The sequence below is a fragment of the Lactobacillus sp. HMSC08B12 genome (assembly GCF_001808415.1).
In the GTDB taxonomy this organism is placed as follows: Bacteria; Bacillota; Bacilli; order Lactobacillales; family Lactobacillaceae; genus Lactobacillus; species Lactobacillus delbrueckii.
This window is the reverse complement of the sequence record NZ_KV793132.1, coordinates 86,729-139,884: the sequence shown is the minus strand read 5'-3', so window position 1 is coordinate 139,884 and position 53,156 is coordinate 86,729. Positions and strand designations below refer to the sequence as shown.

Here is a 53,156-nt window from a genome sequence, read left to right as displayed (position 1 = left end):
TATCAAGATTTAGTAAGTTTTATGATTCGGCAAAAAGCTTTATAAAGAAATAAAAGCAGAAATAATAGAAAGGACAAAATCCATGAATGAAGATAATGGTTCCCGCTATATCCAGCCACATGACAGCCTGGAGGCCATGGAACTGATCCAAAAACTCTTTAACCAGTACCGGCGGGCTCCCTTGACTCCCGAACTTCTTGCCTACCACCAGAACCTAATCGAACGCCTGGAAGGCGACATCCACCAGGCGGCTGAAGCAGAAGGCCAGGCCAAAAGAGTCCAGGAACTGGACCGGATGATCAAGCTGATGAAGTACTGGACCGCCATCCGCCTCTCTGGCCGGCCCTTTAACGCCAAAATGCGCCACTTCCGCTTCCTGCCAGAGGGCGGCCAGGTCAAATTCAAGCGGCATCCCCACAAAATCAAGGCCAGCTCCAGCCACCGGGCCAGCCGGCATTAAAAAAACGAGACCAAGCGGTCTCGTTTTTATTTGCATATCTTAATTTGCTAACTACTAGCTACTTAATGTAGGCGTACTTGTAGCTCCACTGGGTACCAGCATTGTTGTGGATGATCCCCTTGACCTTGCTGTTTTGCAGGTAGGCGGTCGTCTGCTGGTAGATCGGGCTGACTGCCTGGTCGGCGTTGGCCACTTGGGCTGCCTTGACCAGGTCCTGCCAGCGCTTGTTAACGTCGTTGGCATCAGTCGTCAAAGCCTTCTTGATCAAGCGGTTGTATTCCGCATTGTTCCACTTGCCGTAGTTGTAGGAAGTCCCCTTCTGCAAGATCTGCATGAAGGTCATCGGGTCGCTGAAGTCCCCGCCCCAGCCGGAAACGTAGATGTCAAAGTCCCCGCTTGAAGCCTTGGTGTAGGCGTTCTTGCTTGGAATGGAGTTAACCTTCACGTTGATGCCGGACAAAACCTTAGTCCATTGGGACTGCAGGTACTGGGTCAGAGCGTCGGCGTTGGTGCTCTCGTTTGAAGCCAGCAAGGTCAGGTTCAGGTTCTTTAAGCCCAGTTCCTTCAACCCGGTCTTCCAGTACTTTTCAGCCAGCTTTTCATTGTAGTCAACGGTATTAGCCACCTTTTGCTCCTTGGCAAAGTCTTCCTTGTTAGCCGGGTCATAGGCCAGACCAGAAGCCACGAAGCCAGTTGGCACGCTTGACCCGTCACCGAAGACCTTGCTGGTCAGAATCTTCCGGTCAAGTGACAGAGACAGGGCCAGGCGGATGTTCTTGTTGTTCAAAGCCTTCTTAACCGTCGCGTCCTTGGCCTGGAAGTTGTAGGCCAAGAAGGCAACGTAGGAGTATGGGTAGGTCTTGAAGTCCTTGTTCTTCTTCAGCTGCTTAACCTGTTCACTGGACAGTGGGGTGAGGTCCAGCTTGCCCTGCTGGTAGAGCTGGTAGCCGGTGTTGGTAGTCTTAACGACCTGGTAGCTGATCTTGCTCAACTTGACTGCCTGCTTGTCCCAGTACTGGTTGTTTTTGACAAAAGACCAAGTATCATTGGTCCCCTTCCAGCCGGTGATCTTAAATGGGCCGGAGTAAAGCATGTACTTGGAGCTGGTCGCGTACTTCTTGCCCGTCTTCTTGATAAAGGCTTCGTTTTGCGGCCCAAAGAGCGGGTAAGCCATCAAAACCTTGAAGTAGGCAATCGGCCGGTTGAGCTTAACTTGCACGGTTTCCTGGTTCAAAGCCTTGATGCCCAGGCTGGACGGAGACTTCTTGCCGGCAATAATTTTATCGGCGTTCTTGATGCCGGAGAAAAGGTAGGCGTAAGGCGAAGCAGTCTTGGGGTTGATCGTCCGCCGCCAGGAGTAGACAAAATCCTGGGCGGTAATCTTTTCCCCGTTGGACCACTTGGCGTTAGACCGCAGCTTGAAGGTCCAGGTCTTGCCGTCCTTGGATACAGTGCCGGACTTGGCTAAGCCGGCGGCGGGCTGCCCGTTCTTGCCCAAACGGTAGAAGCTTTCAAAAACGTTCCCAGTCTGCCCGTAGCCGGTTGCCTTACTGATGTCGATCGTATCCAGCGGAGCAGTCGCGCTGAGCTTTAAAACCTGCTTGTCCTTACTTGCTGAGCTTGAGCTCTGCTGACTGCCGCAAGCGGCCAGCAGGAAGGCGGCACTGACGCTGACGGCGGCAAGGGTGAATTTCTTGATCTTTTGCATTTTTTCCTCCTAAGACAAAAAAGCAGCTGCTCCCTAAAGGAAACAGCTGCTTCATTTGCCACTAAGCTAACAATTACTTGGCAAATCACTTGGTCTGAGCTAAATCCAGTTTAGGCAACACAAAACAGTCGTATGACATAAGTGACATACAACAAACGCACATAGTTTGGTTTTCTTGCATTGCAAACATGATTTAGCTCCTTTCTCAATTTGATTTAATTTAATCTTACAGACTCACTTACTATAAGTCAACGATTTTATATAACTTTTTCCTAATCCTTAATTGTCAAGAAGTCAGGCAGATCCCGGCGGGGAGCCTGGTAGCCGTTGACGTACTCATCTTTGCCATAGCCCAGGCCGATTCCCATGGCCAGGGTCTGGTCTTCTGGAATCCCCATAATTTCCCGGACACTGGCCGGGTATTTGACCAATTCATAGGCCGGCATGCTGTCAATCCCCTTGGCCTTGGCGGCAAGCGCCAGAGTCTGGGCAAAGGCTCCCAGGTCATAGACTGACCAAAGATTGGACTGCTTGGGAATAGTTAAATAGGCAATCGCCGGGGCATAGTAGAGATTTTTCTGCAAAATATTAGTCCTAAGGTCCAGCAATTCCGGCGTGTTCAGATATTCCTGGCTGGCCTGGTTGTGCCGGGCCATGTTTTCTCTTGGATAAGGATCCCAGTCCTCCCGGTGCCAGGTCTCCCAGTCTGGGGATGCCGCCGTCCCTGCTTCAGCCAAAGCCAGGTGGCGGGCATGGATCTTTTTGGCTGTTTCCCCCATAGCCAGATAAACCCGCCAGGGCTGGGAATCTACCCAAGACGGAGCCAGGCCGGCCAAGCGGATTACTTCTTCCAGGTCTGCCCGGCTGGGCTCCTTGCCTTGGTCAAAATAGCGCGTGCTGTGGCAGCTCTTAATTGTATCAATCGCGTCAGTCATTTTACACCTCTCTTGAAGCTGCTTTCTTTTGCTAGTTTTTGCTAAGTATAGTTCAAAATTGACTGAATAGCAAAAATATCGTTATAATTGACTCAAAAGCAGAACTTTTATTTCAATGGAAAGCAGGATATGGATAAATGGGTTTAACCTTTAAAAGACAAGACGACTTAGACAAGCTCTTCGACAAATTCGCCAGCGTTCCCGACCCGAAGAAAGCCGCTTCTGGCAAGGGCAAGGAAAAGGAAGACGACAAAGCTGCCGGCAAAGAGGCAAAGTAAGCCGCTTGTTGGCGGCTTTTTATATTTTATAAAAGTCGCTAAATTTTCTGGTAAATCTGCCCATCCCTGCCCTATTTAGGCTAAAATGAACTTGTAAGCATTTGCAATTATTTTCTTTAAGGATGTGAGCATCTTGGACAACAGCAATTTGCTGACCTACCTGGAATGGCGCGGCGACATTCCCTTGGAAAAGTCTCCTTTCAACGAAATCGACGCTTTAGTCTTAGCAATTTTTTCTTATCTTAACCTGGAAAAGTACATCCCTTCCGGCAACAAAGAAGTGACAGTTGGCGAAATCGCCGAGAAATACTTCGCCTCTTCCTTCACCGGCCTGGACGCCAGCCAGTACCAGGAGCTCTTCCACTTGATGAGCGAAGCCGACCGCTTTAAGGATGCCCGCTTGTCCCACTTCAACACCGTTTTGACTGACCAGTGCCAGTTCAGCGCCTTGAAAATCGTCCTTGAAGACGGCACCCACTATGTGGCCTTTAGAGGGACCGACGACACCCTGGTTGGCTGGCGAGAAGACTTTGAGATTTCTTTTAAAGAAACCAAGGCCCAGATCTTAGGTGCCCGCTACCTCAAGGACCTCCTGGCCGGCGACTCAGCTGACTACATCCTGGGCGGCCACTCAAAGGGGGGCAACCTGGCTGAATACGCCGCCTTGAATCTCCCAGAAGACTACCGGGCCCGGATCAAGGCCGTCTACACCTTTGACAGCCCCGGCCTGGCCAGCGAAGCCGGAGTCGACTACAACGAGGACTTTTTGCGAAGGGTCCTCCGCCGCTACGTACCCGAGTTTTCGATTATCGGTCGCCTCTTTGAACCAAGAGAGGTCGACCCGGTCATCGTCTACTCAACCAATGTCAATATCGCCCAGCACGATACCTATTCCTGGCAGATCAAAGGCAGCCATTTCGTGACCCGCAAGCGGCCCAATCCTGAGTCCCGGGTCTACAACCAGCTGATCAACCAATGGATCGGGTCAGCCAGCCTGGAAGAGCGGGAAGCCCTGACCCAGGACCTCTTTGATGCCCTGGCGGCTAGCGGCTCGAGCAAGATCAACCAGCTGGCCAAGAACGGCTTCGGGGGCTTCGGGGCCATCCTTTTGTCGGTGACTAACTCCTCAAGGCGGACCAAATTCATTTTGGGCAATCTCTTTTCCTCGATCTGGCAGTTGATCAAGAACCAGCAGATCGGAGCGGCCTTGTTCAGCCGGGACACCATGGCCGGCTGGCTCCTGGTTCTGCTCGGCATCATCAGTCTGACAGCACCTAACTATGCCTTCAAGGCCTTCGGGGTGCTAGCTGCTGTCGGGGGGATCATTTTCAGCGTCAACCATATCCTCACGGTCTCAGTTTCGGCCTTTAAACCGCAGCAGAAACGCTTCTTCCTAATTACCTACCTGGTCTTGTTCGCGGTCTCTATAGCCCTTTTATCGAGCAACCAGCTCCTGGTCTTTTTGGCTCACTACTTCCTGGGGGCCTTCCTGCTCTTTTACGCCTATGGCCGCAGCCGCAAGATTATCTTAAGGCGGCAGACCGGGGTCTTCCGCATGATCATCACCGGGGCGGAAGCCGTTATTTCTTTTGCCCTAGGGATCATCGTGATCATCACCCCAGAATACTTCAACCACCAGTCGATCATCGAAATCGGGATCCTCTTGATCATCTACGGAGCCTTCAAGCTGGTGGCTGAGCTCTTCAACCACCGGCCGCAAATGCCGAAAAAGCACCGCTAAACGCAAAATGCCCAAAGGAAAATCCTTTGAGCATTTTTGTTTTGTCTGCTATTCTTCGTCCAATCTGGCTTGGATCCAGTCCTTGACCTGGTCAACGTTCAGCTTAGTCACTGATGAAAATGGTAGGAAAGTCACATTATCCTTATTCAAGTTCAAGTGCTTTCTGAAGGCTGCTTCAGTCTTGTTAAAAGCATTCTTCTTGATCTTGTCCATCTTCGTGGCCACTAGTAAAATCGGCAGGTTGAGATACTGGGCATAGTCATACATGGCAATGTCGTCGGCGGTTGGTTCGTGGCGGCCGTCGATCAGCAGGATCAAGCCCTTGAGGTAGGCCCGGGTTTCCAAGTAATCCTGGATCATTTCCCCGAACTCTTCCCTCTGCTTCTTGGAGACCTTGGCATAGCCGTAGCCCGGCACATCGACCAGGTAAAAGTCAGCTTGGTCGCTGTCCACCCGGTAGAAGTTCAAGGTCTGGGTCTTGCCCGGCGACGAGGAGGTCCGGGCCAGGTTCTTTCTTTGCAAAAGGGTGTTGATGAAGCTGGACTTGCCCACGTTTGACCGGCCAGCCAGGGCGATTTCATCCAGGCCGCCTTCAGGGTACTGGCTGGCTTTAACCGCGCTGACGGAAAATTCTGATTGGTTAATGATCATCGGCAACCTCTTCCAGTTCGCGGTGGACCACCTTCGGCTCGCCCATCCCGGTAATTGTTTCCGGCGTGATGATGACCTTGCTGATGTCGCTTTCGCTCGGCGTCCTGTACATGATGTCCATCATGGCATTTTCAATGATGGTTCTAAGGCCTCTGGCCCCCATCTTCCGTTCAATAGCCAGATCAGCAATCTGCTTGACGGCGGCAGGTTCAAATTCCAGGTCAACCCCGTCAAGGGAAAGCAGCTTCTGGTATTGCTTGATCAAGGCATTCTTTGGTTCAGTCAGGATCCGGACCAAATCAGCACTGTCCAGCCGGTCCAAGGTAGTGATAATCGGAATCCGGCCAATGAATTCAGGGATCAAGCCAAACTTGACCAAGTCCCCGGTCGTCAAGAAACGGTTCCAGTTGTCATCGTCAACCTTGCCAGATTCTTGTTCTGCCCCAAAACCGATAGTCTTCTTGCCCAGCCGGTTCTTAACGATTTCTTCGATACCGTCAAAAGCCCCGCCGACAATGAAGAGGATGTTGGTGGTGTCCATCCGGATCATTTCCTGCTGCGGGTGCTTGCGGCCGCCCTGCGGCGGAATAGAAGCAATGGTCCCTTCCAGGATCTTCAAAAGAGCCTGCTGGACCCCTTCACCGGACACGTCCCGGGTAATCGACACATTTTCTGACTTCTTGGAGATCTTGTCAATTTCGTCGATATAAATGATCCCCCGCTGGGCTCTCTCCAAGTCGTAATCAGCATTCTGGAGCAGCTTAAGCAGGATATTCTCGACGTCTTCACCGACATAACCGGCTTCAGTCAAAGTAGTTGCGTCCGCGACCGCGAACGGCACGTTCAAAATCCTGGCCAAAGTCTGAGCCAGGTAGGTCTTGCCGGACCCAGTTGGCCCGATCAAGGCAATATTTGACTTCTGCAATTCGGTTGAAGAATCAACATCCATTTGACTGATCCGCTTGTAGTGATTGTAAACCGCTACGGACAGAACCCGCTTGGCCCGGTCCTGGCCAATCACGTACTGATCCAGTTCTTCTTTAATTTGCATTGGCTTGGGAAGCTCGCGCGCTTCCTTCAGTGAATCCAGACGCAGCTCATCATCAATGATCCGCTTGGCGAGTTCAATGTCCTCGTTGCAGATGTATACGCCGTTACCCGCAATCATTTTCTTTACTTGGCTGGCAGACTTGCCGCAGAATGAGCATTTCACTTCTTCTGGATCTGTAAACTTAGTAGCCATGTATTCCCTCCTCTATTTGCTAAAGACTAGATTAGCATAAATACGGGCAACTTGCGCGAAATTAGCCTTGTATTTTTCATCAGTCTTGGCAAAAGAAAACCCCAAAAGGGGCAGTTGCCACTTCTGGGGGATTCAGTCTATAGACAGGCGATTACTTGTCTTCTTCGTCTTCGCTGCCTTCTTCAAGCTTAGCCTTAGCTACTTGCTTAGCGCTGTCAGTGATTAAGTCCATTGCCTTGCGGACGCTGATGTCGTGAGCCAGCATTTCGTCGCTCAAAGCGTTGCGAACTGCCTTTTCGCTCATGTTGTAGTTGTCAGCCAGGTCCTTGATTTCAGCGTCGATTTCTTCCTTGCTTGCTTCGAAGCCTTCCTTGGCAGCGATTGCTTCCAAAACAAGGTTAGTCTTAACGCGTTCAGCAGCGTTTGCTGACAATTGGCTGCGCAGTTGGTCTTCAGTCGTGTTAGTCAACTTGAAGTAAGTTTGCGGGTCAATCCCTTGACGTTGCATGTCGCCCAAGTATTGGTTGAGTTGGTTGTCAACGTCTTCTTGGATCATCACGTCAGGAATTTCTTCAACAGTAGCGTTCTTGACTGCAGTAGTGATCGCTGCTTCTTGGATAGCTGCCTTGGCTGCTTCTTCCTTTTCGGACTTCAGTTCAGCCTTGATCTTTTCCTTCAATTCGTCAAGGGTTTCAACTGAGTCGTCAACATCCTTGGCAAATTCGTCGTCAAGTTCTGGCAATTGCTTTGCCTTAACTTCGTGGATCTTGGTTGCGAAGTGAGCTTCCTTGCCAGCCAGGTCCTTTGCGCCGTAGTCTTCTGGGAAGGTTACGACAACGTCAACTTCTTCGCCGGCGCCGTGACCAACCAGTTGGTCTTCAAAGCCAGGGATGAAGGTGTTTGAGCCCAGTTCCAGGGAGTAGTTTTGTGCTGAGCCGCCGTCAAATTCAACGCCGTCAACAGTACCAACGTAGTCGATGGTTACAGTGTCGCCGTTTTCAGCCTTGTCGTTCTTCAAAACCATTTCAGCGTTTTGTTCTTGACGCTTAGTCAATTCAGCGTCGATGTCCTTTTGGTAAACGCGAGTGTTTTGCTTTGGCACTTCAATTTCAGTGTATTGGCCAAGTTCAACTTCTGGTTCAACCGTTACGATTGCCTTCATTTCCCAGGCCTTGTTCTTGCCCATTGATACAGGAACGATTTGAGGTTGGCCAACTGCCTTGATGCCAGTTTCCTTGACAGCAGCGCTGTAAGCTTCTGGCAAAGCAAAGTTCAAAGCGTCTTCGTAAAGAGCTTCTTCACCGTAGTATTGGTTGAAGATTACACGGGAAACGTGCCCCTTACGGAAGCCAGGTACACGCAAGCTCTTCTTTACGCGGTCAAAAGCCTTGTCCAGGCTCTTCTTGATTTCATCTTGAGAAATTTCAAAAGAAAGTTCACCAGTAGTCTTACCGGTAGTTTTCCAGTTAGCAGACATTAATTAAATACCTCCAATGTCTATTTTGGGTTTGCTACTTTGCATACTTAAATATCTTACCTTAAAGACGGTCAAAAAACAATCAAAGTACTACAAAATAGGGCTTTTTTGGATAAAAAAAGGCGTTCTTCTGAGAAGAACACCTTTTTACACTGTTAGAACTAAAATTTAAAAAATAAAAATTAGTCGTCAATTTCAGTAACTTGGCCGGCACCAACAGTTCTACCACCTTCACGGATAGTGAACTTAGTACCAACTTCGATAGCGGCTGGCTTAATCAAAGTAACTGAGAATTCAGTGTTGTCACCAGGCATAACCATTTCAGTACCTTCTGGCAATTCAATTTCACCAGTGATGTCAGTGGTGTGGAAGTAGAATTGTGGACGGTAGTCTGAGAAGAATGGAGTGTGACGGCCACCTTCGTCCTTGCTCAAGATGTAGACTTGACCCTTGAAAGTTTTGTGGGTCTTGATTGAGCCTGGAGCTGCCAAAACTTGACCACGAACGATTTGGTCACGGTCGACACCACGGAGCAATACACCGACGTTGTCGCCGGCTTCACCCAAGTCAAGAGTCTTGTGGAACATTTCCAAACCAGTTACAACTGAAGTCAAGACCTTTTCTACCAAACCAACGATTTCAACGCTGTCGCCAACCTTAACAGTACCACGGTCGATACGGCCTGAAGCAACAGTACCACGACCAGTGATAGTGAAGACGTCTTCAACTGGCATCAAGAATGGCTTGTCAGTTTCACGTTCTGGAGTTGGGATGTATTCGTCAACAACGTCCATCAGTTCTTCGATCTTCTTTTGAGCTTCTTCGTCGCCTTCAAGAGCCTTCAAAGCTGAACCACGAACTACAGGAACATCGTCACCTGGGTAACCGTATTCTGAAAGTAAGTCTCTTACTTCCATTTCAACCAAGTCGATCAATTCTGGGTCGTCAACCAAGTCGCACTTGTTCAAGAAGACTACGATGTAGTTAACACCAACCTGACGAGCCAACAAGATGTGTTCACGAGTTTGTGGCATAGGACCGTCAGTTGCGGCAACAACCAAGATAGCACCGTCCATTTGAGCAGCACCAGTGATCATGTTCTTGATGTAGTCGGCGTGGCCTGGGGCGTCCATGTGGGCGTAGTGGCGCTTTTCAGTTTCGTATTCAACGTGGGCAGTGTTGATAGTGATACCACGTTCCTTTTCTTCTGGAGCTGCGTCGATTTGTGAGTAATCTTCAGCTTTTGCCAAACCCTTCTTAGCCAACACAGTAGTGATAGCTGCGGTCAAAGTAGTCTTACCGTGGTCAACGTGGCCAATAGTACCAATGTTAACGTGTGGCTTAGTTCTAACGTAATGTTCTTTTTCTGCCATTAAAATGATCCTCCTGAAATTTTGCAAGAAGTCCGTTGAGACAAAACTAACGGATGATTCTCTGTTGAATATTGTACTACTTTCCTAAGAAGTACGCTAGTAGCAATAGCGCAACTTCTTGAAAATATCCAAAAATGATTATACTAAATGCCGGCAAAAAGTAAAGTGATTTGCAAAAAGATTAATCACTATTTTTCTGATAGATTTTTTCCAGCAAATTCTGGCTCTCCCCGCCCCGCTTTTGCCGTAAAAAGCCGGTCAAGTCCCGGGCAAAAGCATCGGGATTAGTCACGTAATCTCCCTGGCAGGGATAAAGCTGGCCAAAAGCGAAATTTCCTTCAGCCAAGATCAAGGGCAGTTCGCTTGGGCGGTTTTGGTAGCGGCTGGCCAGAGAAGTGATAAATTCCCGGTAAACCGGATCCTGCTTGAGCAAATCCGTTTCAGCGGGCACAAAACTCTTCAAGTCCCCCAGGATCATAACCTGCATCTCTTCTTTAACCCCCAGCTTGACCAGGTCCTCGCACACCGCCAGGCGCAAGGCGTAGTTAGCCAGGGGATCCAGCAAAAGGCTTCTGGCAAAGGCCAGGTAGGTCGGCAAATCCAGCTTCAAGAGCTGCTCGTACTGGCTTTGGCTGACTGCCTGCTTTTTTCTAAAAGCAAGCAGGATTTTCTCTTGTTCCTTTTTGTCTGCTGGCAAAACCGGGAAGTCGACCTCTCCCTCAGTCAAATGCTTGACCTGGAGAGCCTCAATCAAAAAATTATTGGCCGTCAGGACTTGTCCATACTCCTCCAGCACTTTATCCCGGGAAAAAAGATCAGGCAGTGCCTTGATAAGGGCATAAGCCTGATCTTCTTCCTTGTTTAAGCGCAAAAAACGGGACAAGTCCAGGGCCAGGTCCTCGTCAAAGCCCAGCCTCAGGGCCTCCTCCAAGTGCCCGCAGGCAGCCTGGTAGTCCCCTCCTGCTTCAGCCTCTATGGCCAATTTCCGCAGGTTCTCTTGGCTAACGCTTGTCATCTGCCTTGCTGTCCTTCTTATTCTTGTTTACCGGCTTCTTGCCCTTAGCGGACTTGTTTGCCGGCCTGGTCTGCTTCTTGCGGTTGTTCTTCTTAACCGGCTTTTTAACCGGCTTTTCCTTGTTGCCTTCAGCCGCGTCTTCGGCCTTCTTCTGCATTGCCCGGTGCCGGTTCTGGTTGACTTCCATGACAACTGGCAAAACGACCGGCCGGCGGTTGGTCTGCTTGTAAAGGAACTTCCCCAGGCTGGAGCGCATGTCTTGCTTGAGTTCAGTCCAGTCAAACTTCTTGTGTTCAAAGTTGGCCTGGATAGCGTCCTTGATGACCTGGATAGAGTCATTCATCAGCTTTTGGTTGGCCTTGATGTAGACAAAGCCCCGGCTGGTGACTTGCGGTTCAGACACGATCTTCTTCTTCTTGCGGTCAATCGTCACTACCGCGATGAAGATCCCGTCATCTGACAAAACTTCCCGGTCGCGCAAAACAATGTTGCCCACGTCGCCGACCCCGGAGCCATCGATCATCGTGTCTTCACCCGGCACGGCATCCCCGCGGAAGAACTGGCCGCGCTTAGTGTCGTATTCCAGGCAGTCCCCGTTTTGGGTAATGTAGACATCGTCCGGGTCCATCCCAGTTTCAACGGCTAAGTCCTTGACTGCTTCTAAAAGCCGGTAGTCCCCGATGACCGGTACCAGAATCCGCGGCTTCAAGAGGTCAATCAAGGTCTGCAGGTCCCGGCCAGTCGCGTGGCCGGAAGTGTGCATGTTGCGGCCAAGTTCGATAACCGTGCCGCCTGCCCGGTAAACCATGTCACTGGTGATAGCCACCGTGGTTTCAACGGCGTGAGACGGAGTCGTGGCAATAAAGACCAGGTCCCCTTCGTGGATGGTAATCGTCCGGTGGCGGTTATTGGCCATCTTCTGCAGGGACTGGAGCGGTTCACCCATCCGGCCGGTTTCCAGGATGACCGTCTTTTCATCCGGCACGTCCTTGAGTTCCTTGGCCTTCATCAAAAGCCCGTCTGGCACTTCCAGATAGCCCATCTTCATGGCCGTGTGGACGATCTTAGCCACGTCCCGGCCGGTCAAAAGGACCCGGCGGCTGGTAGCAGCAGCGGCGTTAAAGACCTGCTGGACCCGGTTTAGGTTGGAAGCCTTGCCGGCCACGATGATCCGGCCCTTGGCGTTTCTGAAGACATTGGTGATGTAATTGCCGACTTCATTTTCGCTGGCATTCGGTAAAACAGCCTCAGCATTGGATGAGTCCGGCAAAAGGGCCAAAACGCCGTTTTTCGCGATTTCAGCCAGCCGGGTCATGTCAGTGCGGTAAGCTGGCCGGGCTGACGGGTCAAACTTAAAGTCACCGGTGTAGACGATCTGCCCTTGGGGAGCATGGATGACGATCCCCAAAGAGTCTGGCACTGAGTGAGTGGTGTGGAAGAAGGACACGCTGGCATTCTTGAAGTCGATTTCCGTATCGGCGTCGATGACGTTGAACAGCTGGTTGTTCCGCCGCTTGTTTTCTCTTTGCACGTCGATCTTGGCCAGTTCCACGTCGATCTTAGCCAGTTCAATGGTGAGTTTTGAACCAAAAACCGGAATATCCCAGTCCCGCAAAATGTATGGCAGGGCCCCGATGGAGTCAGCGTGGCCGTGAGTCAAAAAGATCCCCGCCACTTGATCGCCGTATTGCTTGAAGAATTCCATGTCCGGAATTACCACATCGATCCCGAACAATGAACTGTCCGGGTACTTGAGGCCGGCGTCCAAAACAAAGATTTCATCATTCACCTGAACGGCAAACATGTTCTTGCCCTGCTCGCGGACCCCGCTTAGAACCATTATTTTTAACTTGTCTGACATAAAGCTCTCCTTTTCGTAATCATGTTAAATCAATTCTTTGTCTGATAGATGCTTTATATGGATCTGTCGATCAAAACGCTTATAATCTCTTTAATTTTAACATAAAGGGCATGAGCATGATAGTCACTAAGCCCGCAAAGGAAAAGAAAGAAAAATGAAGCTGAAAACAGAAAAAGAAAAGAGGCCGGGAAATCCCAGCCTCTTGGTAGGTCTTTGATTAACGACGCAAACCCAAACGAGCGATCAAAGCGCGGTAACGTTCCAAGTCATTTTCTTGCAAGTAGCGGAGCAAGTTACGACGGTGACCGATCTTCTTCAACAGACCAACGTATGAGTGGTGGTCGTGTGAGTGTTCACGCATGTGTTGAGTCAAGTTGTTGATGTCTTCAGTCAAAACAGCAACTTGTACTTCTACGGAACCAGTGTCGCCTTCGTGGGTTGCGTATTCCTTGATGATTTCGTTCTTTCTTTCTTTTGAAACTGCCATGTTTCTGCACCTTTCTTTTAAATAATTGCCCCGGACAACGTCAGCCGTTAGGTGAAACGTAAAGACAACGTCCGGGGTTCACATAACAAATATAATCATACCCGATTTTTTGGAAAAAGCAAGTAAAATTTCTTCTTGCATCTGGCGCTGGCTTTCAGTATAATAATTTAGTGAATTTCAATCAGTTATTGGAGGTGAACCTAATGCCACAAATCAAATCTGCTATCAAGCGTGTTAAGACTCAAGCTGTTGCTAACGAACGCAATGCTGCTCAACTCAGCACTATGAGAACTGCCGTTAAGAAGTTTAAGGCTGCTCAAGCTGCTGGTGCGGACAACGCCTCCGAATTACACGTTGCTGCTATCCGTGAATTGGACAAGGCTGCTTCAAAGGGCTTGATCCACAAGAACAAGGCTAACCGTGACAAGAATCGTTTGGCTAAGCTTGCTAAGTAATTAAACTAGCAATCAACAAAAGAGCGAGAAACAATCCGTTTCCCGCTCTTTTTCTTTTGTCTTTTTCTATTCCCTGTTTTTTCTCTTTTTGCCTAGCAGGTCAGGATAAAAGCCTTTAAAAAGCGGCTGCCCTGGTAGACCCCGCTCTTGTAGCAGTAGTCCAGCTGGATCAGCTGGCCCAGCATTTTCTTCAGCTGGCCGACCTTCGCCCTGGACTTCAAGGCTGTCTTGACCCGGTAAGGGTGGGCGGACAATTCCTTGGCAATCTCGCTTTCACTCCGCCTTCTCTGTCCCATCACCTTCACGCAGAGCAAAAATTCAACCTGGCTGAAAAAGACCGCGACCAGCTGCAAGGGATAAGTCCCCTCCCGCAGCTGCCCGTCCAGGCGGTCGATTGCCTCTTGGTAGTCCCCTCTTAAGGCAGCCTCTAGAATAGCAAAAACGTTCTGGTCTAAGCTGAGATCGATATTCCGGTCCACCAGGTCCCGGCTGATTTCCTGGCCGTCGCTGATCGCCTTCAGCTTGTTGTAATTGCCCAGGGCCGCGTCCAGGACCTGGTCGCTTCTCTCCATGAGCAAGTCCAGGGCCCCGCCGGCAAAGCGGTAGCCTTCAGCCTTGACCAAGGCCTGCATAACCCGGCCGCTTTCATAGCTTTTGACCGCGGTTGAGACCGTATTGAAGCTCTTTTCCACCTGCTTGGTCAGTTTCTTGCGCCGGTCCAGCTTCTCATAGCTGGCGACTAAAACGATCACGTCGTCGATCTGGTCCAGGTGACTGAAGATTTCCAGCAGCCGGTCACCTTGCTGCTTGTACTTGGCCGGGAACTTTCCCGTCAAAAAGATGGGGTTCTTGACTAAGACTAATTTTTGCTGGCTGAAAAGACTGGCTTCCGCCAAGGCCGCGATCAAGTCGTCCAGCGGGTCGCTCTCACAGTCAACCGTCACCTTCTCCAGGCCTTGAAAGGCTGCCTGCTGGACATAGTTATGGGCCAGATAGTCATTTAAAAAAGCGTCCGGTCCCTGCAGCAGGACATTCGGGTTTCCCGCCTGGCTGTTAGGAAACAGGGATATCAAATTTGGCAAGCCGCTTTCCTCCCTCTAAAAGTAAACTCTTTAATAATGATAACACACCCGCCGCCCTTCCAGAAAACTGCTGAAGTATTCCCTGATGCCGTAATGCCAGCTGATCATCCCTTCCGTTTGGGTATTGAGATAGGGAATCCCCAGCTGGTGCAATTTGGCTAAGGTTTCCGGCTTGGGGTGGTGGTAGCGGTTGTTCCGGCCAGCGGAGATAAAGACTAATTTTGGCTGGATTGCCCGCAAAAAGACAGTTGAAGAAGAAGTATCGCTGCCGTGGTGGCCAAGTTTGAAGTAGTCAATTTTCAAATCGGGAAACTTCTTAATGATTGCCTCCTCACCTGCCTGGTCCAGGTCCCCGGTAAAAGCCCAGCTTTTCCCAGCCAGGCGGCAGGTAAGCGACAAGGAGTCCTTGTTTTCCCCTTTTCCCGCTACTTCCGGGTGAAGAACCTGGAAGTTGATCGCTTCTTTCACCTCCATCCCTGCCTTCAGCTCAACCAGCTTAGTCTTCTCTACCCGGCCGGCTATCCTGGCCCTAAAGCTCGGATTTTGAATAAGACCTGCTCCCATATAGAGGCGCTTAACCGGCATTTCCTCGAGCAGGGGGCCCAGGTCACCAACATGGTCAGCATCCTGGTGGCTGACGAAGACCCCGTCGATCTGGCTGATTCCCTGGGCTTTAAGCAAAGGAATGGTAATCCGGTCGATCTGGGGCTGGCTCTGTTTCTTTTTACCAAAAGTCAGCTTGCCCCCGGTATCGATCAAGTAGACCTGGCGGCGGATGGGCGTCGTTAAAAGAATGCTGTCGCCCTGACCCACATCGATAAAAGAGACCTGCCCTTCCAAGGGAAAGTGGATGCTGACAAAAATTAAGAGATAGACCGCCGCCAGAATATGGCGGTATTTCTTTTTCCGCGTGATGAGATACAGGAAGGTTAAGGCAAAAAGCAGGGCCAGCTGCCAGGCCTTGACCTGGCCATAGATCAGCCGGCCAAAGCCGGTTTTCGCCACATTAGCCAGCATCCCTTCCGCCGCCTCCAGGATTTTTTCAAAAAAAGCCGCTAGACCCGGCGGAGCCAGCAAGGCCAGGCCGGTCATGGGCATGACAATATAGTTGAAATAGGGCACGACTAAAATATTGTAAAAAATCGTGCAGACATTGACCTGGTAGAAAAAGTAGAGCAAAAAAGGCGTCAGCATGCCGTTCAGCCAAAAAGCCTGCTTGCAGTCTGGCAATTTCGCCGTCAAGACCAGGCCCAGGGCTAATACATAAGTCAAGATCCCGCCGGTTTCCAGCAAAAGGCGGGGAGTAAAAAGCTGCTGGCAGCAATAAGTCAAGCCCAACAGGTCAGCCCGGCCGATCCTCCGGCTCTTAAAGGCTAATCCGGCTGAAAAAACATAGCTAAGAGTCGCCCGGATAAAACCTGGCTGGCCCGCGCTCAAGAAGACCTCAAAGGTCAATAGAGCGCAGGAAGCGGCAAAAACTTCCTCCTTGGTCATGTGAAGGTAGCTGCCGAAAACCGCCAGAGCAAAGACGTAAATGCCCACATGCATCCCCGAAATGCTCAAGATATGGATAACCCCCAGGTCCCGGTAGGTATTCAAGTTGGCTTGGTCGTCCCCAGCCGGATTTTCCGCTAGCAGCAGTTCACTGGCAAAAAAGGCCAATAGGCGGGGCAGGCGCCTCAGATAAGCTTGAATTTTCCAGCGGAGGTCATGCAGGCGGGTAAGAAGACTAGCCGGAGCCAGCTTGACCTGATAATGAGCCAGCTTGACCTGCCGGTAGACATGCTGGCTGGCCAAATAGCGGCGGTAGTCGAACTGGCCGGGATTGGTCGCTGGCTCTATTTCACTGACCGCGCCGCTAACTTCAGTTAAGTCGATGCTTTGCCCGTTTTCCAGCAAGGCTAGTGCCTCCCGGCTTACCGGCCCGTAAACTTGCACTTTCTGCGTGGCCGTCTGCCCCCGCCCGCTCAGCCAGCCGTCGGTAATTTTCACCTGGTCGGGGTACAGGCGGATGTCGCCTGCCGGCTCACCCAGCTTAACCTGGTCCTTAGCCAGGACCAAAGTCAATAAGAGCAAGAAGGCCAGGGCGAGTTTAAACAAACCGCCATATTTATCCTTGAGCAAAAAGAGCAGGTAGAGCAAGGCGGCCAGGGCAAAAAGCTTCCCCCATTTTTGCGACTGGAAGATCCCGCACAAGCTGACGCTGGCCAAGGCCAAAAGAAAGTAAAAGCCGGCTTGCAGGCTAGATTGTAAGCTGGTCCTTAATTGCCGCGAAGGTCTTGTCGCCAATTCCCGACACCTCTTTCAACTCGTCAATACTCTTAAAAGACCCTTTTTCCTGCCGGTAGGCAATGATCTGCTCGGCCTTCTTCTCCCCGATCCCGTTCAGCTTCTGCAGATCGCTGGCTGTAGCCGTGTTCAAATTGATCAAGTCACCAGAAGCTGCCCCGGAAGTTGAAGAAGAGACTGATGAGGCTGATGCAGAAGGAGAAGAAGCCGGAGCGGATGCTGCAGCAGAGTTAGCGGTCTGGGCCGCTTCCGTCTTGTCCCCCTTGCCGGGGATGTAGATCTTGTCTTGGTCTTTTAAAAGCTGGCTGCGGTTGATGGCCTGCAATTGGGCATCCTTGGTCAAGCCCCCGGCCTTTTCAATCAATTCTTCCAGCCGGGCTCCGTTTTTCAGCCGGTAGACCCCCTGGTGCTTGACTGCTCCTGAAATATCGCAGACTACTTCAGCGTTTGCCGCAGAAGCCGCTGAGCTGGCGCTGGCAGCCACTGAACTGACACTGGAGCTTTGCAGGCTTTGCCCGCTGTTTTCACTCATGCTCTGGCTGCTGGACAAAAGAGCAGAATTGTCAGCAGCCGGCTGCCGGTTGGCATAATAAAAGCCCCCGGCCGCCAGCAAGACGACTACGATGTACATTTTCTTATCCATAAGCCAGGCAAGCAGGTCCTGCAGCTTTTGCTTGCCTTCCGTTCTTTCGTTTGACTGATTCATTTTTATCACCTCAATAACTAATACGCCAAAAATGGTCTTTTTTCCTAAATAAAAGAAAAAGACAAAATTTACTGAGGCAAAAAAGAACCGGAGGCTGACTCCGGTTCTCTTCTTAACTATTCAGTTTTCTACTTGTAATGCTTTTGCAGGTATTTCAAGGCATCATCAAAAGTTGCCACCGGCACGATCTTCATCTTCGTGCCCAGCTTCTTGGCCGTTCTTTTGGCCACCGCGTAGTTGGTCTGGGACTTCTTGACCCCGGTCTGGTCAGTTGGGGCGAAAAATACTTCTGCCCCTTCTTTATCCGCGGCCACGACCTTCTTGTCCACGCCGCCGATAATGCCGACCTTGCCGTTTGCATCGATCGTCCCCGTCCCGGCTACCTTGTGGCCCTTGGTCAAGTCCTTGCCAGTATAGTTTTGGTAGCAGGCCAGGGAGAACATCAGACCAGCTGACGGGCCACCAATGTCGCCCGTGCTAATCGTCGTCTTCGGGCTGACTTCCACCTTGACCCTTTCCACCATGCTGATCCCGATCCCCGGCTTGCCGGTGCCTTTCACCTTGACGATTTTCCCGGTAAAAGTCTGCTTCTTCCCGGACCGCAAAACCGTAATCGACACCTTCTGCCCGATCTTCTGCTTCTGCAGGTAGCTCATAAAGCCCTGGACAGACTTGAACTTGTGCCCATTAGCCGCTACGATCGTGTCCCCGATCAAGAGCTTCTTTTTAAAACTGGAGCTGGACTGCAGGTCCATCACATATACGCCCTGGTATTTCAGCTTGGGTTTAAGCCCGGCCTTCTTGGCCGCGTAATAGATGGCCGTCTGCTGGCTGGTCTGCATGTACCATTCCTGCAGCTGTTCATATTGCTCCGTGCTTGATCCCCCGGTCACTTCATCCATGGTCAGGCGGTCTTCATAAGGCTGGGTAAAGGACCATAAATAATCGCCCAAAACCGCCCTCCGCTCACTCACGGTCACGAAGTAGAGGTTATTTTTAGCCTTAACCCCTGTCGTCTTTAAATAATTGCCGACCGGCAGGGCATCCCCGGGCGCCTCAATCACGTATTTGGTTGGCAAGAGCAGGACCAGGGCCAGCAGGATAACCGCAAACAAGCCGACCAGGGCCCGGCGCCACTTCTTGCTTTGTCCGTCTTTCTTAACTTTCACTTTGCAACTTCTCCTTCAAGGCTCTGGCAGCCTTTTTGGGCAAAAAGCGGTCCAGCTCGCCGCCAAACATGGCGATTTCCTTCAGCATGCTCGATGCCAAAGCACTGTTGGCCGCCTCAGCCATAAACAAAACAGTCGGCAGGTCCGGGGCCAGGTCCCGGTTCAACTGGGCGATCTGCTGCTCATAGAGAAAATCGCTGCTGTTGCGGACCCCGCGGACTAAAACCCCGGCCCCTAATTCTTTGGCCAGGTCCACCGTCAGCTGGCCCGGCCGGGCCAGGACCTCGACATTGGCCAGGCCATGCTCTTTTACCGCGTCCTTAATCAAGTCCACCCGCTCATCCGGCGTAAAAAGCGCCTTTTTTGAGCTGTTGGTCATCACTACGACCAAGAGGCGGTCAAAGACCTTCGCCGCCTGCTCAATTGTATCCATATGCCCGTTGGTAATGGGGTCAAAACTCCCCGGAAACAACGCTGTAGTCATCTATTCTGCCCTTTGGTAAATTCTTACGATCGTCTTGCCCATATGGTGGTCTTTCAAAAGGTCAAAGCCGGCAACCGGCGGCAAGTCTGTCTGCTCATCAGTTTCCACGACAATTTTTGCCCCCGGCTTAAGCAGGTCCAGGGAAGCCAGAGCCGTCATGTCCTTGACCATCTGCTGCTTGGCATATGGCGGGTCCAAAAAGACCAGGGCAAACTTCCTTTTCTGGTCAGCGAAGACCTTCAAGGCCACTTTCGCCGGCATGGTGAAGACCTCAAAGCGGTCCGGCTCCTTGGTCAAGTCCACGTTTTTCCTGATGATCTGGCAGGCCGGCCGGCTGACGTCGTTCAGCACCGCATGCTCGCAGCCTCTGGAAACTGCCTCAATCCCCAAAGCCCCGCTGCCCGCGTACAGGTCCAGGACCTCTCCTCCAGCAAAAAACTGGCCCAGGGAATTGAACAAGGATTCCTTGACCTTGTCGCTGGTCGGCCGGGTCTTCTGGCTCTTGAGGGTAAACAAGTTCCGTTTGGCGTATTTTCCAGAAATAATTCTCACTTAATCCAGTCCTCTTTATCTGTCTGATTTAACTTCTCTTCGGCCTCCTTGGCCATGTCACTGATCTGCTGCTCAATCTTCTGGTTGTCCAGGTCCAGGGCATCATTTTGGGAAAATTCAACCTCCTTAACAAAGCTGAAGGTCCGCAGCTTGCTTGCCGTTTCTTCCGCCTCTGCCTGGTTGACGTAGAGAATCAAATAGTGCAGCTTTTTGGAAAAATAAACAATATCCCCGAACCTGCGCAGCTTGAACTGATCGTTGTTGACATTACGCAAATAAACGATCAAGCTGGTCCGGCTGGCAATCTCTTGGTCAGCTAATTCTTGGTTAATACTCATCCTCTGCTTGCACCTCCTGTCTGATTTTTTCTTCCGCGGTAACATTTAATACCAGGCCGATCGCTGCCGACAAGACCCAGAGTGAGGAACCCCCGTAAGAGATAAAAGGCAGGGTCACCCCGGTGATCGGCATGAGGCCTAAGACCGCGCCAACGTTAAATAAAGTCTGGAAAAAGATAATCGCGGTCACCCCGAAGCAGATCAAGGTGGAGTACTGGGACTGGGCCTTGACCCCCCGCTCCATGATCAAAATCATCAGGTAGAAAAGCAGGCCCAAGACTACTAATGCGCCAAGAGAGCCAACTTCTTCGGCAATGATCGACAAAATAAAGTCGGTGTAAGGTTCCGGCAGATAGCCCCGCTTCTGGATACTGTTGCCCAGGCCTAAGCCAAAAAGGCCCCCGTTATGGATAGCATAATATGAATTGACCAGCTGGGCCCCTTCATTGGCAGCCGTCTTAAATGGGTGCAGGAAGGCAATAAAACGCTTGTAGACGTAAACATCCTGCAAGAAGCTCGGGTTCCAGGCCACGATCAAGCTGAAGCCCCCGACCACCAGAACGGTGATGCCGATGATACTCAAGAGGATGTAGCCGGTCGGGATCCCGGAAACTGAATACATGATCAGGACCAGGCAAAAAAGGATGGCTGTCCCCCCGAAGTCAGGTTCGACCAAAACCAGGATCATTAGTAAACCCGCGATGATTGCCGTAGGCAAAAGCTGGGAGATGATATGTCCGCGCACTAACCGCCCGTCGGCCTTAGCCAGCATCCGGGCCAGATACAAAGTCAGGACCAGCTTGGCTAATTCCAAGGGCTGGATGTTGATTGGGCCCAGGTTGATCCAGCCCTTGGCCCCGTTGACCGCCTGGCCAAAGAGGCGGACATAGACCAATAAGCCGGCCACAATTACCAGCAGCCACAAGAGCAGCTTGCCCCGCCTTAAGTAGTCCAGGTTGATGCTGTAGCAGGCCAGGCAGATCAATACCCCGAAAAAGGCGTAGAGCAGCTGCTTTTGCCCGTAAACCGTAGCCTTGAAGCCGTGGATCAGCAGGATTTCTGAACTGGCCGAATAGACCGCGATCACCCCGATCGTCATTAAAAGCAAATAGACGATGAAGATCCGGTAGTCGAAATATTGGAATGTCTCTTTTATTTTGGCGGCCGTGGCAGCAACTTTATTTTTCTTCACGTTTTTCCCCTTCTAAAAATAATCGTCGCTTTTCATTATAAAACAAAAAAGCCCCTCCTCCTATAAATAGGGGGAGAGACTTACCAAAAACTAACAATTAGTTGGTCTTGGCCTTCTTCTTGTCAAACTTTTGCCGTTCTGAAGTGTTCAAGATCTTCTTCCGCAGGCGCAGGCTTTCTGGAGTTACTTCACAGTATTCGTCATCGTTCAAGAATTCGATTGATTCTTCCAAAGTCAAAGTCTTTGGCGTTCTGATGGCCGCAGCGTGGTCCTTACCGGAAGCACGGGTGTTGGTTAGGTTCTTGCCCTTGGTTACGTTAACAGCGATGTCACGGTCACGGGAAGATACACCAACGATCATCCCTTCGTAAACTTGCACGCCGGCACCGATGAAGAGCTGGCCGCGTTGTTCAACTGACTGCAGGGAGTAAGTAGTTGACTGCCCCTGGTTGATGGAAACCAAAGCACCGTTGCGCCGGCCTGGGTTCCAGTTCTTAACGACTGGCTTGTATTCGCTGAAAGTGTGGTTCATGATCCCGTAACCACCAGTTGCGGACATGAATTCGTTGTTGTAGCCGATCAAGCCACGGGAAGGAACTGAGAATTCCAACCGGGTCTGGCCGTTGCCCTTGGAAACCATGTTCTGCATTTCACCCTTGCGTTGGGACAAGCCGTCGATAACTGAGCCGACATATTCGTCCGGCACGTCAACTTGGACAGCTTCATATGGTTCGCACATTTGCCCGTCAACTTCCCGGTAGATAACCTTTGGCCGGGACAGTTGCAGTTCGAAGCCTTCCCGGCGCATTTCTTCAACCAGGATGGACAAGTGCAGTTCCCCACGGCCTGAAACAGTCCAGGCGTTTAATTGGTCAGTTGGTTCAACCTTCAGGGAAACGTCAGTCCGGGTTTGCCGCAAAAGCCGTTCTTCCAGCTTGGCTGGAGTAACCTGGCTGCCTTCCCGGCCAGCAAATGGTGAGTCGTTGGCCACGAAGTCCATTTGCAGAGTCGGCGGGTCAATCCGCAGAATTGGCAAGGCTTCTGGGTTTTCCTTGGAAGCAATGGTTTCACCGACGAAGATGTCGTTGATCCCACTGATGGCGATAATGTCGCCTGCCTTGGCTTCCTTGATTTCGTTTCTCTTCAAACCGAAGTAACCAAAAAGCTTGGTCACGCGGAAGTTTTGCTTGGAGCCGTCAAGCTTCATGACAGTAACTTCGTCGCCAACCTTGATCTTGCCCCGGTAAACGCGGCCGACGCCGATCCGGCCAACGTAGTCGTCCCAATCAAGCATGGTGATTTGGAACTGCAAAGGTTCGTCTTCGTTGTCAAGCGGAGCCGGAATGGCCTTGATGACCGTGTCGAAAACCGGGTCCATGGTTTCTTCCTGGTCAGCCGGGTCGTCTGAGTAGCTGGAAGTACCGTTCAAGGCAGAAGCGTAAACAACTGGGAATTCAAGTTGTTCGTCGTTGGCGCCAAGTTCGATGAAGAGTTCCAGAACTTCATCCAGAACTTCAGCTGGACGGGAACCAGGACGGTCGATCTTGTTCACGACAACAACTGGCTTAACGCCGGCTTCCAGGGCCTTTTGCAAAACAAAGCGGGTCTGCGGCATTGGGCCTTCGTAAGCGTCGACCAGAAGCAGGACACCGTCAACCATGTGCATGATCCGTTCAACTTCCCCACCGAAGTCGGCGTGGCCTGGGGTGTCCAGGATGTTGATGGTCGTGCCCTTGTAGCTGACCGCGGTGTTCTTTGACAGAATCGTGATCCCACGTTCACGTTCAATGGCGTTGGAGTCCATTGCCCGGTCTTCCAGGTTCATGTGTTCTGGTAAAGTGTCTGACTGCTTAAGCAGCTGGTTAACCAGGGTAGTCTTACCGTGGTCGACGTGCGCGATGATCGCGATGTTTCTGATGTTTTCTCTTCTCTTTTGATCTGCCAAAAATGTTTCCTCCCCGTTCCTCATAAAAAGAACTGTGACAAAAGCACAGTTCCCTTTAGCCTTAGATAGCAGGCTGGCCGAAGTAATATTTATTATATTTTTTTACAATCATCTATTGTACAACCACTCTTGGGCCTGGTCAACAAATTTGCTTTAGTTTACATAAGCTTTTCAGAGAATGTTTAACCATAGCAGGCCTTTTTGTGGTAAAAATATATTAGCGATTATTTTAAAAGGAGAACCCACATTGATCTTAATGAAAGATATTGTCCGCGACGGAGATCCCGTTTTGCGGCAAGTTGCGCAAAAATTGACTTTTCCCTTGTCAGACCACTACCGCAAGCTGGCCGATGACATGATGGAATACCTGGTAAACTCACAAGATCCAAAGATTGCCGCCAAGCACCAGCTCCGCGCCGGGGTCGGTCTGGCTGCCCCGCAGGTTGGTGAGGGCGTGTCTATGGCTGCCCTGCTTGTGCCAGACGACAAGGGTGAAATCATCTTTAAGGAAGTTTACGTTAACCCGGAAATCATCTCTGAATCTGTCCGCAAGACCTGCCTGGGCGAAGGCGAAGGTTGCCTGAGCGTTGACAAGGTCATCGACGGCTACGTTCCGCGGCCAAACAAGGTTACGGTTCACTACTGGACCGTTGACGGCGAGGAAAAGACCATCCGCCTCAAGGGCTACCCAGCCATCGTCTCCGGCCACGAAATCGACCACTTGAACGGCCACCTCTTCTACGACCGGATCAACAAGGAAAACCCATTTGCCCTGGATGAAGACACCATCGTCATCTACTAGGCTCAATAGTCCAAGCCAGCCCGCTTCGTCCTGGCTTGGGCTTTTTTGCCTCCTTAGATCAAGTATGTTTCTATACTTGCTTTTCTAATTATGCTAAACTTTACTTAGCTATTGAGTATTTTTGGCAAAATTTCTCAAACAGAGATCAAATTACAATTAAACAATAAGGAGATTTTTTATGATCTACAAAGTTTTATATCAAAAGGACAAGATCGTTAACCCACGCAGAGAAACGACCCAGACTCTCTACATGGAAGCCGACAACGTTGTCCAAGCCAGAGCCCTCGTTGAACAAAACACCCCCTACAACATCGAGCTCATCCAAGAATTAACCGGCAACTCCTTGAAGTACGAACAAGAACACGCTGACTTCAAGCTGACTGCCTTTGGCCAAACTAACAGTGAAGATTAAGCAAAACGAAGTAGCCGTTTTCGCGATCGGGGGATTACACGAAATCGGCCGTAACATGTACTGTGTCCAGTACCAAGACGAAATCGTCATCATGGACTGCGGCATCAAGTTCCCGGAAGATGATCTGCTGGGGATCAACTATGTTATCTCCGACTACTCTTACCTGGTCAAGAACCGGGAGAAGATCAAGGCCCTGGTTGTCAGCCACGGCCACGAAGACCACATCGGCGGGATTCCCTTCCTGCTGGAAAAGATTCCGGAAATTCCAGTCTACGCCACGCCTTTTGCCCTGGCCTTGATCAAGAGCAAGTGTGAAGAACACGGGATCCTGGACCGGACCGAGCTGCATGAAGAGCACGAAGACACGGTTTTGACTTTTGACAAGCTGAAGGTGACCTTCTTCAGAACCACCCACTCAATCCCCGACACTTTGGGGATTGCCGTCCACACTCCGCTGGGCGCGGTCGTCTTTACTGGCGACTTTAAGTTCGACTTGACCCCGGTCATGAACCAGCCGGCCCCTAACTTCCAGAGAATGGCCCAGCTGGGCGAAGAAGGCGTTTTGGCCCTCTTGAGTGACTCAACCAACGCCGAAGTGCCGCAGTTTACCAAGTCTGAACGCTTCGTTGCCGGCTCTTTGCACAACATCATCACCGGCATTGAAGGGCGGATCATCTTTGCCACTTTCGCTTCCAACCTTTACCGGGTGTCAACCGCCATTCAAGCCGCGATCGACACCGGCCGCAAGGTGGCGATTTTTGGCCGGAGCATGGAGAACGGGATCCAAAACGGGATCGACCTGGGCTATCTGAATGTGCCGGAAGGCTTGATTGTCGATGCTGAAGCAATCAACTCCCTGCCGCCGGAAAAGGTCATGCTCCTCTGTACCGGTTCCCAGGGTGAACCCCTGGCTGCCCTCTCCCGGATTGCCAACGGCACCCACCGGCAGATCAAGTTGAAGCCGCATGACACTGTGATCTTCTCTTCCAACCCGATTCCAGGCAACACCCTGAGCGTTAACCAGCTGATCAACAAGCTGATGGAAGGCGGGGCCAAAGTGGTCCACGGCCGGGTCAACAATGTCCACACTTCCGGCCACGGCGGCCAGGAAGAACTGAAGCTGATGGTCGAACTGACCAAGCCGAAGTACATGATCCCGGTGCACGGTGAATACCGGATGCAGGTTGTCCACGCCCACCTGGCCCAGCAAGCAGGCGTGCCGGCAGAGAACACCTTCGTCTTGAAGAACGGTGAAGTGGTCTGCTTCAGCCCTGAAGGGGCCAGAATCGCCGGCGACATCCACGTCAAGGACGTCTTCGTCGACACTTCCGGTGCTGCTGATGTCGGCAACATCGTGGTCCGCGACCGGCAGATCCTGTCTGAAGAGGGGCTGGTAGTAGCCGTAGCCACGGTTGACTACAAGCACAAGCAGGTTTTGGCAGGCCCTGACATCCTCAGCCGGGGCTTTGTCTACATGCGTGAATCCCAGGACTTGATCAACGCGGCCCAGAAGCACGTCTACCATGTCTTGAAGACGGAAATGGCCAAGAGCGACAAGCCTAAGGACAGCGAAATCCGCAAGGCGATCATCGAGAACCTGCAGGACTTCCTATACTCCCGGACTGAAAGACGGCCAATGATTCTGCCAATGCTGGTCGAAAAGAAATAAAGCTTGATAGCAAAAAAGAACTCCTTCCGGAGTTCTTTTTTTATTGCTTGAAGAGGTCATTAAAGGCCTCGCTCATGGTCGGGTGGGTGTAGATCTGGTCACGCAGGAAGCTGTAAGGCAGCTTGGCCTTCATGGCCAGGGCGATCTGGTTGATCAGTTCATGGGATTCCAGGCCATACAGGCTGGCCCCCAGGATCTGCCCGCTTGCCGGGTCAACCAGGGCCTTGAACAAGCCCCGGCTGTCCTTGGCGACTTTGGCCTTGGGAATGGCGGCAACTGGCAGCTTGAAGAGCTGGTAGTCAAGCCCAGCCTTTTGGGCGGCTTTTTCATTAAGGCCAACAGCTGACAGAGGCGGGGTGATGAAGACGCTGGTCGGCAGGATTTGCCGGTCACTGACTCTTCGCTTGTCTTCGCCAAAAAGCTGGTCCTTGACAATTCTGAAGTCATCCAGGGAGACATAGGTAAATTGCGGTCCGCCCTTGACATCGCCCAGGGCCCAGACCTGGTCAGCACTTGTTCTTAAGCGATCATCAACCTTGATATTGCCCCGGTCGTCAGTTTCAATCCCGGCTGCTGGCAAATTAAGATCAGCCGTGTTGGCCCGCCGGCCGGCAGCGACCAAGACTTTGTCAGCAGCAGCCGTCAATTTTTCTTCGCCTAATTTGTAGTCAATTACGACCTGGTCAGCTTCGTCGCTGACTTTTTCAACATCTGCGCCTAAGATGAATTTAACCCCGGCTCTTTCCAGGTCAGCCTTGACGGCGGCTTTAATATCGTCATCTTCTCTTGGCAAAAATTCCGGGCTATGGTCCAAAACAGTCACCTGGCTGCCATAATTGGCAAACATGCCTGCAAATTCCAGGCCGATGTAGCCGGCCCCCAGGATCAAGAGCTCTTTTGGCAGGCTGGTCAAGTCCATGGCCTGGGTGGAATCCAGCCGCTTCTTGCTCTCTTTTAAACCAGGAACAGGCGGCAAGACCGGGCTAGCCCCGGTGTTGATGAAGATCCGGTCGCTCTTAAAAATCTGCTTGCCAGCCGGCCCCGTGACTTCGATTTCTTTTTCGCCAATAAAGCGGGCCTGTCCGTCAAGGACAGTCACCGTCTCTTCTTGCGCCAACATCTGGTAGTTTTTCTCCCGCAACTGGGCCGTCATCTCATTTTTGCCAGCGACTGCTTCCGAAAAATCGCTACCGGCTGCCCCTTCCAAAATCAGGCGCTTGGACGGCAGGCAGGCGATGTTGATGCAGGTGCCCCCGTACATTTTGGCTGACTTTTCCACCAGGAGGACTTCTTCGCCCTGCTGGCCCAGGAACTTGGCCAGGGTCTTGCCCCCCTTGCCAAAACCGATGATGATGTTTTTGACTGTCTTCTTTGTTTCTTTTTCTGTCATTTTTTACCAAACTTTCTCAAAGGTTAACTAACTTTTTGTAAGTTGCTTTTAGTATACCCCATTGCCTTCCTTTTGTCAGCACTTTACTTACAAAAAGTAACTTTCTTAATTTTGGGGTGAAAAAGAAAGACCAAGCTAAGTGGTCTTTCTGTCAAAAACTTTATTAAGTTAGGCTCCTGGCCCCTTGGTCCGGACGATTTCCGCCAGTTTCTTGCATCCCTGAACCAGGTCCTCCATACCAACCATGGGGGAAATCTCCGACCGGCTGATCCGGGCCCCGGTCAAGATGTAGTCTTCGGCTTTTTCTCCTTTATCCAGAGTATTCTCTGTAGAGTCACTACTCTCTTGCTTACTTTGTTCTTCTGGCTTAAAGCGGTCCTTCAAGAGCCAGACCAGGTTGGTCCGCCGCTCATTGCCCTTGACCCGCATGGCCTGGGCAAAAGCCTGCTCTTCTCCAACCATGACCAGCTTCTGGGAAGCCCGGGTGATGGCCGTATACAAAAGATTGCGCTTGAGCATGATATAGTTCTGCATAGTTAAGCAGAGAATGACCAAAGGAAATTCTGACCCCTGGGACTTGTGGATGGTGATGGCATAAGCCCGGGTCAGGTTATTCAAGTCTGCCTGCGTGTAAGCCACTTCTTTGCCGTCAAAATTGACCAAAAGCTTGACTTCGTCATCCTCGTCTTCCATCATTTCCGGATCAACGGCCACGACCTTTCCAATCTCGCCGTTGTAGATCCCCCGCTCTGGGTCATTTTGCAGCTGCAGGACCCTGTCATGCAGGCGGAAGTTCTCACCATGGGCCTCAACTGCTTTATCATTGCCCTTTTCCGGGTTGATCACCCGCTGGAGGGTGTCATTCAGACTGTTGATCCCCCCGTCGCCCCGGTACATGGCCCCCAGAACCTGGATGTCGTCAGCCGCAAAGCCACTCTTTAAGGCTGCCTGGGTGATCTGCTCGACGGCGCTAGGCACGGCATGGGGCCGGCAAGGAATAAAGGAGTAGCTGGCCGTCTTTTGCAAGAGAACAGCCGGGTTGGCTCCTTCGTTGACCGCGTGGGCCAGGGGAATGATCGTTGAATCATCCTTTTGCCGGTGGACCACCTGCAACTGGCAGGTCGGAATGAAGTCCGCCTCGATCAAGTCAGCGAAAACCTTCCCCGCCCCGACGGATGGCAATTGGTCCTTGTCACCGACAAAGACCAGGTGGTGAACATTGCTGATGGCGCTGAGCAGCTTTTCAAAGAGGTAGATGTCGACCATGGACATTTCGTCGACGATCAAGATCTCCCCTTCCAAATCATTCAGCTCCATTTCCTCGCTGTTGTCGATCCCCAGACCCAAGAGGCGGTGGATGGTCTTGGCCGGATAGCCGGTGACTTCCCCCATCCGCTTGGCTGCCCGGCCGGTTGGCGCGGCCAGGAGAATCGCTTCTTCAGCTTCTTCTTCGTCCATGTCGACCAGGTCCTTTAAGACCAGCAAGATCCCGTCAATGATGGTCGTCTTCCCGCTCCCGGGTCCCCCAGTCAAGATGGAGACCGGACTGGTTACCGCGTTTTTGATGGCCTGCTTTTGCTCAGGGTCATAGCTGATCCCCAGCTTCCTTTCGGCCCGCTTGATGGCCTGGTCCAAGTCCTTTTCCCGGTAGTCCGCTTCCTTGCCCTTGGCTAAAAGGTCTTCCAGGTCGGTCACGATCTCGCTTTCCACTTGAAATGGGGCCAGCAGGCTGGCCCGGCCTTTTCCCACGACGACCTTCTTCTTGTCCTGCAGGTCGTTAACTGCTTCTGCCAGGCGGTCAAAATTTATATTTGTCAGTTCCTTGGCGGCTGGCAAAAGTTCTTCCAGTTCCAGGTAGGTTTCCCCCTCCATGGTCAAGGCCTGGAGCAAAACCGCCAGGATACTGCCATCAGCCCGCTCCAGACTGTCAAGGGCAATTCCAAAGCTAATTCCCAAGTGGTCGGCCTGCTTGAAGGAATAGCCGGTCACTTCGCCTAAAGGCAGGTAGGGATCGGCCTGCAGCTTTTTCAAGGTCTGGTCATGGTACTTCTGGTAAAGGCGGCCGGCCACCTTGCGGGGAATCCCGTAACTGGCCAAAGTCATAGCCAGGTCGTCAAAGGAATCCATCTGGGCCAGGCCGGACAAGAGGCTGTCTTTTTGCTTTTGGGAAAGATCCAGCTTGGCGATCAAGGCTGGATCAGCCTGCAAGCTCTTTAAGCCCCCGCTGCCCAGCTGGTCAACGATTTTTTCCGCCGTCTTGGGCCCGATGCCAGGGAACTTCTCAGAAGACAGGTACTTGACCACCCCGCCAGTCTCTTTCGGCAGGGCCGGCTGGCAGCCCGTCGCTTGAAACTGCAAGCCGTACTTGGGGTGGGTGACCAAGTCACCGGTAAAGTTGTATTCCTGGCCAAGCTCCAGGTCCCCGAAGGTCCCCGTCACCTTGATTTCATCATCGTCATAGCCGGCCAGAGGCTGACTTACGGCGACCAGCAAGATCTTGTACATATTTTGCGCGTTTTCATAAATAACGCTCTTTACTTCACCGCTAAACTCGGTCATTTCCCGCTCCTTATTATTCTTTCCCAGCCCCTGCCTTTCCCTGGCTCAGCAGCTTCAGCAGGGACTCATACTGGTCTTTGGCTTTTTGGTAATATTTGGGATCCTGCTTTTTGGACTTGGCAAAAAATTCTTCCGCCTGCTCCCGGTCCTGGCTGAAATAAGTGAGGCCCAGCAAAAAGTTCAGCTTGCTGCTTCTCTGCCCTTCAGCAATTTCCAGGTAGCTGGCCCGGGCTGCTTCCAGCTCTCCTAAAGCCAGCCAGATGTCCCCGATGAGCTCTTTTACCCGGTCGTCACTTTCTTTGATCGACAGGGCATAAGCCAGGGCCTTCTGGCTCTGGCCCAGCTTGAGGTAGACCAGGGCCTTTTGGTACATGTTCATGTCATCATCCGGAATCTGGGCCAAGCGGGCCAGGGCCTGATCAAAATCGCCCAGGGCGTAGTCACAAACCGCCAGGTCATAGACCAAGGCCTGGGGATCTTCTGCGATCCCCCGGGCCTTGGTCAAGAGCTCCCGGGCTTGCTCAGCGCTGCCCTGGTCCAGGAGGTAAGTGGCCAGCTGCAGGTAGTTGGCAGTTTCCCGGGGATTATGGTCGATTTTCTCAATCAAGGCATGAATCGCCTGGTCGACTTTTCCTTCTTCATAAAGCTGATTGATCTTCTGATCCATTACAAACCATCCGTTTCTGACATCTTGTGCTCTAAAGGAGTAACGTCTGACCACTTGACCAGCTTGAAGGCAGGGCCCTTTTCCTGGCTTGCCAAGACTGAAACGCTGGTATTGTAGATAACCCCGTTTTGTCTGAGATTGGCCAGGTCATAGCCTAAAAGCGCCCCCATGATGGCTGATAGAACTGCCCCGTGGCTGACCACCAGGACCTTGTCGCTGTCTTTGGGGTATTTTTTGGCCATTTCCCGGCCAAAATCCAGCCCCCTGGCCATGGCATGCTCATAGCTTTCCCCCTCTACGACAGTATTGTCGTATTTGTCCGGGTGATGCCAAAAATTATCGATTTCCTGGGGATAGAGCTTTTCCGCCTCAGCGTACTTCATTCCTTCCAGCTTGCCCAGGTTCATTTCCCGCAAACGTTCATCGATGTGCAAGGGCAGGCGGATCCCGGCCGCGCCAATCAGCCCTTGGGCAGTCATTCTCGCCCGGTCCAGGGGACTGGCGTAAACCGCCTTAAAATGCTTCCCTTGTAAATAACGTCCCAGCTTCTCAATGTCGGCCAAACTTTCCGGCAATAATTTTGAATCGCCTTGCCCGCCCTGGAAACGCTGCTCCAGGTTCCACTGTGTCTTGCCATGTCTTACAAAATATATTTCCATGATTTTTATCGCCTCTCGTAACTATCGCTATTTATTATAGCAAAAGACGGCCCCGCTAAACACGAACAAGGCCAAGTCCGCCGGGACTTGGCCTTGCCGTTAAACTAATTGCAGCTTTTTGTCATCCTTGAAGGCAGCGTCAATGTTTCCGCCGCCCAGGCATTCCTCGCCATTATATAAAACCAAAGCCTGGCCCGGGGTAACTGCCCGGGCTGGCTCGTCAAAGTAGACATCAGCAGTCTTGCTGGCTGCGTGGTACTTGACCGTAACGCCAACATCGCACTGCCGGTAGCGGAACTTGGCGGTTGCCTTGAATTCCGTGTCCTCCTCAGGGTTGCCGGTAAAGAAAGTCATGCCGGAAGCCTGCAGGCGGTCAGCGTAAAGGCGGGGGCTGTCATAGCCCTGCTCCACGATCAGCTGGTTCTTTTCCAGGTCCTTGCCCACGACAAACCAGGGAGCGGTTGACTCCTTGGTTGAACCGAGGCCCAGGCCCTGCCGCTGACCGATCGTATAGTACATGAGGCCGGCATGCTGACCGACAACCTTCCCGTCCGGGGTTACCATGTCCCCGCCTTGGGCTGGCAGGAATTCGCTGAGGAAGTGCTTGAAGTTTCTTTCCCCAATGAAGCAGATGCCAGTTGAGTCCTTCTTCTTGGCGTTGACCAGGCCGGCTTCTTCGGCAATCCGCCGCACTTCCGGCTTGGTCAGGTCTTGCAGGGGGAACATGACCCGCTTGATCTGCTCTTGGGTCAATTGACTTAGGAAGTAAGTCTGGTCCTTGTTGCCGTCCTTTGGCCGCATCATGTGGGTTACCCCGTTTTCATCGACCATAGTCTTGGCATAGTGGCCCATGGCCAGGTAGTCCGCGTCCAGGTCCAGGGCATATTCCAGGAAGGACTTGAACTTGATTTCGGTGTTGCACATGATGTCGGGGTTAGGCGTGCGCCCAGCCTTGTATTCCTTCAAAAAGTACTGGAAGACCCGCTCCCAGTATTCTTTTTCGAAGTTGATCGAATAGTAAGGGATGCCGATCTTGTCGGCTACCTTTTTGACGTCTTCGTAGTCTTCAGTTGCCGTGCAGACACCATCATCATTGGTGTCGTCCCAGTTCTTCATAAAAACGCCGACGACGTCGTAGCCCTGCTGCTTGAGCAAGAGGGCCGAAACTGAGGAGTCAACCCCGCCGCTCATGCCGACAACGACTCTGATCTTGCTATTGTCAACCATTAAATCAGTCCTTCACTTCGCTTAAAATCTTCCGCTCCTCCAGGTCCTTCAAGATGTAGTCCAAAAGTTCAACCGTCGGAGCCAGCTGCTTGTTTTTAAAAATGTTTACCTTCTTCAGGCCGCTTGGATCCGTAACGACCATAGTCAAGCTGGTCAAGTCGCTCTTGATGGTCATCTTCAGCTTGGTCGTCGCGTTGTAAGGCGATTCGTTGTAAAGCGGGTGCTCATAGACAAAGTTGCCCCGGGGGGTCTTCTGGAAGCCGGCGTCAATCAACGCATACAGCTTCACGTCTGGGTTAAGCATAAACTTCCGCTTGTCGCCATTGATCATCACAGTATTAGCCATAAAGTAAAACCTCGCTTATTAATTGTAAGTACATTCCCTTGAAAAAGCAACTATTTAGTCTTCCCGCTTCCGGTCTTGCAGCTTGCGGGCCACCTTCACCAGGGCAGCCGCGAAAGCTTTCACTTCTTCAACCGTGTTGTAGCGGCCAAAAGAAATCCTGATCGATTCGCTGACCTTTGGTGAATCCTGGCCAAACATGGCCGTCAAAACGTGGGACGGGGTCAGGCTGCCGGCCGTGCAGGCCGACCCGCCTGAAACAGCGAAGCCAGCCAGGTCCAGGTTGGCCAAAAGGACATAAGTGGACAAACCGTTTAAACGGAGATTCAAGACATGGTGCGAAACCAGACCGGTCAAGGGGCTGTTGACCTCATAGGCCACCCCGCTCTCATCCAGCCGGCTCAAGATGATCTTCTGGAAATCAGTGTATTTGGCCTGCAGGTCAGCCTTGCTTTCTGCTTGAACTTCCGCTACAGCCTGGCCAAAGCCGGCAATCCCCGGCACGTTTTCCGTACCAGCCCGCCGCTTCAGTTCCTGGTCGCCGCCGTAAATCCGGTTTGGCAGACGGATCCCGTCTCTTTCATACAGGAAGCCCAGGAATTTCGGCCCGTTGATCTTGTGGGCTGAAGTCGACATAAAGTCGATTCCCATTTCTTCCACGTCCAGGTCAATGTTGCCCAGGCCCTGGACAGCGTCAACATGGAAGAAGGCCTGGCTGTCTTTGACGATTTGGCCGATATCCTTGAGGGGGTTGATGCTGCCGACTTCGTTGTTGACAGCCATGACTGAGACCAGAATCGTGTCTGGTCTGATGGCCTCACGGAGCTGGTCAAGGGAAATATGTCCGTCTCTGTCCACGTCCAGGTAGGTCACCTCATAGCCCAGCTCTTCCAGGCGCTGCATGGACTTTAAAACTGATTCATGTTCGATCTTGGTCGTAATCAAGTGCCGGCCAACTGCTTTTTGCATTTCCGCCACGCCAAAAATTACCGTATTGTTGCTTTCAGAACCGCCGGAGGTAAAAATAATCTCCTGGTCTTTGGCATTGATTGCCTGGGCGATGGTGTGCCGGGCCGTTTCCACGCTGTTGCGGGCCTTCCGGCCCAGGGTGTGGGTGCTGGAGGCATTGCCGAAGTCATTGGCCATTTCATCCGTGATCACGTCAATGACGGTCGGTGACATGGGCGTGGTTGCCGCGTTGTCAAGATATACCTGCTTCATTAAAAATCATTCTCCCTTAAGTATTCCACGATCAGTTCTGCCGCCTGGGCGCCGACCTTTCTGACAAAGGCTGCAAAGTCGTTGTCAGCATCTTCATCCCCATTGTCGGAGATGGCCCGCAAGGCGATCAGCGGAACGTTAAAGTGGTAGGCCACTTGGGCAAAGGCTGCCCCCTCCATTTCCACGCACAGGGCGGTTGGGAAATTGCCCAGAATTTCGTCTTTTTGTGCCTGGGAGGAGATGAAGGAATCCCCGGTCACGACCAAGCCTTCCTTGTAGGCCACGCCCTTTTTGCCCAGAAAGTCCTTGAACTTGTCTCTTTCCGCGCAGTCCAGCTTAAAGCGGGCCGGTTCCTGCGGGATCTGTCCTTCGACATAGTTGCCCGCTGAAGTGTTGTGGGCATCGTGGTAGGCGAATTCGCTTGGTAAAACCAGGTCCATCCGCTGAACTTCTTTTTGCAAGGACCCTGCCGACCCGGTCATGATGACCAGGTCGATCTTTTCCTTGGCCAGGAGGCTGGTCAGGTTCATGGCCGCCTGGACCTTGCCGATCCCGGTCAAGCCCAGGTAAAGATCGTTGCCGGCAACGGAAAAATGTTCGAATTCCGTTGAACCGAACATTTCTTTTTTACCTGAGGAAAAGTATTGATGATAAAATTCAGCTTCTTCAGCCATTGGAACAACGATTGCAATTTTCATCGGTAATCCTCAATTCAGTTTAAAATTTCAATAAAATCACCCAAACCAGGATGATCAAGAGGCACACGACCAGGATAGCAAAATTCAGCCTTTTTTTCAGCCTTTCTGCCTTTAAGGTCTTCTGGTCCTGGTCCTGCTTAAAAGCAGGAAAAGCAGCTGAATCAGCTGCTTCCTGTCTATTTGCCTTTTCTGCTTGCTCTGCCTGGCGGCGGCGGTAATCAGAACGTTTTTCTGTCATAGTCTAACCTTCTGAGCCGGTCAGCAGCATGTTTTCCCATACGGAAATAGCATAAATGGTCTTTGCGTCGACAATTTTGCCCTCTGTCAACAGGTTCTTTAACTCTTCAAGGCTGTACCATTCTGCCGTCAAAAATTCATCCTCGTCCAGGTCCAGTTTGTTAGCCACTGGGCTGAGCGTGTCACAGTAGAAAAGGTGCAGCTTTTCATTGGAAAATCCCGGTGAAGTGTAGAATTCGGCAACCTTTTCCCAGTATTCGGCTTTCAGGCCGCCTTCTTCATTTAACTCCCGCTTCATTGCATCCAAGGGACTCACGTCGCTAGCATCAATCATTCCAGCTGGAATTTCGAGAGTCAGTTGCTTGATCGCTTCCCGCCATTGCGTAACCAGGAGCATCTTCTTTTCATCGTTGATGCAGATGGCCGCGGCAGCAGGCCGGTGGTCGACCAGCTCTCTGGAGGCGGTTTTCCCGTTTGGCAGCATCACGGTTTCAACATGCAGGTTGATGAAGCCGCCGTGGAAAGCCTCCTTCGTTGAAATTTCAGTTTCCTTTAAATCCATATGTCATTCCTTTGCTTAGTCTTTGGCCAAGTAAACGTTGATGCACTGCAGTCCGTGTTTACCCTGGGCAAGCTGGTATCTCACCCGCTGGCCGACTTCAAGCCTCTTATAGCCCTCCTCCTTGATGGCAGTATAAAAGACAAAATATAATTTGTGATTTTGGTCGTCTTCGATAAAGCCGAAACTTGCTTTTTCGGCAAATTGTTTTACAAGTCCGGTCCGCATTAGTCTTCCAGGCCTTCTTCAAGTATTTCCGGGTGGTCGCCGGCCACGATAGATGCGCAGCGGCCGCACAGTTGCGGCAAACGGCTGTCAGCGCCCAGGTCAGTCCGGTACATCCGGCAGCGTGGGCAGACTTCGCCTTCGGCCCGGCGGACAAGTACGCTGGACTGGTCAAATTGCTTGGCTTCAGCCGGTACTTCCCCTTGGCCCATGACCAGGTTGGACACGATCAAGATTTCCCGGAAGTCTTCCCCAGCCAGCTTGTCCAAGGCAGCCTTGGCTGCTTCGCCTGGGTAAACCGTTACGCTGGCTTCAAAGGACTTCCCGATCAGTTTTTGGTCCCGGGCTTCTTCCAGAGCCTTCAAAACATCGTCGCGGAGCTTCATGAATTCGCCCCAGCTTTCCTTCAAGTCGTCAGCGTCAGCGTAGTCTTCGATTTCAGGGAAGTTGGACAGGTAGACGTCTTCTTCCTTTTCCTTCAAGTAGCCCCAAACTTCGCCCATGGTGTGCGGCAAAATTGGTGCCAGGATCTTGGCCAGCTTGACAGCGGCATCGTAGATCACCGTCTGCATTGACCGGCGGGCGTGGCTGTCCTTGCCTTCGATGTAAAGGACATCCTTGGCAAAGTCCAGGTAGAAGGCGGACAGGTCGTTGGTGATGAACTTGAAGACCAGCTTGTAGACGTCAGCGAAGTCATACTTGTCGTAGTTAACAATGCTTTCGGCAACTAAGTCGTTAAGCTTGACTTCCAGGTACTGGTCGATCTTGCGCAGGTCCTTGTAAGCTACCCGGTCCTTTTCCGGATCAAAGTCAACCGTGTTGGCCAGCATGTAGCGGAAGGTGTTTCTGATCTTCCGGTAGCCTTCTGAAACCTGGCGCAGGATGTCCATTGACACGCCGACGTCGCCGGAAGCGTCAACGGAAGCAACCCAGAGGCGGATGATTTCGGCCCCCATTTGCTTGATGACATCGTTAGGAGCGATCGTGTTGCCCAATGACTTGGACATCTTCCGCCCTTGCCCGTCCAAAGTAAAGCCTTGAGACAGGACTGACTTGTAAGGAGCTACCCCGTTGGTAGCCACGCTGGTGATCAAACTGGAGTTGAACCAGCCCCGGTATTGGTCACTGCCTTCCACGTACATGGAAGTCGGGTAGTGAACGTCTCTGCCCAGAGCCTGGACCCCGCTCCAGGATGACCCGGAGTCAAACCAAACGTCCAGGATGTCAGTTTCCTTGGTGAACTTGCCATTTGGTGAGTGTTCTGAAGTAAAGCCTTCTGGCAAAAGTTCTTCAACCGGGTGGGTGAACCAGGCGTTGGAGCCTTCCTTGGCAAAGAGGTCAGCCACGTGTTCGATGGTTTCATGCGTCACGATGGCGGTGCCGTCTTCAGCGTAGAAGATTGGCAAAGGCACGCCCCAGGCACGTTGGCGGGAAATTACCCAGTCGCCCCGGTCCTTGATCATGTTGTAAAGGCGGGTCTTGCCCCAGGCCGGGTAGAAGGTGGTCTTTTCAATCTGGTCCAGGATCTGGTCTCTGAACTTGGAGATTGAGGCAAACCATTGCGTGGTTGCCCGGTAGACTACCGGCTTCTTGGTCCGCCAGTCGTGAGCGGCGGAGTGGACAAAGGTGCTGTAGTGCAAAAGGTTGCCGGCAGCCGCCAGCTTGTCCTTGACGATTTCGTTGGTGTCAGTGTAGAACTTGCCCACCAGGTCCGGGTCAGGGATTTCTTCAGTGAAGCAGCCCTTGTTGTCCATTGGGGACAAAACGTCAAAGCCGTAGCGCATGGCAGTGTTGTAGTCGTCTTCACCAAAGCCGGAAGCGGTGTGGACCAGGCCGGTACCATCATCGTCAGTAACGTAGACAGCTTCCATCAAAAGGCTGTCGCGGCCTTCGATGTAAGGGTGCTTGGCCACCATGTATTCCATGTCCGTCCCCTTAAGGTGCTGAACAGTTTTGTAGCTGTCCCAGCCCAAGATTTCAGCTACAGCGCTCAAGCGGTCAGTACCGACAACGTAGCGACGGTCGCCAACTTCAACAACTGAGTAGTCAAACTTCGGGTTAACGGCAATCCCTTGGTTGGAAGGAATAGTCCATGGAGTGGTCGTCCAGATCAGGAAGTAGGTGTTTTCTTCACTCAGCTTGCCCTTGCCGTCCTTGACCGGGAAGGAAATGTAAATTGATGGTGATTCCACGTCGTGGTATTCGACTTCGGCTTCCGCCAAAGTTGATTCACTGGACCAGGACCAGTAAACCGGCTTCTTGCCTTGGTAGATGTAGCCATTTTCGTACATCTTGCCGAAGACCCGGATTTCTGCGGCTTCAAATTCCGGCAAAAGGGTGATGTAAGGGTGGTCCCAGTCGCCCATAACGCCCAGGCGCTTGAAGTCGGTCCGCTGCTTTTCAACCTGCTCCATGGCAAACTTCCGGCACAATTCCCGGTAAGCAGCCCGGTCCATGGTCTTGCGGTCAACGCCCTGCTTGGTCAATTGCTGCTCAATTGGCAGGCCGTGGGTATCCCAGCCCGGAACGTAAGGAGCGTAGTAGCCTTCCATGTTCTTGCTCCGGACGATGATGTCCTTGGTGATCTTGTTCAAGGCGTGGCCCATGTGAATGTTGCCGTTGGCAAATGGAGGTCCGTCGTGAAGGTCAAATCTTTCATGGCCTTCGTTAAGCTTCAAGCGTCTTTCATAAAACTTCTGGTCTTCCCAATTCTTTTCCCATTCTGCTTCCCGCTTGGGCAGGTTGCCCCGCATTGGGAACTTGGTCTTGCCCAGGTTCAGCGTATCCTTAACTCGCATATAAAAAATCCTTTCGCTAAAATAAAAAGCCTCATCCTAAAATAGGACGAGACTATCGTGGTACCACCTAAATTGAGCCCCGAAGGGCCCCACTCCTGCCGGCTTATCGTGCCGGCCCCCCGCTCAGACCAATCGGCAGCTGATCGCTCGCCGGCTTGTGTTAATCTTCCACCATCATTAACTCGCTAATATCGCCTTTAAGCAGGACTGTCAGTCTGATTTATTAATCGTAATTATGTAAGAGATAAAAAACAATGAAAAAGTTTTCTATCTACAGTAAAAGAGTTTAAGGCATCAACCAGCCCTTTGTCAAATATTTATTGCCTTTTTGCTGGCCAAAACTGGCCTTCCACCCGCAGGCGGCCTTTTTTGCTGGGCTGGACAGACAAGAGCTTGACCCGGCCAAAGCGGCGCAGGCTCAAGATGTCGCCAACTTTCAGCAGGCTTTCACCTTTTTCTTCATGCCAGTTTAAGCGGACCTCGCCGGCCTCCAGGGCCTCTTTAACCTGGCTGCGGGACTTATTGCTTAGAGCCGCTAAAACCGCGTCCAGGCGCATGGAGGAAGCTACAGCGGTAATAATCTCGGAATTGTCTTCTGCTTCCAGGCGGTCTTTTAAGGGCTTCTCTTCCAGGCGGACCTTGACTGGCCCCATCCGGTCGATTTGACTGGCAAAAAAGCCAGCCAGTTCTTTTTCCGCGAAAAACTGCCACCGGCCTTGCCCGTCCGTGATGATGTCGCCAAAAGTATCTGTTTTTACCCCGGAATTGGCCAGGCTGCCCAGAATCTGGCTGTGGCGGAGACTGGCAAATTTTTGCGGGTATTCAATTTCAAAAAGCTGAACCTGGTAGTCATCTGGGCGCAGGTTCTCCCATTCCAGGCTGATGTAGAGCCGGCACTTTTCCGCTTCTTCATAGCCGCCAAAAGCCTGCACGATGGCTTCCCCGCCGGCGATCGTCTCCATGATCTGCCTTTGCCGGGGGTCCAGGAAGTCCGTTAAAAAGGCCTGGCCGGTAAACAAGAGGCGATTAAAAAGACCAACAAATTGGTCAATTGTTGGTCTTTCTTCAATTGCAAAATGTGGGTAAAAGCTGCTGGCCTGGCGCTTGTCCATCACAGGAAGATCCTCCCTAAAATGCTAAAGAGCCAGCCCAAGGCAACGCTTTGGACAAAGTAGATCACAAACAGTGCAATCATTGGTGAAATGTCGATGCCAGTCGCGTAGATCAAGCGCAGGATCGGCCCCTGCCGGAAAAGGTTGACGAAGGGGTTGACGATCCGGTCGATCCAGCGGCCGGCCGCTGATTCGCTGATGGCCGGAATCCAAGACATAAAGGCATCAATAATGATCAAGAGGCTGTAAGCTTCACAGATAAAGTAGAGCAGCCGGTACAAAAAAACCAAAAATGTTTGCATTAACCTAAAGTATCTTTCTTATCAAGCAGTTCAGTGATCTTGCCGTCAGTTTCAAACTTCGGCGGAGTAGCCAAGAAGATCTTGTCGCCGACGCGCTGGATTTCACCATTGAGGGCGTAAACCGTCCCGGTGATGAAGTCGACTACCCGGCGGGCAGAAGCGTCGTCCATCCGGCTGAAGTTGATGATGATCGCCTTTTGGTTGAGCAGGTTCTGGGCTACTTCCTTAGCGTCAGAATATACCCGCGGTTCGTAAAGGACGATCTTGCTTAGCCCGCTGCCAGCCTGGCCGGCCTTAATGGACACGACATTGCTGTCACGGCTGTTAGTTGGCCGGTTGCTGTTTTGCATTTCTTCTTGTTCGTCGTAATGTTCCTCGTAGGCGTCTCTTTCCTCATAGGAATCGTTGTCGCCGAAGCCGAAAAAATCCTTAAATTTGTTGTTCATTTACTCTGCCTCCTTTACCGGTCCCGGCGGTGCTTGAAGAACGGAATATCGTCGTCATCATCGTCGTCGTAATCGGTGTTGATGTCAATTTGGGAAATGGCGCTGCTTGGGTCAGCATCCGAAGCCGCTTCCTTTTCTTCAGCCTGCCGCTTTTGTTCTTCCGGGTTTTGCCGTCTTGGGTAGTCATCGTCGTTTAGGCCCCAAACGCTGATCGGGTCCATCATGGCTGGCTTCTCTTCCTTGACCGGGCTGGTCGGCTTAGCTGCTTCAGCTTGAACTGGCGCTGCTTGGACTGGAGCAGCTGGAGCGGCTTCTTCCGGAGTCAAGATCTTAGGCGCAGCTGGCTTTTCTCTAGGCGCACTCACTTGGTGGCCGCGGCCTGGCAATTGCTTGGAAGCAGCTGCTTCAGCTTCGTCATCAATCCCGGTAGCGATCACCGTAACCACGACTTCATCGCCCAGGTTAGGGTTGATGGCCGTACCGAAGATGATGTTGACATCTTCGCCGGCAGCCGTTGAAACGATTTCTGAAGCATCCTGGGCTTCAAACAGGGTCAAGTCCGGACCGCCAGTGATGTTCAAGAGGACCTGCTTGGCCCCGTCGATGGAAACTTCCAAAAGCGGTGAGGAAATCGCCATCTTGGTTGCTTCCACCGTCCGGTTTTCGCCGCTGGCCCGGCCGATCCCCATCAAGGCTGCCCCCTGGTTTTCCATGACCGTCTTGACGTCAGCAAAGTCCAGGTTCACGTAGTCAGTTGAAGTGATCAAGTCGGAAATGCCCTGGACACCCTGCTTGAGGACGTTGTCGGCTTCCTTGAAGGCTTCCATCATCGGTGTCTTCTTGTCAACGATTTCCAAAAGCCGGTTGTTGGCAACGATGACCAGGGTGTCAACGTATTCCTTCAGCTTAGCAATCCCCTCAGCGGCGTTCTTGGACCGCTTAGGGCCTTCAAAGCTGAATGGACGGGTAACCACCCCAACCGTCAAAGCACCGGTTTCCCGGGCAATTTTGGCGATTACCGGGGCTGCCCCGGTACCAGTACCACCGCCCATGCCGGCAGTGATGAAAATCATGTCAGCACCCTTAAGTGCGTCTTCAATCGTTTCTTCGCTTTCTTCAGCGGCCTTTTGCCCGGTTTCAGGATGTGAACCTGCCCCCAAGCCCCTAGTCAGTTTCGGCCCCAGCTGAATCTTAACTTCAGCGTTGTTGCTGTTCAAAGCCTGTACATCAGTGTTGGCCGCGATAAAAGAGACGCCTTGAACGCCGTCTTCAATCATCCGGTTGACGGCATTGCCGCCTGCCCCGCCAACGCCAATTACTTTGATAACTGCGTTGTTGTTGTCATCTGAATCAAAAGTAAAATCCAAAGCCATCTACGTTTACCACCCTTAATCAAAGAACTTTCTGAGAAATGCAGCTAAGCCCTTGTTTTTATTTTCGTTATTATTAGTCTTTTCTTCATGCCGGGTTTCAGTGTCTACTTCCCCATCAAGCTTAGTCTTATTATAAGCTAATTCAGTGTCATTTTCAGCTTTCCGCGTCACTCTTTTAGCATTTTTTTGACTATTTCCGGCACTGGCCGGCCGCTCGTTTGAAGCAAGAGCTGAATCTTGATAAATCACGGTGTTGGCCAGGTAGCCGATATCGTTCAGGTTGTTGGCATAGTTGACGATCCCGTAGGCCACTGAATAAACCGGATTGCGCAGGCCAATCTGGGCTGACTGGTAGATCTTGGCCTTAACGTCATAGTCAGCCGCTACCAGGTCGTCAATCCCGGCCAAAAGAGCGCTGCCCCCGGTAATAATAACCCCGGCCGGCAAAGACAGGGCATCATGGTTGTAAAGGCCCCGGCCCACCCGGCGCAGGATCTGCTGCAGACGGGCATTGATGATCTCACTGAGATACTTCTCGCTGACCAGGTTGTTTTCGTCCTTGCCTACAGCCTTGACCGCAAATTTTTCATTTTCTGAAGCCAGGTCCGGGTCGGCATACCCATAATCCCGCTTCAAAGCTTCAGCATCGCTCATTGTCGTTGACAAAACCACGGAAATGTCGTGGGTAATGTCGGCCGCCCCCTTCAAGTCGACGGTAGCGTACTTGATCTGGCCATCGCGGATGACCGTGGCGGTCGTGCTGCCGCCGCCCATGTCCAGCAGAATTGCCCCGAAGGTTCTCTCTGCCTCATCCAGGGCTACGCTGGAAACAGCCATCGGTGCCGGAACAAAGAAGTTGTTCTGGATGTCAGCGTGCTTTAAGACCGTGTTGATGTTGTGAATCTCCGCTGACGGCGCCGTCATTACCAGCCCCTGGACGAGAAGGGAGCGGGCAATCATGGTCCGCGGGTCGTCAACGTCCTTTTCCCCGTCGATCAAAAAGCGGCTGGGGAAGAAGGCCACTGCCTGCCGGTCCTTTTTCTTGGCAGCCTTGATAGCCGCGTACATGACCCGCTGGACGTCTTCATTAGCGACTTCCTTGCCGGAATCGGAAATATTGACCAGGCCGGTTGTACTTTCCAGCTGCAGCATGCTGACTGGCAAGGCAGTCACTACCCTGTTGATCTTACTATTGGTCTTCTCGCTGACCTGCTGGATAGCGTTTTTGACAGATTCAGCAACTTGATCGATATCAACGATCTTGCCATGCCGCATCCCCCGCGTAGGAGCGGCAACTGCCCCGTAAACCTGCAGCTCTTGATGAGCGGCGTCGGCAACAACGACTTTGATGCTCGTGGTCCCAATGTCCAAACCAACTAACAAAGTTGAATTATCCAAGTTTCCTTCCCCCAATTCTAATATATAGATAATATCATAATTCTTTAAAGATACAAAATTAAGACAAGCCGTAAGCATTTTTTTCCGCGCTAGTCAAAGGGCGGGTGAAGGCACCGACTTCCATGTCAATGACACTGTTGGTTGTCAAATCCTGTTTAATCGAGTTATAGTACTTAACCTTGGATTTTATCGTCTCAGTGTTGCCGATTATCACATTGCCATCTTTCATGACCAGAATCATCTGGGTTTTGCGCCTGGTATTGCCAGACAGCATCTTGATCTGCTTTTTGAAATATTCAGGAAAAGAGTTAAAAATTTTAAGGTTGGTCTTCAAGGCCACCTGCTTGCTGTAGCCGATAAAAAGCGGCTTGTCATGGTCGACCTCGCTCCAGGCCAGGCTCTTGGTGCCCAGTTCCCCGTTGGCGAGAATTTTCCGGTAGCTGAACCCGTCTTTAATATAGCCGATCACTTTCCGCTCATGCACCTGCATGTTCAAGGTGTTCAGCCCCTTGACCGATAAAGTGACCGAAGCCACTTCAGGGTATTTAGCGGCCAGCTTCTTGCTGATCTTCTTTTGCCCCCGCAAGGCATCAACGACCTTGTCAGAAGCCTTGATCTGGGCTACTTCAACCATGCTTTTGCCATCCAGGTCATCAGCTCCGAGCACCCTGACCGTTGATACGTCGGCTAAAGGCGAGACGTAGTAGGTTAAAAAAGCGATAGCCAAAAGGCAGACGGCCATGATCGAACCCAGCCGGGTAAGCAGGCCCCGCCGGCGTTCTTTCTTAAGCGAAGTAAGCTGGCTCGACAATTTGCGTGTTTCCTGCCCCCGGCCAGGTTCGTGGCGTAAGAATTTAGAGAGCTCCTCTTCTGGGTCTCTGCGGGTTATCCGTTTGCGAGCCATTGCTTCCTCCTAATCGTTTATTATCAGTTCTTCTTGGCAATTTCCTTCATGACCTTGATGACCTGGTCAGATGCATCGGGCACGCCCAAGGCCTTGGAAGCCTGCCGCATTTTTTCGGCATAGCTATGGTCCAAAAGCAGGTGGTCGATGGAGGACACGAAGGTGTTTTCGTTCAGATCATCTTCCGCAATCACCAAAGCCGCCCCGGCCTTTTCCAGGTCCATGGCATTCTTCATCTGGTGGTTGTGGGTCACGTTAGGACTGGGAATCAAGATGACTGGCACGCCCAAGGCCGTGAACTCAGCCAGGCTGGTTGCCCCGGACCGGGAAACAACGCAGGTCATTTCCGGCAAAAGGCCCGGCATGTTGGCGATATACGGCACGACCTTGATGGAGTCGCCGTAGTCAACATCAGCCAGCTTTTTCTCAATCGCGTCATAGTAGTAAGTCCCGGTTGCCCAGATCACTTGGTAAGGCTTCTTCTTCAGCTCCATCAAAGACTTGAGCATGACCCGGTTGATGGCCAAGGCGCCCCGGGAACCCCCGAAGACCAGGACAGTCGGAATCTGGGGGTTAAGGCCCAAATCGCCTGCCAGGTCAACTGGCTTGGCATTTAAGCTCAAAACCTGCTGGGAACGCGGGTTGCCGGTCTTGACCAGCTTCTTTTTTTCCGGAAATTCCTTGGCCGCGTCGTCAAAAGTATAGCAGATCTTGTCCACGTAGTGGCCTAAGAACTTGTTGGCCACCCCGACCACGGAGTTGGACTCGTGGATCATGGTCGGAATCTTCATCTTGCTGGCTTCGTAGACAATCGCCCCGCTGACGTAGCCGCCAGTGCCCAGGACAACGTCCGGCTGAAAGTCAGCCAAAATTTCCTTGGCCCGCTTAGTCGCCTTTAAAAAGAGCTGGATGGTCTTAACATTGTTCAACAGGTGCTTTCTGTCAAAGCCTTGGATGTCGATGGTCTTAAAGTTGACCCCGGCGGCAGGCACGATCTTGGATTCCAGCCCCTTCTTGGTGCCGACGAACAAAATCTCATCGTCTTGGCAAATGCCTTCTTCCTTCAGGCGTTCAATCAAGGCCATGATGGGATAAATGTGGCCCCCAGTGCCGCCACCAGAAAAAATAACTCTCATTTTATTTCTCTTCCAATTCTTTTACATACTTGACAAAATATTCGCCGCGTTCTTCAAAGGTCTTGAACTGGTCCCAGGAAGCGCAGGCCGGTGAAAAGAGCAGGACGTCGCCGGCTTCAGCCAGCTTGGATGCTGCCTTAACCCCTTCATGCAGGTTGTCAACAACCACGATGGTCTTGATTCCGGCCTTTCTGGCCGCGTCCGCCAGCAGGTAACGGGTTTCCCCGTAAGTTACGATGGCCTTGACGTGCTTTTTAAACAGATCAACCAGGGAGTCAAAGAGAAAGCCCCGGTCCAGGCCCCCGGCCAAAAGGACTTCCGGCTGCTTGAAGGACTGGATGGCCACGGTGGCTGCTTCAATGTTGGTTGACTTGGAGTCATTGTAGACCTTGACCCCGTCAAGGGTGGTCACGTACTGCAGGCGGTGTTCAGCCCCGGTGAAGGTGGACAAAACGGCCGCGATGTCGTCCTTGCCCGCCCCCATCAGGCTGCTGATGCCGATGGCAACCAGGGAGTTTTGCAGATTGTGGATCCCCGGCAGCTTGATGTCGGCAATCTTCATCATCTTTTCTTCGCCATGCATCAAGTAGTCCTGGCCAATGTAGAAGTCTGCAGCTGGATCATTTTCACTGAAGGTCAGAATCTTGGCCTTAGTTGCCTTTTCTTCTCTAGTCAGGATATCCTTTTGGTCAAAGTTGGCCAGGAAGTAGTCGCTGGCCTTTTGGAAGCGGCCAACGTTCAGCTTGGCGTCAACATAGTTATCAAAAGTCTTGTGGTAGTCCAGGTGGACATTGTTATAGATGTCAACGATGGCGGCTACCTTTGGCTCAATGTCGGTTACCCCCATCAGCTGGAAGCTGGACATTTCCACGACCAGCAGGTCGTCTGGGCCGGCCTGGTTTAAAACTACTTCAGAAATCGGCCAGCCGATGTTGCCGACCGCGTAAGCGTGGTGGCCCTGCTTTTGCAGGTAGTGATCCATGATCTGCTGGGTCAGCATGACCGTGGTGGTCTTGCCGTTTGAACCAGTGACGCAGACATAAGGCGACTCACTGGCGCTTAAAGCAACTTCAGGTTCAGTGATGATCGGAACCCCTTTTTCGCTGGCCTTAGCCACCATCGGGTTCTCGTAAGGGATGCCGGGGTTTTTAACCAGGTAGTCAAACTTTTCCTGGTCAAACAGGTCAACCGGGTGGCTGCCGCCAATTACTCTGACGCCCAGGTCAGCTAACTGCTTAGCCTTCGGGTCAGCAGCCAGGTCGGCCTTGTCATTTAAAGTCAAACGCGCGCCCAGCTTAAGGAGCAGCTTGCTGACCGCGAAGCCGCTCCGGCCCAGACCTAAAACAAGAATGTTTTTACCAGCATATTTATCGATTTCTTTCATCGTTAATTATCCCCAAATCATCAAGTAAATTCCGCTGCCAACCAGACCGACCAGCCAGAAGACCAGGTCGACCTTCCATTCAGACCAGCCCAGCATTTCGAAGTGGTGGTGGATTGGCGTCATCTTAAAAATCCGCTTGCCAGTCGTCTTAAATGAGGCAACCTGCAAGATAACGCTGGCCGTTTCGCAGACAAAGACAATCCCGACCAACAGCAAGGACCATGGCCGGCCCAAGAAGATGCTGACTGCCGCCAAACCGCCCCCGAGGGCCAGGGAACCGGCATCCCCCATGAAAATCTTGGCCGGCTTGTGGTTGAACATGAAGAAGGCTGCCAGGCCCCCCATTACCGCCATACAGAAGACCAGAACGCCGAAGTTCTGGCTCTTAAAGGCCAGCCAGGCGTAAGTGCCGTAAGCGATAAAAGACAGACCGGTTGCCAGGCCGTCCAGACCATCAGACAGGTTGACGGCATTTGAAAAGCCAACCAGCCAGAAGACTTCAAACAAGGTAAAGAGGGCCACGTTCTTGACCACCCCGGCAAAAGGCAGGTAAAGAGCGAAGTCAAAGTTGTCACTGGCCGCCAGCAAAACGATACCAGCAGCAGCGACGAGCAGCTGCAGGGCCATTTTTTGCCAGGCTCTCAGGCCCAGGTTCCGCTTGAAAAAGAGCTTCAAGCCGTCATCCAAAAAGCCGATGATCCCGTAGCCCAAAAGGGCAACTAACAAAATCCAGACTGTCTTAGACAGCTGGCCCTTGTAAGCACAGATGGCAACCGTTGCGACCGCGGCTGAAAGCACGAAGACCGTGCCCCCCATGGTCGGGGTCCCCGACTTCTTTTCATGCCATTTCGGCCCTTCATCCCGGATCTGCTGGCCTTCGTCGTGGCTTCTCATCCAGATGATCAGCCATGGCAAAAGCAAGGCGCTCAGTACCAGTGAAATCATAAAAGCAATCAAACTTGCTTGCATCGATCTATTACTCCTTTAACTCTACTTTCAATTTCGTCCCTGATTTAACTACCGTCCCCTGGGCCAGGCTCTGTGACTTGACCTTGCCGCTGCCTGACAGCTGCAGCTTGATGCCGGCCAGGGAGGCGTAGGCCTCAATCTGGCTTTCACTCCAGCCGGTCAAATCCGGCAGGCTGATCTTGCCGCTAGTCAAGGCAAAGACGGTGCTGCCAACGGATACCGTTTCACCGGCCCCTGCCTTTTGGCTGAGGACCTTGGAACCAGTCCCCAGGCGGACCAGGGAAAGACCATTTGAGGTCGCGGTCTTTTTCGCCTTGGCATAGGTCATGCCGGTAAACTTCGGCACCTTGACCACGGCCGAAGCTGACTTGTCCCCCTTGTTCAAAAGAACCAGCCGGCTCATCATCGGCTTAAAGATCTGGGCCAGGATGGTTTCGGCCCCGCTGCCCAGCTTGCTTGGCTGCTTCATGGTCAAATAGATGCAGTAGCGGGGATTGTTAGTTGGGGTAATCCCCACGACTGAGAAGACATAGTCCCGGTCCCCGGTCATGTAGCCGCCGGTTGACTTGGCAATCTGAGCCGTCCCGGTCTTGATCCCGAAGTCCTTGCCCTTCATGTAGTAGATGTGGCCGGTCCCGATTTCCTTGTCCAAAACCTTCTTCATGTTCTGCATGACCACTTTTCTGGTCTGGGCAGTAAAAATCTTCTTGCCAACCTTCTGGACCTTGTAGCTCTTGATTGTCTTGCCCGAAGAATCGGTGATTTTTTCCACCAGTTGCGGCTTAACCATCTGCCCGTTGTTGGCCAGGGCACTGTAAACCTGCATCATCTGCATGACATTGACCGTGACCCCTTGGCCAAAGGAAGTTACCGCCTGGTCAACCGGACTTGAGAAGGACAAGCTGCCGGAAACTTCACCTGGCAGGGTAATCCCGGTCTTGTGGGTGATGCGGAACATATTGAGGTACTTGCGCCAGAGCTTGGCCCCGATCTTCTTTTCCAGGTAGACCATCCCGACATTGCTGGAGCGCGGGAAGGCCTGGGAGAACGGGATCGTCCCCCAGCCGGACTTCTGCCAGTCATAGATAGTGGAGCCGGAAACGGTAATTGACCCTGACCGGTAGTAGGACTTAGGGTTGTAGTTGCCGCTGTTGACCGCGGCGGCCAGAGACAGGATCTTGAAAACAGAACCCGGCTCATAGATGGACTGGACCAGGAGGTTGCTGCCGGCCTTGCTGATTCCAGCCTTGGTCTGAGAGTTGAAGGTCGGCCGCTGGGAGGCTGCCAGGATCTTCCCTGTCTTCAAGTCCTCAATGACCGCTGTCATAGCTTTCGGCTTGTAGTTCTTCTGCACCTTGCTCATATAGGTTTCCAGGGCGCTTTGGAGCTGGGAGTCAATCGTCAAATATAGATTGTCCCCGTCTTTAGCCGCCTTATAGGAGTGGGATCCGCTTGGCAGCTGGTTTTCTGAAGAGTCGACCATGCTGGTCTCATAGCCGTTGGTCCCCTTGAGGATCTTGTTGAAGTAGGCTTCAAGCCCGGTCACCCCTTCCAGTTCCGTCGTCTGCGTCTTGGAATTGGTTTGAGAAACCGTATAGCCGACCACGTTAGAAGCGAAAACCCCGTTTGGATACAGGCGCGACGGCGTTTCCATGAACTTAATCCCGGTCAGGTGCATGGCCTGGATCTTCTTTTTCTCAGTCAAGGTTAAACCGGACCCGGCTGTCCCGAACTGAACCTGGAAGGTGTTTTTATTTTTCGGGTTCAGATACTTGAGGATTTTTGCCTTGGAAAGGGGCAAAACCGTGGCCAGCTTATCGGCCGTTTTCTCCTTGTCTTGAACATAGAGTGGTTTCTTATTAGAGTCAACATAAGTCTTGTCCAAAATCGCGTAGACCGTGTAGGTGTGGGAATCCTGGGCAATGATCAAGCCGTTCTTGTCATAAATCGTGCCCCGGTTAGCGGTCAATACGGTGTTGCGGCGGTAGATCGCGGCAGTTCTCTTGCTGATGTCCTGGCCATCAATCGTTTTTGAAATCGACAAATAAAGCATGCGGCCGGCAAAAAAAAGAAAAACCAAAGCAACGACTAGCTCTAGAATTCTCCCAACTGTAAAGCGATAGCCGTGTGCTCTGGATTTTATTTTTCTTAAATTAGTGGTCTTCTTCATTAGCGAATTGTCCTAATGTTATTTTCACGCAACTTCAGTCCTTGACTTTGGGCGATCTTGTTCAGGCGGGTATTTGATGACAGCTCACCGATTTCCTGCTGCAAGTCAGCTGTTGCGTTCTTTTGCTTGGTAATTGATTCCTTGACGTTGGTCAGCTGCCGCTGGGCGTAAGTCGCCGAAACACTAGCCGACACGTTCAAGGTAATCAAGGCAACTGCCCCAAGCAGGCCCAAGACTGCCAGCAGCTTTTCAAAAGCTGAGTATGGCACCTTCTGCGGATCAACCACCAAACGAGGACTTTTCCGGGCTTCCTCTTCTGGTTCGTAATTGTATTTTCTAACTGTGTTTCCAGCCATTGTGGTCCTCTTTATAACTTCTCTGCTACTCTTAACTTTGCACTGTGTGATCGGTTGTTTTCCGCCAGTTCTTCCTCGCTGGCCGTAATCGGCTTGCGGTTGACCAGGCGTAAAGTTGGCTTGATCCCCTCGGGCACAACCGGCATCCCGCGGGGAATTTCAACTTCTGAATACTTCTTGAAGGTCTGCTTGACGATCTTGTCTTCCAAAGACTGGAAGGTGATGACGGAGATCCGGCCGCCGGGATTGAGCAGGCTGATGGCTTCTTCCAAAGATGCCCGCAAAACGTCCAGCTCGTGGTTGACTTCCACCCGGATGGCCTGGAAGCTCTTCTTGGCCGGGTGCCCGCCGCTGCGGCGGGCTGCTGCCGGAATTGCTTCCTTAATGATCTCCACTAACTCAAAAGTAGTTTCAATCGGCTTGGCCCGTCTTCTTTCAACGATCTTTCTGGCGATCTGCCGGGAAAACTTCTCATCGCCGTAGCGGTAAAGGACGTCAGCCAGCTGCTTTTGGTCATACTGGTTGACCAGCTGGTAAGCATCAAAGTCCTGGCTCTGGTCCATCCGCATGTCCAGCCTTGCGTCAAAACGGTAGGAAAAACCGCGTTCAGCCTGGTCCAATTGCGGAGATGAAACACCCAAGTCGTAGTAGATGCCGTCAATGCCGCTAATCCCCAGCTTGGCCAGCTCCTCTTTTAAGTGGCTGAAGTTGTTGTGGACCAGCTGCAGGCGGGGCTGGCTGTCTTCTTTTAAAAAGGCAGCAAAATTGCTCTGGGCGGTGTCAATCGCGTACTGGTCCTGGTCGAAACCGATTAGATTTCCTTTGTCCAGCTTACTAAGCAGGTATCTTGCATGCCCGCCCCCACCGAAGGTGGCATCCACATATGTGCCGCCGCTTTGCGGGGCCAGGTTGTCGATTGTTTCGTGCAATAACACGCTAGTATGCTTAAATTCCATCTTTATAACTCGATATCGTCCAAATCTTCCGCAATTTCATCATAACTTTCGTTGGCTTCGTCAGAATACTCTTCCCAGCGCTCCTTAGCCCAGATTTCAATCCGGTTGGAGACGCCGACAATGACGCATTCCTTGACCAGGCCGGCGTGCTTCTTCAAGGTGGGGGACAAATTGATTCTCCCCTGCTTGTCGAATTCGCCTTCCATAGCGCCGGAATAAAACATCCGGGTAAAACTCCGCGCGTTCTTCTTCGTCAAGGGAAGCTTGGCCAGTTTGGCCTCGATCTTGGCCCATTCCGTCAAAGGATAGCCAAAAATGCAGCCTTCCATGCCCCGGGTCAAAACCATGGCTGGCCCAATCTGTTCACGCAGCTTGGCCGGGATAATCAAACGGCCTTTGGCGTCCAAATTGTGCTGGTATTCGCCCATGAACATGGCAGGCTCCTCCCTTCTGTTAACAATTTACCACAAATCCCCACTTTAAACCACAATATCTGAAAAGCACAAGCAGATTTCCGAAAAAATTAAAAAACTGCCAGCCGCGCTAAGCGGCTGACAGTAATTTATCAGATCATAACGACCAAAAGCAATCCGCAATACCAAAAGAAACTGCAGGCATCCAGGTAGGACCAGAACTGGCGGAACATCTTCCCTAAGGAAATGTTCTTGTTGATCATGGCCCATCTGATAGCGGCCAGCAATATCAATATGAAGTAAAGCAAAAAGCCGGCCGGTAAAAAGGATGGCACGCCCTTTAAGTTGGTCATCAGCTGGCAGGCGTAGATCAAAAAGAAAGGCATGACATCATAGCCTTTAAAGGCGGCTTTAGGCCAGATCAGGTTGACCAGGTAGGCGCAAGCCAGGCCAAAGGCCGGCAATAAGAATATCATCAGCATAATTTTCCTCCATCTGCTAGCTAGTTTAGCACATTTTTATTTTTCTCTTAAAGTGCAGCAAGGAAATTGCAAATCGCCGACAAAAAGGTTATAATCACTCTCATATAGGAGGCTTCTATGGCACGTAAAAAGAAAAAGTCAACATTTCAAAAGATTGAGAATTTCATGGTAGTCTTGATGGCTTTGATCACGCTCTTTGGCGTGGCAGCCTCTGTTCTTTACTACTTAACTGCCCAATAAATCTGCAATACGCTCAAAAGCGGTCAGCTTCACGCTGGCCGCTTTTTTATTGCTCATTAATACCGGTAATTGTCCAGGTCAACCAGGAAAGGATAAGATCTGGCCAGCTTGGCCCAAAGCCAGTAAGTTGCCAGGCTGATCCCGGTCGTCCAGCCGGCCGTGTATAAGAGGCTGAAGCCGATGGCCTTCAAGGTCAAATCAGTCCAGCCGATCAAACGGAAAACCAGCCAGGTGTAAAGGCAGCTGACGGTAATGGCCACGATGTTGCCCAGCAGGCGGAAAACGAAGAGTTCTGGAAAGACCCGGGCATACCAGCGGCCAAAAGCCGACAGGGCCGGCAGGATAAAGGTGTAGATCCCGATGATCCCCCAGAAGTAGAGGTCGGCAACTACTCCGGCCGCCAGGGCCAGCCAGATTTCCTTCTCGTTTCTTTCGTCTTCATAGGCGATGATCAAAACGGCGATTGGCAGGAGCAAGAGCCCCGCCCGGCCGTGCTGGTAAGTCAAGGCCGGCTGCAGGTAAACGGACAGGGTCCCCTCCATAACTAGAGCCAGGTAAAGGGCGATGGCCAAAACCCATTGCTTGAAAATCCGCATTAGCCAGCCACG

The 53,156-nt window shown here is 51.9% G+C and carries 54 protein-coding genes (1 of these 54 cut by a window edge); 8 read left to right on the top strand and 46 right to left on the bottom strand.

Annotation, left to right across the window (positions count from 1 at the left end):
• Positions 1–82: 82 nt before the first annotated feature.
• A complete protein-coding gene (locus HMPREF3168_RS03850) occupies positions 83–460 on the top strand; it encodes a hypothetical protein (protein ID WP_070488539.1) in 378 nt (125 codons plus the stop codon).
• A gap of 58 nt (positions 461–518) precedes the next feature.
• On the opposite strand, the gene HMPREF3168_RS03845 is transcribed toward HMPREF3168_RS03850, so the two are convergent.
• Positions 519–2,168: a peptide ABC transporter substrate-binding protein gene (locus HMPREF3168_RS03845; protein ID WP_070488537.1), complete on the bottom strand. Its 1,650-nt coding sequence runs from the start codon at positions 2,166–2,168 to the stop codon at positions 519–521.
• A gap of 272 nt (positions 2,169–2,440) precedes the next feature.
• Positions 2,441–3,103 (bottom strand): nitroreductase, encoded by a 663-nt coding sequence (locus HMPREF3168_RS03840; RefSeq protein ID WP_070488535.1) that lies wholly within the window; start codon positions 3,101–3,103, stop codon positions 2,441–2,443.
• Between the two features lie 137 nt (positions 3,104–3,240).
• Here HMPREF3168_RS03840 and HMPREF3168_RS10280 point away from each other — a divergent pair, with 137 nt between their 5' ends.
• A complete protein-coding gene (locus HMPREF3168_RS10280; protein ID WP_003612588.1) occupies positions 3,241–3,381 on the top strand; it encodes an SPJ_0845 family protein in 141 nt (46 codons plus the stop codon).
• Positions 3,382–3,514: 133 nt separating this feature from the next.
• Positions 3,515–5,122: an Mbeg1-like protein gene (locus HMPREF3168_RS03835; RefSeq protein WP_070488533.1), complete on the top strand. Its 1,608-nt coding sequence runs from the start codon at positions 3,515–3,517 to the stop codon at positions 5,120–5,122.
• A gap of 48 nt (positions 5,123–5,170) precedes the next feature.
• On the opposite strand, the gene yihA is transcribed toward HMPREF3168_RS03835, so the two are convergent.
• From yihA to rpsO, 7 genes are all read right to left on the bottom strand, one after another.
• Positions 5,171–5,773, bottom strand: a complete 603-nt coding sequence (yihA, locus tag HMPREF3168_RS03830; RefSeq protein ID WP_002879075.1) for a ribosome biogenesis GTP-binding protein YihA/YsxC — start codon at positions 5,771–5,773, stop codon at positions 5,171–5,173.
• Positions 5,763–7,016 (bottom strand): ATP-dependent Clp protease ATP-binding subunit ClpX, encoded by a 1,254-nt coding sequence (gene clpX, locus HMPREF3168_RS03825; RefSeq protein WP_070488531.1) that lies wholly within the window; start codon positions 7,014–7,016, stop codon positions 5,763–5,765. Before clpX ends, yihA begins: the two co-directional genes overlap by 11 nt.
• A gap of 151 nt (positions 7,017–7,167) precedes the next feature.
• Positions 7,168–8,493, bottom strand: a complete 1,326-nt coding sequence (gene tig / locus HMPREF3168_RS03820) for a trigger factor (protein ID WP_003612589.1) — start codon at positions 8,491–8,493, stop codon at positions 7,168–7,170.
• Between the two features lie 182 nt (positions 8,494–8,675).
• A complete protein-coding gene (tuf, locus tag HMPREF3168_RS03815; RefSeq protein WP_003612586.1) occupies positions 8,676–9,866 on the bottom strand; it encodes an elongation factor Tu in 1,191 nt (396 codons plus the stop codon).
• A gap of 181 nt (positions 9,867–10,047) precedes the next feature.
• Complete coding sequence (locus HMPREF3168_RS03810) at positions 10,048–10,881, bottom strand: hypothetical protein (protein WP_070488529.1); 834 nt, start codon at positions 10,879–10,881, stop codon at positions 10,048–10,050.
• Positions 10,868–12,742, bottom strand: coding sequence for a ribonuclease J (locus HMPREF3168_RS03805; RefSeq protein ID WP_003612580.1), 1,875 nt, complete (start codon positions 12,740–12,742; stop codon positions 10,868–10,870). Before HMPREF3168_RS03805 ends, HMPREF3168_RS03810 begins: the two co-directional genes overlap by 14 nt.
• Before the next feature lie 217 nt (positions 12,743–12,959).
• Entirely contained in the window at positions 12,960–13,229 is a 270-nt protein-coding gene (rpsO, locus tag HMPREF3168_RS03800) for a 30S ribosomal protein S15 (protein ID WP_002879084.1), read from the bottom strand.
• Positions 13,230–13,432: 203 nt separating this feature from the next.
• On the opposite strand from rpsO, the gene rpsT reads away from it, so the two are divergent.
• The gene (gene rpsT, locus HMPREF3168_RS03795) at positions 13,433–13,684 is read left to right on the top strand and encodes a 30S ribosomal protein S20 (RefSeq protein WP_003612578.1); all 252 of its coding nucleotides are present in this window, start codon (positions 13,433–13,435) and stop codon (positions 13,682–13,684) included.
• Positions 13,685–13,776: 92 nt separating this feature from the next.
• Here the strand turns inward: rpsT and holA are convergent, their stop codons facing one another.
• The 9 genes from holA to typA form a co-directional block, all read right to left on the bottom strand.
• Positions 13,777–14,766 (bottom strand): DNA polymerase III subunit delta, encoded by a 990-nt coding sequence (gene holA / locus HMPREF3168_RS03790; protein WP_070488526.1) that lies wholly within the window; start codon positions 14,764–14,766, stop codon positions 13,777–13,779.
• 30 nt (positions 14,767–14,796) lie between these two features.
• A complete protein-coding gene (locus HMPREF3168_RS03785; protein ID WP_083289586.1) occupies positions 14,797–17,007 on the bottom strand; it encodes a DNA internalization-related competence protein ComEC/Rec2 in 2,211 nt (736 codons plus the stop codon).
• Between the two features lies 1 nt (position 17,008).
• A complete protein-coding gene (locus tag HMPREF3168_RS03780) occupies positions 17,009–17,761 on the bottom strand; it encodes a ComEA family DNA-binding protein (RefSeq protein ID WP_070488522.1) in 753 nt (250 codons plus the stop codon).
• Positions 17,762–17,889: 128 nt separating this feature from the next.
• Entirely contained in the window at positions 17,890–18,930 is a 1,041-nt protein-coding gene (locus HMPREF3168_RS03775) for a SepM family pheromone-processing serine protease (RefSeq protein ID WP_070488520.1), read from the bottom strand.
• The gene (coaD, locus tag HMPREF3168_RS03770) at positions 18,920–19,414 is read right to left on the bottom strand and encodes a pantetheine-phosphate adenylyltransferase (protein ID WP_003611390.1); all 495 of its coding nucleotides are present in this window, start codon (positions 19,412–19,414) and stop codon (positions 18,920–18,922) included. Before coaD ends, HMPREF3168_RS03775 begins: the two co-directional genes overlap by 11 nt.
• Complete coding sequence (gene rsmD, locus HMPREF3168_RS03765) at positions 19,415–19,966, bottom strand: 16S rRNA (guanine(966)-N(2))-methyltransferase RsmD (RefSeq protein WP_070488518.1); 552 nt, start codon at positions 19,964–19,966, stop codon at positions 19,415–19,417.
• Complete coding sequence (locus tag HMPREF3168_RS03760) at positions 19,963–20,304, bottom strand: YlbG family protein (RefSeq protein WP_004560495.1); 342 nt, start codon at positions 20,302–20,304, stop codon at positions 19,963–19,965. The genes rsmD and HMPREF3168_RS03760 overlap by 4 nt, the downstream gene beginning before the upstream one ends.
• Positions 20,294–21,496: an FtsW/RodA/SpoVE family cell cycle protein gene (locus tag HMPREF3168_RS03755; RefSeq protein ID WP_080986937.1), complete on the bottom strand. Its 1,203-nt coding sequence runs from the start codon at positions 21,494–21,496 to the stop codon at positions 20,294–20,296. Before HMPREF3168_RS03755 ends, HMPREF3168_RS03760 begins: the two co-directional genes overlap by 11 nt.
• A 97-nt stretch (positions 21,497–21,593) precedes the next feature.
• Complete coding sequence (gene typA, locus HMPREF3168_RS03750; RefSeq protein ID WP_050952236.1) at positions 21,594–23,465, bottom strand: translational GTPase TypA; 1,872 nt, start codon at positions 23,463–23,465, stop codon at positions 21,594–21,596.
• A 223-nt stretch (positions 23,466–23,688) separates the two neighbouring features.
• On the opposite strand from typA, the gene def reads away from it, so the two are divergent.
• The 3 genes from def to rnjA all read left to right on the top strand — a co-directional run bounded on the left by def (position 23,689) and on the right by rnjA (position 26,324).
• A complete protein-coding gene (gene def / locus HMPREF3168_RS03745) occupies positions 23,689–24,243 on the top strand; it encodes a peptide deformylase (protein WP_002879096.1) in 555 nt (184 codons plus the stop codon).
• Between the two features lie 178 nt (positions 24,244–24,421).
• Entirely contained in the window at positions 24,422–24,655 is a 234-nt protein-coding gene (locus tag HMPREF3168_RS03740; RefSeq protein ID WP_003617492.1) for a DNA-dependent RNA polymerase subunit epsilon, read from the top strand.
• Entirely contained in the window at positions 24,645–26,324 is a 1,680-nt protein-coding gene (gene rnjA, locus HMPREF3168_RS03735) for a ribonuclease J1 (protein WP_003611393.1), read from the top strand. The genes HMPREF3168_RS03740 and rnjA overlap by 11 nt, the downstream gene beginning before the upstream one ends.
• A 40-nt stretch (positions 26,325–26,364) precedes the next feature.
• Here rnjA and HMPREF3168_RS03730 read toward each other — a convergent pair whose 3' ends face one another.
• From HMPREF3168_RS03730 to HMPREF3168_RS03605, 26 genes are all read right to left on the bottom strand, one after another.
• Positions 26,365–27,714, bottom strand: a complete 1,350-nt coding sequence (locus HMPREF3168_RS03730) for an FAD-dependent oxidoreductase (protein WP_003611409.1) — start codon at positions 27,712–27,714, stop codon at positions 26,365–26,367.
• Between the two features lie 168 nt (positions 27,715–27,882).
• Positions 27,883–30,273 carry an SF1B family DNA helicase RecD2 gene (locus tag HMPREF3168_RS03725; protein WP_004560534.1) on the bottom strand — a complete coding sequence of 797 codons (2,391 nt, stop codon included), beginning with the start codon at positions 30,271–30,273 and terminating at the stop codon, positions 27,883–27,885.
• 13 nt (positions 30,274–30,286) lie between these two features.
• The gene (locus HMPREF3168_RS03720) at positions 30,287–30,940 is read right to left on the bottom strand and encodes a tetratricopeptide repeat protein (RefSeq protein ID WP_070488515.1); all 654 of its coding nucleotides are present in this window, start codon (positions 30,938–30,940) and stop codon (positions 30,287–30,289) included.
• On the bottom strand, positions 30,940–31,599 hold the full coding sequence (locus tag HMPREF3168_RS03715) for a histidine phosphatase family protein (protein ID WP_070488512.1): 660 nt from the start codon (positions 31,597–31,599) through the stop codon (positions 30,940–30,942). Before HMPREF3168_RS03715 ends, HMPREF3168_RS03720 begins: the two co-directional genes overlap by 1 nt.
• A 99-nt stretch (positions 31,600–31,698) precedes the next feature.
• Positions 31,699–32,826 carry a tRNA 2-thiouridine(34) synthase MnmA gene (gene mnmA / locus HMPREF3168_RS03710; RefSeq protein WP_004560498.1) on the bottom strand — a complete coding sequence of 376 codons (1,128 nt, stop codon included), beginning with the start codon at positions 32,824–32,826 and terminating at the stop codon, positions 31,699–31,701.
• A gap of 4 nt (positions 32,827–32,830) precedes the next feature.
• A complete protein-coding gene (locus HMPREF3168_RS03705; protein ID WP_003617482.1) occupies positions 32,831–33,172 on the bottom strand; it encodes a DUF1831 domain-containing protein in 342 nt (113 codons plus the stop codon).
• A 54-nt stretch (positions 33,173–33,226) separates the two neighbouring features.
• Entirely contained in the window at positions 33,227–34,390 is a 1,164-nt protein-coding gene (locus tag HMPREF3168_RS03700; protein WP_003611403.1) for a cysteine desulfurase family protein, read from the bottom strand.
• On the bottom strand, positions 34,390–35,088 hold the full coding sequence (locus HMPREF3168_RS03695) for a 5'-methylthioadenosine/adenosylhomocysteine nucleosidase (protein WP_003617480.1): 699 nt from the start codon (positions 35,086–35,088) through the stop codon (positions 34,390–34,392). The genes HMPREF3168_RS03700 and HMPREF3168_RS03695 overlap by 1 nt, the downstream gene beginning before the upstream one ends.
• A gap of 19 nt (positions 35,089–35,107) precedes the next feature.
• Positions 35,108–35,326 carry a hypothetical protein gene (locus HMPREF3168_RS03690; RefSeq protein WP_003617478.1) on the bottom strand — a complete coding sequence of 73 codons (219 nt, stop codon included), beginning with the start codon at positions 35,324–35,326 and terminating at the stop codon, positions 35,108–35,110.
• A 3-nt stretch (positions 35,327–35,329) separates the two neighbouring features.
• Positions 35,330–35,887: an NUDIX hydrolase gene (locus tag HMPREF3168_RS03685; RefSeq protein ID WP_002879120.1), complete on the bottom strand. Its 558-nt coding sequence runs from the start codon at positions 35,885–35,887 to the stop codon at positions 35,330–35,332.
• A 15-nt stretch (positions 35,888–35,902) separates the two neighbouring features.
• The gene (locus HMPREF3168_RS03680; protein ID WP_002879123.1) at positions 35,903–36,112 is read right to left on the bottom strand and encodes a cold-shock protein; all 210 of its coding nucleotides are present in this window, start codon (positions 36,110–36,112) and stop codon (positions 35,903–35,905) included.
• On the bottom strand, positions 36,112–38,907 hold the full coding sequence (ileS, locus tag HMPREF3168_RS03675; RefSeq protein ID WP_070488509.1) for an isoleucine--tRNA ligase: 2,796 nt from the start codon (positions 38,905–38,907) through the stop codon (positions 36,112–36,114). Before ileS ends, HMPREF3168_RS03680 begins: the two co-directional genes overlap by 1 nt.
• Before the next feature lie 317 nt (positions 38,908–39,224).
• Positions 39,225–40,019 carry a YlmH family RNA-binding protein gene (locus tag HMPREF3168_RS03670; protein WP_070488507.1) on the bottom strand — a complete coding sequence of 265 codons (795 nt, stop codon included), beginning with the start codon at positions 40,017–40,019 and terminating at the stop codon, positions 39,225–39,227.
• Positions 40,019–40,321 carry a YggT family protein gene (locus HMPREF3168_RS03665; RefSeq protein ID WP_002879126.1) on the bottom strand — a complete coding sequence of 101 codons (303 nt, stop codon included), beginning with the start codon at positions 40,319–40,321 and terminating at the stop codon, positions 40,019–40,021. Before HMPREF3168_RS03665 ends, HMPREF3168_RS03670 begins: the two co-directional genes overlap by 1 nt.
• Entirely contained in the window at positions 40,321–40,767 is a 447-nt protein-coding gene (locus HMPREF3168_RS03660) for a cell division protein SepF (protein WP_070488504.1), read from the bottom strand. Before HMPREF3168_RS03660 ends, HMPREF3168_RS03665 begins: the two co-directional genes overlap by 1 nt.
• Positions 40,768–40,781: 14 nt before the next feature.
• A complete protein-coding gene (gene ftsZ / locus HMPREF3168_RS03655) occupies positions 40,782–42,140 on the bottom strand; it encodes a cell division protein FtsZ (protein ID WP_206732870.1) in 1,359 nt (452 codons plus the stop codon).
• Between the two features lie 15 nt (positions 42,141–42,155).
• Positions 42,156–43,538, bottom strand: coding sequence for a cell division protein FtsA (gene ftsA, locus HMPREF3168_RS03650; RefSeq protein ID WP_004560520.1), 1,383 nt, complete (start codon positions 43,536–43,538; stop codon positions 42,156–42,158).
• A 58-nt stretch (positions 43,539–43,596) separates the two neighbouring features.
• Positions 43,597–44,442, bottom strand: coding sequence for a cell division protein FtsQ/DivIB (locus HMPREF3168_RS03645; protein WP_003611386.1), 846 nt, complete (start codon positions 44,440–44,442; stop codon positions 43,597–43,599).
• Positions 44,443–44,465: 23 nt separating this feature from the next.
• Positions 44,466–45,578, bottom strand: coding sequence for an undecaprenyldiphospho-muramoylpentapeptide beta-N-acetylglucosaminyltransferase (gene murG / locus HMPREF3168_RS03640; RefSeq protein WP_003611396.1), 1,113 nt, complete (start codon positions 45,576–45,578; stop codon positions 44,466–44,468).
• Between the two features lies 1 nt (position 45,579).
• Positions 45,580–46,962, bottom strand: coding sequence for a UDP-N-acetylmuramoyl-L-alanine--D-glutamate ligase (gene murD / locus HMPREF3168_RS03635; RefSeq protein WP_003611414.1), 1,383 nt, complete (start codon positions 46,960–46,962; stop codon positions 45,580–45,582).
• A 6-nt stretch (positions 46,963–46,968) separates the two neighbouring features.
• On the bottom strand, positions 46,969–47,931 hold the full coding sequence (gene mraY / locus HMPREF3168_RS03630) for a phospho-N-acetylmuramoyl-pentapeptide-transferase (protein WP_004560511.1): 963 nt from the start codon (positions 47,929–47,931) through the stop codon (positions 46,969–46,971).
• Between the two features lie 7 nt (positions 47,932–47,938).
• On the bottom strand, positions 47,939–50,101 hold the full coding sequence (locus tag HMPREF3168_RS03625) for a penicillin-binding protein (protein ID WP_070488502.1): 2,163 nt from the start codon (positions 50,099–50,101) through the stop codon (positions 47,939–47,941).
• Complete coding sequence (ftsL, locus tag HMPREF3168_RS03620; protein WP_004560514.1) at positions 50,101–50,457, bottom strand: cell division protein FtsL; 357 nt, start codon at positions 50,455–50,457, stop codon at positions 50,101–50,103. The genes HMPREF3168_RS03625 and ftsL overlap by 1 nt, the downstream gene beginning before the upstream one ends.
• A gap of 11 nt (positions 50,458–50,468) precedes the next feature.
• Positions 50,469–51,413 (bottom strand): 16S rRNA (cytosine(1402)-N(4))-methyltransferase RsmH, encoded by a 945-nt coding sequence (gene rsmH / locus HMPREF3168_RS03615; protein WP_050952224.1) that lies wholly within the window; start codon positions 51,411–51,413, stop codon positions 50,469–50,471.
• A gap of 2 nt (positions 51,414–51,415) precedes the next feature.
• A complete protein-coding gene (gene mraZ / locus HMPREF3168_RS03610) occupies positions 51,416–51,847 on the bottom strand; it encodes a division/cell wall cluster transcriptional repressor MraZ (protein WP_003619156.1) in 432 nt (143 codons plus the stop codon).
• A 131-nt stretch (positions 51,848–51,978) separates the two neighbouring features.
• Positions 51,979–52,308 (bottom strand): DUF3397 domain-containing protein, encoded by a 330-nt coding sequence (locus tag HMPREF3168_RS03605; protein WP_004560519.1) that lies wholly within the window; start codon positions 52,306–52,308, stop codon positions 51,979–51,981.
• Between the two features lie 117 nt (positions 52,309–52,425).
• Here HMPREF3168_RS03605 and HMPREF3168_RS09750 point away from each other — a divergent pair, with 117 nt between their 5' ends.
• Positions 52,426–52,548, top strand: a complete 123-nt coding sequence (locus tag HMPREF3168_RS09750; protein WP_004560516.1) for a DUF4044 domain-containing protein — start codon at positions 52,426–52,428, stop codon at positions 52,546–52,548.
• 56 nt (positions 52,549–52,604) lie between these two features.
• Here HMPREF3168_RS09750 and mreD read toward each other — a convergent pair whose 3' ends face one another.
• Together mreD and mreC are read right to left on the bottom strand one after the other, a co-directional pair.
• A complete protein-coding gene (gene mreD, locus HMPREF3168_RS03600) occupies positions 52,605–53,144 on the bottom strand; it encodes a rod shape-determining protein MreD (protein ID WP_004560526.1) in 540 nt (179 codons plus the stop codon).
• Positions 53,144–53,156, bottom strand: the 3' portion of a protein-coding gene (gene mreC / locus HMPREF3168_RS03595; RefSeq protein WP_004560527.1) for a rod shape-determining protein MreC. The gene runs 839 nt beyond the window's last position; only the last 13 of its 852 coding nucleotides appear in the window; its start codon lies off the right edge, out of view — the gene reads right to left on this strand; it ends in the stop codon at positions 53,144–53,146. Before mreC ends, mreD begins: the two co-directional genes overlap by 1 nt.

Bases quoted from the DNA above. Each gene is read 5' to 3' on its own strand.
- clpX (WP_070488531.1), bottom strand. From the start codon at position 7,016: ATGGCTACTAAGTTTACAGATCCAGAAGAAGTGAAATGCTCATTCTGC.
- HMPREF3168_RS03720 (WP_070488515.1), bottom strand. From the start codon at position 30,940: ATGGATCAGAAGATCAATCAGCTTTATGAAGAAGGAAAAGTCGACCAG.
- HMPREF3168_RS03670 (WP_070488507.1), bottom strand. From the start codon at position 40,019: ATGGACAAGCGCCAGGCCAGCAGCTTTTACCCACATTTTGCAATTGAA.
- HMPREF3168_RS03730 (WP_003611409.1), bottom strand. From the start codon at position 27,714: ATGACAGAAAAAGAAACAAAGAAGACAGTCAAAAACATCATCATCGGT.
- HMPREF3168_RS03780 (WP_070488522.1), bottom strand. From the start codon at position 17,761: ATGAATCAGTCAAACGAAAGAACGGAAGGCAAGCAAAAGCTGCAGGAC.
- HMPREF3168_RS03840 (WP_070488535.1), bottom strand. From the start codon at position 3,103: ATGACTGACGCGATTGATACAATTAAGAGCTGCCACAGCACGCGCTAT.
- HMPREF3168_RS10280 (WP_003612588.1), top strand. From the start codon at position 3,241: ATGGGTTTAACCTTTAAAAGACAAGACGACTTAGACAAGCTCTTCGAC.
- yihA (WP_002879075.1), bottom strand. From the start codon at position 5,773: ATGATCATTAACCAATCAGAATTTTCCGTCAGCGCGGTTAAAGCCAGC.
- mraZ (WP_003619156.1), bottom strand. From the start codon at position 51,847: ATGTTCATGGGCGAATACCAGCACAATTTGGACGCCAAAGGCCGTTTG.
- HMPREF3168_RS03715 (WP_070488512.1), bottom strand. From the start codon at position 31,599: ATGGAAATATATTTTGTAAGACATGGCAAGACACAGTGGAACCTGGAG.
- HMPREF3168_RS03760 (WP_004560495.1), bottom strand. From the start codon at position 20,304: ATGAGTATTAACCAAGAATTAGCTGACCAAGAGATTGCCAGCCGGACC.
- HMPREF3168_RS03660 (WP_070488504.1), bottom strand. From the start codon at position 40,767: ATGAACAACAAATTTAAGGATTTTTTCGGCTTCGGCGACAACGATTCC.
- HMPREF3168_RS03690 (WP_003617478.1), bottom strand. From the start codon at position 35,326: ATGACAGAAAAACGTTCTGATTACCGCCGCCGCCAGGCAGAGCAAGCA.
- rsmH (WP_050952224.1), bottom strand. From the start codon at position 51,413: ATGGAATTTAAGCATACTAGCGTGTTATTGCACGAAACAATCGACAAC.
- murD (WP_003611414.1), bottom strand. From the start codon at position 46,962: ATGAAAGAAATCGATAAATATGCTGGTAAAAACATTCTTGTTTTAGGT.
- HMPREF3168_RS03645 (WP_003611386.1), bottom strand. From the start codon at position 44,442: ATGGCTCGCAAACGGATAACCCGCAGAGACCCAGAAGAGGAGCTCTCT.
- HMPREF3168_RS03625 (WP_070488502.1), bottom strand. From the start codon at position 50,101: ATGAAGAAGACCACTAATTTAAGAAAAATAAAATCCAGAGCACACGGC.
- HMPREF3168_RS03805 (WP_003612580.1), bottom strand. From the start codon at position 12,742: ATGTCAGACAAGTTAAAAATAATGGTTCTAAGCGGGGTCCGCGAGCAG.
- HMPREF3168_RS03665 (WP_002879126.1), bottom strand. From the start codon at position 40,321: ATGCAAACATTTTTGGTTTTTTTGTACCGGCTGCTCTACTTTATCTGT.
- HMPREF3168_RS03605 (WP_004560519.1), bottom strand. From the start codon at position 52,308: ATGCTGATGATATTCTTATTGCCGGCCTTTGGCCTGGCTTGCGCCTAC.
- rpsT (WP_003612578.1), top strand. From the start codon at position 13,433: ATGCCACAAATCAAATCTGCTATCAAGCGTGTTAAGACTCAAGCTGTT.
- tig (WP_003612589.1), bottom strand. From the start codon at position 8,493: ATGTCTGCTAACTGGAAAACTACCGGTAAGACTACTGGTGAACTTTCT.
- ftsL (WP_004560514.1), bottom strand. From the start codon at position 50,457: ATGGCTGGAAACACAGTTAGAAAATACAATTACGAACCAGAAGAGGAA.
- HMPREF3168_RS03740 (WP_003617492.1), top strand. From the start codon at position 24,422: ATGATCTACAAAGTTTTATATCAAAAGGACAAGATCGTTAACCCACGC.
- HMPREF3168_RS03810 (WP_070488529.1), bottom strand. From the start codon at position 10,881: ATGACAAGCGTTAGCCAAGAGAACCTGCGGAAATTGGCCATAGAGGCT.
- HMPREF3168_RS03705 (WP_003617482.1), bottom strand. From the start codon at position 33,172: ATGGCTAATACTGTGATGATCAATGGCGACAAGCGGAAGTTTATGCTT.
- ftsZ (WP_206732870.1), bottom strand. From the start codon at position 42,140: ATGGCTTTGGATTTTACTTTTGATTCAGATGACAACAACAACGCAGTT.
- typA (WP_050952236.1), bottom strand. From the start codon at position 23,465: ATGAGGAACGGGGAGGAAACATTTTTGGCAGATCAAAAGAGAAGAGAA.
- HMPREF3168_RS03725 (WP_004560534.1), bottom strand. From the start codon at position 30,273: ATGACCGAGTTTAGCGGTGAAGTAAAGAGCGTTATTTATGAAAACGCG.
- mnmA (WP_004560498.1), bottom strand. From the start codon at position 32,826: ATGGTTGACAATAGCAAGATCAGAGTCGTTGTCGGCATGAGCGGCGGG.
- tuf (WP_003612586.1), bottom strand. From the start codon at position 9,866: ATGGCAGAAAAAGAACATTACGTTAGAACTAAGCCACACGTTAACATT.
- HMPREF3168_RS03850 (WP_070488539.1), top strand. From the start codon at position 83: ATGAATGAAGATAATGGTTCCCGCTATATCCAGCCACATGACAGCCTG.
- HMPREF3168_RS09750 (WP_004560516.1), top strand. From the start codon at position 52,426: ATGGCACGTAAAAAGAAAAAGTCAACATTTCAAAAGATTGAGAATTTC.
- mreD (WP_004560526.1), bottom strand. From the start codon at position 53,144: ATGCGGATTTTCAAGCAATGGGTTTTGGCCATCGCCCTTTACCTGGCT.
- HMPREF3168_RS03680 (WP_002879123.1), bottom strand. From the start codon at position 36,112: ATGCGGACCGGACTTGTAAAACAATTTGCCGAAAAAGCAAGTTTCGGC.
- HMPREF3168_RS03845 (WP_070488537.1), bottom strand. From the start codon at position 2,168: ATGCAAAAGATCAAGAAATTCACCCTTGCCGCCGTCAGCGTCAGTGCC.
- HMPREF3168_RS03700 (WP_003611403.1), bottom strand. From the start codon at position 34,390: ATGAAGCAGGTATATCTTGACAACGCGGCAACCACGCCCATGTCACCG.
- mraY (WP_004560511.1), bottom strand. From the start codon at position 47,931: ATGCAAGCAAGTTTGATTGCTTTTATGATTTCACTGGTACTGAGCGCC.
- murG (WP_003611396.1), bottom strand. From the start codon at position 45,578: ATGAGAGTTATTTTTTCTGGTGGCGGCACTGGGGGCCACATTTATCCC.
- coaD (WP_003611390.1), bottom strand. From the start codon at position 19,414: ATGACTACAGCGTTGTTTCCGGGGAGTTTTGACCCCATTACCAACGGG.
- ileS (WP_070488509.1), bottom strand. From the start codon at position 38,907: ATGCGAGTTAAGGATACGCTGAACCTGGGCAAGACCAAGTTCCCAATG.
- rpsO (WP_002879084.1), bottom strand. From the start codon at position 13,229: ATGGCAGTTTCAAAAGAAAGAAAGAACGAAATCATCAAGGAATACGCA.
- HMPREF3168_RS03685 (WP_002879120.1), bottom strand. From the start codon at position 35,887: ATGGATTTAAAGGAAACTGAAATTTCAACGAAGGAGGCTTTCCACGGC.
- HMPREF3168_RS03695 (WP_003617480.1), bottom strand. From the start codon at position 35,088: ATGAAAATTGCAATCGTTGTTCCAATGGCTGAAGAAGCTGAATTTTAT.